General features: G+C 59.8%; 55 protein-coding genes and 1 tRNA gene (1 of these 56 only partly in view). 34 read left to right on the forward strand and 22 right to left on the reverse strand.

Annotated features, from left to right (window positions below):
• Positions 1-231 precede the first annotated feature (231 nt).
• Positions 232-1,221 carry a sensor domain-containing diguanylate cyclase gene (locus AC07YV_RS15080; RefSeq protein WP_102700145.1) on the forward strand — a complete coding sequence of 330 codons (990 nt, stop codon included), beginning with the start codon at positions 232-234 and terminating at the stop codon, positions 1,219-1,221.
• A gap of 125 nt (positions 1,222-1,346) precedes the next feature.
• Here AC07YV_RS15080 and AC07YV_RS15085 read toward each other — a convergent pair whose 3' ends face one another.
• From AC07YV_RS15085 to gabD, 3 genes are all read right to left on the reverse strand, one after another.
• Entirely contained in the window at positions 1,347-2,561 is a 1,215-nt protein-coding gene (locus AC07YV_RS15085) for a response regulator (RefSeq protein WP_102700144.1), read from the reverse strand.
• Between the two features lie 136 nt (positions 2,562-2,697).
• The gene (gene gabT / locus AC07YV_RS15090; protein ID WP_007975624.1) at positions 2,698-3,975 is read right to left on the reverse strand and encodes a 4-aminobutyrate--2-oxoglutarate transaminase; all 1,278 of its coding nucleotides are present in this window, start codon (positions 3,973-3,975) and stop codon (positions 2,698-2,700) included.
• Positions 3,976-4,161: 186 nt separating this feature from the next.
• Complete coding sequence (gene gabD, locus AC07YV_RS15095; protein ID WP_102700143.1) at positions 4,162-5,604, reverse strand: NADP-dependent succinate-semialdehyde dehydrogenase; 1,443 nt, start codon at positions 5,602-5,604, stop codon at positions 4,162-4,164.
• A 348-nt stretch (positions 5,605-5,952) separates the two neighbouring features.
• Between gabD and AC07YV_RS15100 the strand changes: the two genes are divergently transcribed.
• From AC07YV_RS15100 to AC07YV_RS15115, 4 genes are all read left to right on the forward strand, one after another.
• Positions 5,953-6,029: transfer RNA gene (locus AC07YV_RS15100), tRNA-Arg, on the forward strand.
• Positions 6,030-6,309: 280 nt separating this feature from the next.
• A complete protein-coding gene (locus AC07YV_RS15105; RefSeq protein WP_102700142.1) occupies positions 6,310-6,819 on the forward strand; it encodes a hypothetical protein in 510 nt (169 codons plus the stop codon).
• Between the two features lie 10 nt (positions 6,820-6,829).
• The gene (locus tag AC07YV_RS15110; protein WP_102700141.1) at positions 6,830-7,360 is read left to right on the forward strand and encodes a DUF5384 family protein; all 531 of its coding nucleotides are present in this window, start codon (positions 6,830-6,832) and stop codon (positions 7,358-7,360) included.
• 61 nt (positions 7,361-7,421) lie between these two features.
• On the forward strand, positions 7,422-7,751 hold the full coding sequence (locus AC07YV_RS15115) for a hypothetical protein (protein ID WP_102700140.1): 330 nt from the start codon (positions 7,422-7,424) through the stop codon (positions 7,749-7,751).
• Positions 7,752-7,827: 76 nt separating this feature from the next.
• On the opposite strand, the gene AC07YV_RS15120 is transcribed toward AC07YV_RS15115, so the two are convergent.
• Together AC07YV_RS15120 and AC07YV_RS15125 are read right to left on the reverse strand one after the other, a co-directional pair.
• Positions 7,828-8,097: a hypothetical protein gene (locus AC07YV_RS15120; protein ID WP_158248447.1), complete on the reverse strand. Its 270-nt coding sequence runs from the start codon at positions 8,095-8,097 to the stop codon at positions 7,828-7,830.
• Positions 8,098-8,140: 43 nt separating this feature from the next.
• Complete coding sequence (locus AC07YV_RS15125; RefSeq protein WP_102700138.1) at positions 8,141-8,701, reverse strand: YbhB/YbcL family Raf kinase inhibitor-like protein; 561 nt, start codon at positions 8,699-8,701, stop codon at positions 8,141-8,143.
• 138 nt (positions 8,702-8,839) lie between these two features.
• Here AC07YV_RS15125 and AC07YV_RS15130 point away from each other — a divergent pair, with 138 nt between their 5' ends.
• Entirely contained in the window at positions 8,840-10,369 is a 1,530-nt protein-coding gene (locus AC07YV_RS15130) for an FAD-dependent oxidoreductase (RefSeq protein ID WP_102700137.1), read from the forward strand.
• A 72-nt stretch (positions 10,370-10,441) separates the two neighbouring features.
• On the opposite strand, the gene AC07YV_RS15135 is transcribed toward AC07YV_RS15130, so the two are convergent.
• The 6 genes from AC07YV_RS15135 to aroC all read right to left on the reverse strand — a co-directional run bounded on the left by AC07YV_RS15135 (position 10,442) and on the right by aroC (position 16,329).
• Positions 10,442-11,947 carry a YdgA family protein gene (locus AC07YV_RS15135; protein ID WP_102700136.1) on the reverse strand — a complete coding sequence of 502 codons (1,506 nt, stop codon included), beginning with the start codon at positions 11,945-11,947 and terminating at the stop codon, positions 10,442-10,444.
• Positions 11,948-12,179: 232 nt separating this feature from the next.
• Complete coding sequence (gene mtnC / locus AC07YV_RS15140; RefSeq protein WP_102700135.1) at positions 12,180-12,863, reverse strand: acireductone synthase; 684 nt, start codon at positions 12,861-12,863, stop codon at positions 12,180-12,182.
• 4 nt (positions 12,864-12,867) lie between these two features.
• On the reverse strand, positions 12,868-13,413 hold the full coding sequence (locus AC07YV_RS15145) for a 1,2-dihydroxy-3-keto-5-methylthiopentene dioxygenase (protein WP_007974895.1): 546 nt from the start codon (positions 13,411-13,413) through the stop codon (positions 12,868-12,870).
• A 20-nt stretch (positions 13,414-13,433) separates the two neighbouring features.
• On the reverse strand, positions 13,434-14,060 hold the full coding sequence (locus tag AC07YV_RS15150; protein WP_095964025.1) for a methylthioribulose 1-phosphate dehydratase: 627 nt from the start codon (positions 14,058-14,060) through the stop codon (positions 13,434-13,436).
• The gene (locus AC07YV_RS15155) at positions 14,057-15,208 is read right to left on the reverse strand and encodes an MFS transporter (RefSeq protein WP_102700134.1); all 1,152 of its coding nucleotides are present in this window, start codon (positions 15,206-15,208) and stop codon (positions 14,057-14,059) included. Before AC07YV_RS15155 ends, AC07YV_RS15150 begins: the two co-directional genes overlap by 4 nt.
• Positions 15,209-15,237: 29 nt before the next feature.
• On the reverse strand, positions 15,238-16,329 hold the full coding sequence (gene aroC / locus AC07YV_RS15160; protein ID WP_007974902.1) for a chorismate synthase: 1,092 nt from the start codon (positions 16,327-16,329) through the stop codon (positions 15,238-15,240).
• Positions 16,330-16,412: 83 nt separating this feature from the next.
• Between aroC and AC07YV_RS15165 the strand changes: the two genes are divergently transcribed.
• Both AC07YV_RS15165 and AC07YV_RS15170 read left to right on the forward strand, forming a co-directional pair.
• Entirely contained in the window at positions 16,413-17,411 is a 999-nt protein-coding gene (locus AC07YV_RS15165) for an alpha/beta hydrolase (protein ID WP_102700133.1), read from the forward strand.
• 99 nt (positions 17,412-17,510) lie between these two features.
• The gene (locus tag AC07YV_RS15170; protein WP_102700132.1) at positions 17,511-18,302 is read left to right on the forward strand and encodes a hypothetical protein; all 792 of its coding nucleotides are present in this window, start codon (positions 17,511-17,513) and stop codon (positions 18,300-18,302) included.
• Positions 18,303-18,431: 129 nt separating this feature from the next.
• Here AC07YV_RS15170 and prmB read toward each other — a convergent pair whose 3' ends face one another.
• A complete protein-coding gene (gene prmB / locus AC07YV_RS15175) occupies positions 18,432-19,340 on the reverse strand; it encodes a 50S ribosomal protein L3 N(5)-glutamine methyltransferase (protein WP_095964021.1) in 909 nt (302 codons plus the stop codon).
• A 239-nt stretch (positions 19,341-19,579) separates the two neighbouring features.
• On the opposite strand from prmB, the gene AC07YV_RS15180 reads away from it, so the two are divergent.
• The 5 genes from AC07YV_RS15180 (at position 19,580) to AC07YV_RS15200 (ending at position 22,357) form a co-directional block, all read left to right on the forward strand.
• Complete coding sequence (locus AC07YV_RS15180; protein WP_102700131.1) at positions 19,580-20,170, forward strand: cysteine hydrolase family protein; 591 nt, start codon at positions 19,580-19,582, stop codon at positions 20,168-20,170.
• A 131-nt stretch (positions 20,171-20,301) separates the two neighbouring features.
• Complete coding sequence (locus AC07YV_RS15185) at positions 20,302-20,622, forward strand: hypothetical protein (RefSeq protein ID WP_007974911.1); 321 nt, start codon at positions 20,302-20,304, stop codon at positions 20,620-20,622.
• Between the two features lie 78 nt (positions 20,623-20,700).
• On the forward strand, positions 20,701-21,258 hold the full coding sequence (locus tag AC07YV_RS15190) for a Smr/MutS family protein (protein ID WP_007974913.1): 558 nt from the start codon (positions 20,701-20,703) through the stop codon (positions 21,256-21,258).
• A gap of 77 nt (positions 21,259-21,335) precedes the next feature.
• On the forward strand, positions 21,336-21,881 hold the full coding sequence (gene folE / locus AC07YV_RS15195; RefSeq protein WP_007988130.1) for a GTP cyclohydrolase I FolE: 546 nt from the start codon (positions 21,336-21,338) through the stop codon (positions 21,879-21,881).
• 104 nt (positions 21,882-21,985) lie between these two features.
• Positions 21,986-22,357 carry a glutathione S-transferase N-terminal domain-containing protein gene (locus AC07YV_RS15200; RefSeq protein WP_007988133.1) on the forward strand — a complete coding sequence of 124 codons (372 nt, stop codon included), beginning with the start codon at positions 21,986-21,988 and terminating at the stop codon, positions 22,355-22,357.
• A 158-nt stretch (positions 22,358-22,515) separates the two neighbouring features.
• Here the strand turns inward: AC07YV_RS15200 and AC07YV_RS15205 are convergent, their stop codons facing one another.
• Positions 22,516-23,682, reverse strand: a complete 1,167-nt coding sequence (locus tag AC07YV_RS15205; protein WP_102700130.1) for an aminotransferase-like domain-containing protein — start codon at positions 23,680-23,682, stop codon at positions 22,516-22,518.
• 82 nt (positions 23,683-23,764) lie between these two features.
• Between AC07YV_RS15205 and AC07YV_RS15210 the strand changes: the two genes are divergently transcribed.
• The 4 genes from AC07YV_RS15210 (at position 23,765) to AC07YV_RS15225 (ending at position 28,727) form a co-directional block, all read left to right on the forward strand.
• Positions 23,765-24,211: a MarR family winged helix-turn-helix transcriptional regulator gene (locus AC07YV_RS15210; RefSeq protein WP_102700129.1), complete on the forward strand. Its 447-nt coding sequence runs from the start codon at positions 23,765-23,767 to the stop codon at positions 24,209-24,211.
• A gap of 336 nt (positions 24,212-24,547) precedes the next feature.
• On the forward strand, positions 24,548-25,897 hold the full coding sequence (locus tag AC07YV_RS15215) for an NCS2 family permease (protein ID WP_007993083.1): 1,350 nt from the start codon (positions 24,548-24,550) through the stop codon (positions 25,895-25,897).
• 72 nt (positions 25,898-25,969) lie between these two features.
• Entirely contained in the window at positions 25,970-26,599 is a 630-nt protein-coding gene (locus AC07YV_RS15220; RefSeq protein WP_102700128.1) for a LysE family translocator, read from the forward strand.
• 391 nt (positions 26,600-26,990) lie between these two features.
• Complete coding sequence (locus AC07YV_RS15225; protein ID WP_146025365.1) at positions 26,991-28,727, forward strand: hypothetical protein; 1,737 nt, start codon at positions 26,991-26,993, stop codon at positions 28,725-28,727.
• Positions 28,728-28,792: 65 nt separating this feature from the next.
• Here the strand turns inward: AC07YV_RS15225 and uraH are convergent, their stop codons facing one another.
• The gene (gene uraH / locus AC07YV_RS15230) at positions 28,793-29,146 is read right to left on the reverse strand and encodes a hydroxyisourate hydrolase (protein ID WP_007974925.1); all 354 of its coding nucleotides are present in this window, start codon (positions 29,144-29,146) and stop codon (positions 28,793-28,795) included.
• Positions 29,147-29,580: 434 nt separating this feature from the next.
• On the opposite strand from uraH, the gene puuE reads away from it, so the two are divergent.
• The 3 genes from puuE to alc all read left to right on the forward strand — a co-directional run bounded on the left by puuE (position 29,581) and on the right by alc (position 32,104).
• Entirely contained in the window at positions 29,581-30,507 is a 927-nt protein-coding gene (puuE, locus tag AC07YV_RS15235) for an allantoinase PuuE (RefSeq protein WP_102673301.1), read from the forward strand.
• Positions 30,504-31,019 (forward strand): 2-oxo-4-hydroxy-4-carboxy-5-ureidoimidazoline decarboxylase, encoded by a 516-nt coding sequence (gene uraD, locus AC07YV_RS15240; protein ID WP_007988147.1) that lies wholly within the window; start codon positions 30,504-30,506, stop codon positions 31,017-31,019. The genes puuE and uraD overlap by 4 nt, the downstream gene beginning before the upstream one ends.
• 89 nt (positions 31,020-31,108) lie before the next feature.
• Positions 31,109-32,104 carry an allantoicase gene (gene alc, locus AC07YV_RS15245; protein WP_007974931.1) on the forward strand — a complete coding sequence of 332 codons (996 nt, stop codon included), beginning with the start codon at positions 31,109-31,111 and terminating at the stop codon, positions 32,102-32,104.
• A 154-nt stretch (positions 32,105-32,258) separates the two neighbouring features.
• On the opposite strand, the gene aspA is transcribed toward alc, so the two are convergent.
• On the reverse strand, positions 32,259-33,683 hold the full coding sequence (gene aspA / locus AC07YV_RS15250) for an aspartate ammonia-lyase (protein WP_003229645.1): 1,425 nt from the start codon (positions 33,681-33,683) through the stop codon (positions 32,259-32,261).
• Between the two features lie 180 nt (positions 33,684-33,863).
• On the opposite strand from aspA, the gene AC07YV_RS15255 reads away from it, so the two are divergent.
• The 5 genes from AC07YV_RS15255 to AC07YV_RS15275 all read left to right on the forward strand — a co-directional run bounded on the left by AC07YV_RS15255 (position 33,864) and on the right by AC07YV_RS15275 (position 37,675).
• Positions 33,864-34,781: a LysR substrate-binding domain-containing protein gene (locus tag AC07YV_RS15255; protein WP_102673733.1), complete on the forward strand. Its 918-nt coding sequence runs from the start codon at positions 33,864-33,866 to the stop codon at positions 34,779-34,781.
• A 332-nt stretch (positions 34,782-35,113) separates the two neighbouring features.
• The gene (purE, locus tag AC07YV_RS15260) at positions 35,114-35,605 is read left to right on the forward strand and encodes a 5-(carboxyamino)imidazole ribonucleotide mutase (RefSeq protein ID WP_007971731.1); all 492 of its coding nucleotides are present in this window, start codon (positions 35,114-35,116) and stop codon (positions 35,603-35,605) included.
• An 11-nt stretch (positions 35,606-35,616) separates the two neighbouring features.
• A complete protein-coding gene (locus tag AC07YV_RS15265; RefSeq protein WP_102700126.1) occupies positions 35,617-36,699 on the forward strand; it encodes a 5-(carboxyamino)imidazole ribonucleotide synthase in 1,083 nt (360 codons plus the stop codon).
• Positions 36,700-36,805: 106 nt separating this feature from the next.
• Entirely contained in the window at positions 36,806-37,051 is a 246-nt protein-coding gene (locus AC07YV_RS15270) for a GlsB/YeaQ/YmgE family stress response membrane protein (RefSeq protein ID WP_008030708.1), read from the forward strand.
• 87 nt (positions 37,052-37,138) lie between these two features.
• Positions 37,139-37,675 carry a DUF3299 domain-containing protein gene (locus tag AC07YV_RS15275; RefSeq protein WP_102700146.1) on the forward strand — a complete coding sequence of 179 codons (537 nt, stop codon included), beginning with the start codon at positions 37,139-37,141 and terminating at the stop codon, positions 37,673-37,675.
• A gap of 120 nt (positions 37,676-37,795) precedes the next feature.
• Here the strand turns inward: AC07YV_RS15275 and AC07YV_RS15280 are convergent, their stop codons facing one another.
• Both AC07YV_RS15280 and AC07YV_RS15285 read right to left on the reverse strand, forming a co-directional pair.
• Complete coding sequence (locus tag AC07YV_RS15280; RefSeq protein WP_102700125.1) at positions 37,796-38,695, reverse strand: D-hexose-6-phosphate mutarotase; 900 nt, start codon at positions 38,693-38,695, stop codon at positions 37,796-37,798.
• A gap of 68 nt (positions 38,696-38,763) precedes the next feature.
• Positions 38,764-39,168, reverse strand: coding sequence for an acyl-CoA thioesterase (locus AC07YV_RS15285; RefSeq protein WP_007942704.1), 405 nt, complete (start codon positions 39,166-39,168; stop codon positions 38,764-38,766).
• Between the two features lie 364 nt (positions 39,169-39,532).
• On the opposite strand from AC07YV_RS15285, the gene AC07YV_RS15290 reads away from it, so the two are divergent.
• The 8 genes from AC07YV_RS15290 (at position 39,533) to AC07YV_RS15325 (ending at position 50,353) form a co-directional block, all read left to right on the forward strand.
• Positions 39,533-40,831 (forward strand): MFS transporter, encoded by a 1,299-nt coding sequence (locus AC07YV_RS15290; protein WP_102700124.1) that lies wholly within the window; start codon positions 39,533-39,535, stop codon positions 40,829-40,831.
• 253 nt (positions 40,832-41,084) lie between these two features.
• Complete coding sequence (locus AC07YV_RS15295) at positions 41,085-42,086, forward strand: phosphate ABC transporter substrate-binding protein PstS (RefSeq protein WP_102700122.1); 1,002 nt, start codon at positions 41,085-41,087, stop codon at positions 42,084-42,086.
• 237 nt (positions 42,087-42,323) lie between these two features.
• Entirely contained in the window at positions 42,324-44,606 is a 2,283-nt protein-coding gene (locus AC07YV_RS15300; protein ID WP_102700121.1) for an ABC transporter permease subunit, read from the forward strand.
• Between the two features lie 15 nt (positions 44,607-44,621).
• On the forward strand, positions 44,622-46,292 hold the full coding sequence (gene pstA / locus AC07YV_RS15305) for a phosphate ABC transporter permease PstA (protein ID WP_102700120.1): 1,671 nt from the start codon (positions 44,622-44,624) through the stop codon (positions 46,290-46,292).
• A gap of 179 nt (positions 46,293-46,471) precedes the next feature.
• Positions 46,472-47,305 carry a phosphate ABC transporter ATP-binding protein PstB gene (gene pstB / locus AC07YV_RS15310; RefSeq protein WP_007971742.1) on the forward strand — a complete coding sequence of 278 codons (834 nt, stop codon included), beginning with the start codon at positions 46,472-46,474 and terminating at the stop codon, positions 47,303-47,305.
• 109 nt (positions 47,306-47,414) lie between these two features.
• On the forward strand, positions 47,415-48,176 hold the full coding sequence (gene phoU, locus AC07YV_RS15315; protein WP_095964354.1) for a phosphate signaling complex protein PhoU: 762 nt from the start codon (positions 47,415-47,417) through the stop codon (positions 48,174-48,176).
• A gap of 168 nt (positions 48,177-48,344) precedes the next feature.
• Complete coding sequence (locus AC07YV_RS15320; protein WP_102700119.1) at positions 48,345-49,247, forward strand: response regulator; 903 nt, start codon at positions 48,345-48,347, stop codon at positions 49,245-49,247.
• Between the two features lie 209 nt (positions 49,248-49,456).
• The gene (locus AC07YV_RS15325) at positions 49,457-50,353 is read left to right on the forward strand and encodes a peptidoglycan DD-metalloendopeptidase family protein (RefSeq protein WP_102700118.1); all 897 of its coding nucleotides are present in this window, start codon (positions 49,457-49,459) and stop codon (positions 50,351-50,353) included.
• 114 nt (positions 50,354-50,467) lie between these two features.
• Here the strand turns inward: AC07YV_RS15325 and AC07YV_RS15330 are convergent, their stop codons facing one another.
• The 3 genes from AC07YV_RS15330 to phoB form a co-directional block, all read right to left on the reverse strand.
• Positions 50,468-51,808: a hemolysin family protein gene (locus AC07YV_RS15330; RefSeq protein WP_007975205.1), complete on the reverse strand. Its 1,341-nt coding sequence runs from the start codon at positions 51,806-51,808 to the stop codon at positions 50,468-50,470.
• Between the two features lie 123 nt (positions 51,809-51,931).
• Positions 51,932-53,218: a phosphate regulon sensor histidine kinase PhoR gene (phoR, locus tag AC07YV_RS15335; RefSeq protein WP_256358802.1), complete on the reverse strand. Its 1,287-nt coding sequence runs from the start codon at positions 53,216-53,218 to the stop codon at positions 51,932-51,934.
• An 80-nt stretch (positions 53,219-53,298) separates the two neighbouring features.
• Complete coding sequence (gene phoB / locus AC07YV_RS15340) at positions 53,299-53,988, reverse strand: phosphate regulon transcriptional regulator PhoB (RefSeq protein ID WP_003229608.1); 690 nt, start codon at positions 53,986-53,988, stop codon at positions 53,299-53,301.
• A gap of 153 nt (positions 53,989-54,141) precedes the next feature.
• Here phoB and AC07YV_RS15345 point away from each other — a divergent pair, with 153 nt between their 5' ends.
• Positions 54,142-54,525: a COG4315 family predicted lipoprotein gene (locus AC07YV_RS15345; protein ID WP_102700116.1), complete on the forward strand. Its 384-nt coding sequence runs from the start codon at positions 54,142-54,144 to the stop codon at positions 54,523-54,525.
• 61 nt (positions 54,526-54,586) lie between these two features.
• Here AC07YV_RS15345 and ubiA read toward each other — a convergent pair whose 3' ends face one another.
• Together ubiA and AC07YV_RS15355 are read right to left on the reverse strand one after the other, a co-directional pair.
• Positions 54,587-55,477, reverse strand: coding sequence for a 4-hydroxybenzoate octaprenyltransferase (gene ubiA / locus AC07YV_RS15350; protein ID WP_102700115.1), 891 nt, complete (start codon positions 55,475-55,477; stop codon positions 54,587-54,589).
• Positions 55,477-55,914, reverse strand: partial view of a chorismate--pyruvate lyase family protein gene (locus AC07YV_RS15355; RefSeq protein WP_015097381.1) — the 3' portion only. The gene runs 126 nt beyond the window's last position; 438 of the gene's 564 nt are visible here — the last part of the coding sequence; the start codon falls outside the window, past its right edge; its stop codon occupies positions 55,477-55,479. Before AC07YV_RS15355 ends, ubiA begins: the two co-directional genes overlap by 1 nt.

The following is a 55,914-nucleotide window of genomic DNA, read 5'->3' on the forward strand; positions in this document are numbered from 1 at the left end:
CGAATGCGGTGTGTCAGTCGACATAAAAGGTGACTGACACACCGCATTCGCGAGCAAGCCCGCTCCCACATTGATTTGTGGCCGCAAAAAAACGTCGCCAGTACCGCCCGGCGGGAGCAAGCTCCCTCGCCACAAAAGGCGGGAACTTCATCTTGAAACCCTTATCTCAAAGACACTTCGCCATCCCCGGCGGGCTTGGTGTTGACCGCATGCCCTTTGAGATTTGTGTCGATGGCCCAAAAGAACCTGCAAGACTCATCTCCGTCACATTGGCCCGAGGCCGCGCAGCCCCTGATGGCGCTGATGCACGCCCAAGGCGAAGTCGCACGCCTGACCGAACGGGAACAGTTGCTCAACACCTTGCTGGCAAGCGTCAACGCGGTGCTGTGGGCCTTCGATTGGGAAACCCGCCGGGTGCTTTACGTCAGCCCGGCCTATGAACGGATCTTTGGCCGTTCAGCCGATCAGCTGCTGGCCGACAGCAATCAATGGCGCGACAGCATTCACCCTGACGACCTCGACTACGCCGAACGCAGCCTGGCCGAAGTGCTGGACAAAGGCGCCGTCGAAGACCGCGAGTATCGAATCATTGCCGCCGACGGCCAGGTGCGCTGGCTCAGCGACAAGTGCTTCATCAATCGCCAGGCCGAGCCGGGGCAACCGGTGATCATCGTCGGCTTTGCCGAAGACATCACCCACAAGAAGCAGATGGAAACCGAACTGCATCGCCTGGCCACCACCGACGCGCTGACCCAGAGCAGCAATCGCCATCATTTCTTCGAATGCGCTCACCGCGAGTTCGCACACGCCCGGCAACAGGGCGAGCCGCTGTCGTTTCTGATGCTGGATATTGATGACTTCAAGACGATCAACGACACCTACGGCCACCAGGAAGGCGACAACGTGCTGCAACGCATTGCCGAAAGCGGCCGCGCAGCGTTGCGCCGTCGCGACCTGTTCGGACGCATTGGCGGTGAGGAATTTGCTGCGGTGTTTCCCGGGTGCACGCCACAAATGGCCCTGCAAGTGGCTGAACGCCTGCATCGGCAGATTCAGCAGTTGGGTTTCAACCATGAAGGCCGGACGTTCGGCATCACTGTCAGCCAGGGCCTGACCAGCCTGAGCGCCTCGGACGAAACCGTGGAGGACCTGTTTTCCCGGGCGGATGCCGCGATGTACCGGGCCAAGCGCGAGGGCAAGAACCGGATTGTCACCGCCTGACAGGATCACCTTGGATCCCTGTGGGAGCGAGCTTGCTCGCGATAGCGGACTGCCAATCGACATTGATGTTGAATGTCAGACTCTCATCGCGAGCAAGCTCGCTCCCACAGGGGTAAGTGGAGAGCTTACTTCCTGCGCAACCGCATCAATTCCGGCAAGCCGATCTTGAGCAACCGCGCCGTCCGGCTCTTCGCCAGCTCCTCGATGCCCTCATGCTCGGTCAGGCGCGCCATCTGCGCCGCCATGTTCATCACCAGCGCTTCGCGGGAATAAACCCCGCCACCGAGCTGGTAGGCCGCCGCAATCAGCTCCCGCAACTCCAGCGGCAGGCGCCAGCGTGTACGCAGGGCCGAGCCATAGGCCGCGCCATATTCAACCAGCGCTTCACCCACTTCTTCCAACTCGTCCAGTTCGCCGCCAGCCTGTTGCCATTCCTGCAGACAGCGCAGCAACGCCAGATCGCCGAGACGATGCAACATGCCGGCGCAATAGCAACGCTCCTGATCCAGATCGAGCAAGCGCGCCAGGGTTCGTGCGTACTCGGCAGTGTGCAGTGACAGATCCCAGTAGCGCTCGGCATAGTCGGCCAATTGCGGATCGCTGAGCCGGGCACTGCGCTTGAGCGCCAGGCCGAGAATCAGGTTCATGCTCTGTCCGGTGCCCAGGCGATGCAGCGCCTGGGACAGGGTTTGCACGCCCGCGCCATGGTGCTGGGCCGCGCTGTTGGCAGCGGCAATCAGCACAGCCGTGACTTGCGGATCGGTGCGGATTTCGTCTTCCAGCACCGTCAGGTCGAGGCCATTGGGATTGAGGCTGCGTTTGACCGCCACTTGCACGTCGGTCATCAGCGGCGCGCCGTCGGCCAATTCCCGTCGACGCTCCAGAAACACCGACAACGTCATGCCCGGCGCCAGCGCTGGCACTTCGCACGAGACTTCTTCCCCCGCGTGCAGCAGCAACCCCTGCAACCGATGGGTCAGGCTTTCCATGTTCAGGGGCTTGGTCAGGTACGCGGCCGGCGCCAGCGGCAAGGCCTCGCGCACGCTGGCACTGTCGTTGCGACTGCTCATGAGGATGAAGGGCAACGGCGGGTTGCGTTTGCGCTGGCGGATGTTGCGCAGGACATTCAGACCATCGACACCCGGCAACTCCCAATCGGCGATGACCAGGTCATAGGGGTTGGCAGCCAATAGCTCCAGCGCTTGCTGGCCATCGGCGCACAAATCCAGCCGCGCATCGCAGCGTACGTTCAACAACACTTCCTTGAGCAGATCCCGGGACCAGGGGTCGGCCTCGGCAATCAGTACTCTCGGAACCGCGGGTAAAATGACAGTTGTCATACAGCTCTCCCTGGCAATGCAGGAACCTTAGCCAATGCAGGCCATTCGATACAACGTTAATGCGCAGGATGTGTTTCCAGAGGCATGAAAAAACCCGCCGAAGCGGGTTTTTTGTCGATCAGGTCACATTAGGTGATCACAGCTCGGCGAAGCACTCTTCGATGATCGCCAGGCCTTTGTCCAGTTGCTCGTCCGGCGAGGTCAGCGGTACCAGGACGCGCAGAACGTTGCCGTAGGTGCCGCAGGACAGCAGGATCAGGCCCTTGTCGCGAGCCTTGGCCACAACGGACGCCACAGCGGCGGCGTTCGGCTTGTGGCTGTCGCCGTTTTCGAACAGCTCGACAGCGATCATCGCACCCAGGGCACGGACTTCGCCGATCACCGGGTATTTGGCCTGGATGGCCTTCAGGCCAGTCACCAGACGCTCGCCAACGGCCTTGCAACGATCCAGCAGGTGCTCTTCTTCGAACACTTCCATCACGGCCAGGGCCGCGGCGCAAGCGATCGGGCTACCGGCGTAGGTGCCGCCCAGGCCGCCTGGAGCGATGGCGTCCATGTACTCGGCCTTGCCGCACACACCGGCCAGCGGGAAGCCGCCAGCGATGGATTTGGCGAAGGTGGTCAGGTCGGCAGCAACGCCCATCTGTTCCATGGCGAAGAAAGTACCGGTACGGCCAGCGCCAGTCTGTACTTCGTCAGCGATCAGCAGGATGCCGTGCTGGTCGCACAGGGCACGCAGACGCTTCATGAATTCTTTCGGAGCGACGTAGAAACCACCTTCGCCCTGCACCGGCTCGATGATGATCGCGGCGATGTCTTTCGGCTCGGCGTCGTTCTTGAAGATGCGCTCGATGGAAGCGATCGAATCGTCGATGCTCACACCGTGCAGTTCGTTCGGGTACAGCGCGCGGAAGATGCCGCCTGGCATCAGGCCCATGCCGGCCGAGTAAGGCACGACTTTACCGGTCAGGCCCAGGGTCATCATGGTGCGGCCGTGGTAGGCGCCGGTGAAGGCGATCACGCCGGCACGGCCAGTGGCGGCACGAGCGATCTTGATCGAGTTTTCCACGGCTTCGGAACCGGTGGTCACCAGCAGGGTTTTCTTGGCGAAATCACCTGGCACCTTGGCGTTGATTTTTTCGCACACTTCTACGTACGGCTCGTAGGCCAGCACCTGGAAGCAAGTGTGGGTCAGCTTGTTCAGTTGCTCGGTCACGGCCGCGATGATTTTCGGGTGCACGTGGCCGGTGTTCAGCACGGCGATACCGCCGGCGAAGTCGATGAACTCACGACCTTCAACGTCGGTCACGGTCGCGTTCTTCGCGGACTCGGCGAAGATCGGGTGAATCTGGCCAACACCACGTGGAACTGCATTGGTACGGCGGGCCATCAAAGAAGCGTTAGTCTTGCTCATTACATTCCTCATTCGCCGCTCATCGGTCGGCGTGGTTCAAGGATTAAGCGGTGGGGAGGTAACTAAGGCAGCATGCGATGATCGACTGCCACAGCTTTCCCGACCACAGAGAAAATTCCGGTTTGAAGCGGCGCAAAGGGACAGCGCTCTCGTGCCCTTTGCGCTTGAAGCAATGCTCTTCCGGGCTTAGATGCCCAGGCAGAGGTATTTGATTTCCAGATAATCTTCGATGCCGTACTTGGAGCCTTCACGGCCCAGGCCCGAGGCCTTGATGCCGCCGAACGGCGCGACTTCGTTGGAGATCAACCCGGTGTTGACGCCGACCATGCCGTATTCCAGGGCTTCTGCCACACGGAACACACGGCCCAGGTCGCGAGCATAGAAGTACGAGGCCAGGCCGAACTCGGTGTCGTTGGACATCGCGATCACGTCGGCTTCGTCTTTGAAGCGGAACAGTGGAGCCAATGGACCGAAGGTTTCTTCCTTGGCCACGGCAGCGTTGTTCGGCACGTTGGTCAGGATGGTCGGTTCGAAGAAGTTGCCTTCCATCGATTTGCCGCCGGACAGCACGGTGGCGCCTTTGGAAACGGCGTCGGCAATGTGCTCTTGCACCTTGGCCACGGCTTTCTCGTCGATCAGCGGGCCAGTGGTGGTGCCTGCTTCCAGACCGTTACCGATCTTGAGCTTGGCCACAGCCACTTTCAGCTTCTCGGCGAACGCGTCGTAGACCGAATCCTGAATGTACAGGCGGTTGGCGCAGACGCAGGTCTGACCGTTGTTGCGGTACTTGGAAATGATCGCGCCTTCGACGGCCTTATCCAGGTCCGCGTCGTCGAACACGATGAACGGCGCGTTGCCGCCCAGTTCCAGGGACACTTTCTTGATGTCCTTGGCGCATTCCGACATCAGTTGACGACCGATTTCGGTCGAACCGGTGAAGGACAGCTTGCGCACGATCGGGTTGCTGGTCAGTTCGCTGCCGATGTCGCCGGCGCTGCCGGAAACAACGCTGAACACGCCAGCCGGGATGCCGGCACGCTGGGCCAGTTCGGCCAGGGCAAAGGCGGAGAACGGGGTTTGCGAAGCAGGCTTGAGCACCATGGTGCAACCGGCGGCCAGGGCCGGGCCGGCTTTACGGGTGATCATGGCAGCCGGGAAGTTCCACGGGGTGATTGCAGCGGTCACGCCGATTGGCTGCTTGATCACGATCAGGCGCTTGTCTGGCTGGTGGCCCGGAATCACGTCACCGTAGATGCGCTTGGCTTCTTCGGCGAACCACTCGATGAAGGAAGCGGCGTAGACGATTTCGCCCTTGGCTTCGGCCAATGGCTTGCCCTGTTCCAGGGTCATCAGGCGAGCCAGGTCGTCCTGGTTCTCGATGATCAGCTCGTACCAGCGACGCAGTTTGCCTGCACGCTCTTTGGCGGTCAGTGCACGCCAGGCCGGCAGCGCTTTGTCAGCGGCTTCGATTGCACGGCGGGTTTCGGCAGCGCCCATTTTCGGCACGGTGCCCAGAATTTCGCCCGTTGCCGGGTTGTTGACCTTGATCGTCTGACCATTGTCCGCATCAACCCACGCGCCATCGATGAAGGCTTGCTGGCGGAACAACTGGGTGTCTTTAAGCTGCATGTCGGCTTTCCTTAACAGCACCGCGCACGCGCGGAGCAAATTATGATTGTAGAAAGGCGCCTCGATAGGCTGCCGTCAGGGAAATCATTCACCGGGCTGAAGCACATAAATAGCGCACTGATTCAAATCGTGCGGTTCAGCACCCAGACAAGAGCGTTTGAAATCTCAAACGAATCCTAGGATCAAAGGGGGTAAAGGACAATAGGCTGTTCGAAAAAAAGAACGAAAACGACGCTTTTGCCTGTATTTTCTGATCAACGTAGCAAACGCGCGTTACAGCTTTAAAAAAACGCAGGCGATTCAGCAGCATGGACGCCCGCAGTGCATATGAGTATCATGGCGCCCGCTGCACCAGTAGCTCAGCTGGATAGAGTACTGCCCTCCGAAGGCAGGGGTCGTGGGTTCGAATCCCGCCTGGTGCACCATACGTTGTAACGAGAAAGCCTCAGGCCTTATGGGTCTGGGGCTTTTTTGTGGGCGTGTGTTCGCCGTCATGGATGCAGTCACCCTTCTAGAAAAACTCCCCCCCGAACGTTGCGCTTAATAACGCGCTGCCCGGCTCCTGGCTGGTACCCCCCGATCCTCCCTCGCTCCAAAGTTTTCTTGGCCTTACCTTCTTCAGTTTGATTAGAGTGGTGGCACATTGCCTCAAATCACAATGGATTGTCCCGCTCGGGATTTCTTACGCTCATAGAGATATTGGAAATGATGATGTTAAAACGCTGCCTGGTGCTTTCGATTGCTGCTGTTCTTGCTGGCTGCCAAACGTCCGGTGAGGAGTATCAAGCAGATGTATTCGACGCCAGTCAGGTAAACAGCCAGCAGGAAGCTAAAACCGTAAAAATCCTGACGATTTCGCCGAGCAAGATAAAAGTCAGCAACGAGAAGAACAAAAAAGCCGCGATGATGGCGGGTGGGGTACTGGGTCTGATCGGTGGTGCCGCACTGGGCAACACGAAGAACACTGACACGGCCATCGTCGGCGGTGTAGCCGGTGGCGCTGCAGGCGCCATGGCAGGCTCGCTGGTCAATGACACCACCCTGGTACCGGGTGTGCTGATCGGTTATTCCGAAAGCGGCAAGATCTACACGTCTGCCCAGGTGGGTCGCCCTTGTGAGTTCAAGGTTGGCGAAATCTCCCTGATGGTGATGACGGTCTCCAACGAAACACGCATTCAGCCGAATGCGACCTGTCCAGAACCCAAGAAGAGCTAAGGGGTCGGACATGAAACATATTGTTCTGGGCTCCGCCCTCGCACTGCTCACCCTGCCGGCATTGGCAAACCAGTTCGACAGCCTGTATCAAGTCGAACAGCAGACCAAACAGACTGAAGCAGCCGCTCAGGCCGAACGCGTCCGCCAGGCGGCAGCCGAACGGGCACGCGAGGATGCTCGTATCGCTGCTGATCGTCGGCAACGGGCAGCGGCACAGCAAGCTGCGCAGCAAAAGGCCCTTGAGCAGCGCAAGTCACAGGAACTTGAACACAAGCGTGTTCAAACCCGAGAAGAAGGCTACGAAGACGAGTTGCGCGCACTGGAGCTGGAAGAGCGCCGCCTGGCACTGCAGGCGAAGCGCGCGCGCACCGCACGCGCCAACGACTACATCGATGCGGAGTTGCGTGACAGCGCGGCACGCACCGACGTGATCCAGTCTGAAGCCGACTCGGCACGCAATGTGACCTCCGGCACCAAGTCCCTGCTGGAAGATGCCGGCAAGGCTGAAGTCAATCGCTCCAGCCGCTTGTTCGGCGAGTAATCCTCCTATCGATCTGCCCCGGACCCAGGTCCGGGGCATCCGTTATCAGAGATGAATTCCTATGCTGCGTTTATGTACGCTGATTGCCGCAGGCCTGCTCCTGAGCGCCTGCTCCAAAGAAGATCCCAAAGCCCAGGTTCCAGCTGTCGACCTGCACGGACGCCTGGTGGTGGATCAGGAGATGACTGACAGTCGTCAAGCCCAGGGTATCAATGGTGAATATTACAAGCGCGTCCTCACCGTTAATGGCCAGGAGATGATCTTTGCCGATTTCATCAAGCAATATTGCTCCGACACCAACACCCGCGACGACACTTGCCTGAAAGCCTTTCGCATCAAGAAAATCGATGATGTCAGCGGCGCAACCAAGTTTCTCCCCAACGGGCTGTAACACTTGTAAGTACGCCAGTCACAGCACTTCAGGGCTTTTGCCTGGACCCAAAAAAAACCGCCAAAGGCGGTTTTTTTCATTCTGTGGTCCAGTCGAACTCGTCGTACTCATCATCATCCTCGTCGTCCTCGAAAAGCTCCTCTTCAAGGTCGTCGTCTTCAACAACATCCTCTTCCGGCTGGTTCAGCAGAAAATCCTTGCGACTCTCGGTAATCGCTCGCCGCAGTTCTTCACCCTTTTGCGGGCAGTTGAGCATTTGGGCGATGCGGTCGATTTTTTTTGCCACGGCATCCTCCAACGCATCGGCTATGGCCTGATAGTGCGCGCTTTCGGGGGCGGATGCCAAATCCCAGCCATGCTGCGCACTTCAGTTTTCTGTAAATCCGCCTTTAGCGGTGATAGCGCCGCACCACGCTGCTGTTTCTCAGGACGTGGCCTTTGATTTTTTCCAGCAGTTGCGCACGGGTCAGGCCGGCGGGCAAGGCGTCCGGGGCCAGGTCCAGGGCGTAGATCTGGATGATGTAGTGGTGCGCGCTGTCGCCAACGGGCGGGCAAGGGCCGATGTAGCCGGTGGTGTTCTGGCTGTTGGTACCGCCAACGCCCTCGAGGCCGGGTTTGCTCCCGGCACCGGCCGGGATCTGGTGGGTGCCGGCCTTGATGCCGTAATGCACCCACTGATCGATGCCCTGGCCTTTCTGGCCGTCCGGGTCGTGCATGACGATGGCGTAGCTTTGGGTGGCGGCCGGGCCGGTGTTCCAGTTCAATGCCGGGGAAATGTTGTGTCCGCCACAGCCCGCGGAATCGCTCGCAGCGGCCGACGTGAACAGACGGTCATCGGAAACTCCGGGAATGTTCAGGGTGAAACGTTCCTGGGCCTGCGCCGGGAACTGCACGCAAAGGGCGACAGCGGCGGCTGCGAGCCAAGCGTTGATTGAGGTCAATCGGGTCATTCCGGAGCACCTTGTGCGTGTTGGGCCGTCGTCGGCGTGCAAACTATAGCCGGACCGTTCACGCCGTGGCAGGGGGAGTTGGCTGAACCTCGCGATAAGCGCCAGACTCATAAGTAAACGTCTGACTGGAGAGCAATCATGACTCTGCATCGCGTTGCGCGTGTCACCAATGTGCCCGAAGACCGGGGACTGGAAGTGCAAGTCCAGGGCAGCAAGATTCTACTGTTGCGGGCGGGTGAGCAACTTCGCGCTTATCAGGCCGAATGCCCGCATGCCGGCGCCCCGCTGGCTGATGGTGCGGTATGCAACGGACGCCTGACCTGTCCGTGGCACAAGGCGCAGTTTCGGATCGAGGATGGCGGCCTGTGCGAACCGCCAGCCCTGGACAGTCTCAAGCGCTATCCCCTCGAAATCCGTGACGGCGAAATCTGGGTCGGCGACCAGCCATTATCGGACGCCCACACGCCACCGGCCGACGATCCACGAACTTTCATCATTATCGGCGCTGGCGCGGCAGGTACGGCGGCAGCGGCGGCCTTGCGCGAGAAAGGTTTCGGTGGCCGGGTGCTGTTGATCGACCGCGAAGCCGAGGCCGGATACGACCGCACTGCGCTGAGCAAATACGTGATCGCCGGGGAAATGCCGCCGCAGGAAGTCCCGCCGCTGCGCGACGAGGCGTTTTACCGCGAGCAGCGGATCGAGCGCCTGCAGGGCGAAGTGGCCAGCCTGGACGCATCAAACCGCACACTGCGGCTGACTGACGGCCAATCACTGACCTACGACGCCGCGCTGCTGGCCACCGGCGGCGAACCCCAGCTGTTGACGCTGCCCGGCGCCGACTTGCCGCAGGTGTTCGTTTTACGCTCCAGAGCCCATGCGCAGCAGATTCTGAACAGCGCCAGCGCCGGCCAACGGGTGGTGATCATCGGCGACAGTTTCATTGCCATGGAGTCCGCCTCGTCCCTGCGCCAGCTTGGCCTGGTCGTGACCGTACTGGCCCGCCACGCAGTGCCTTTCGCCAAACAGTTCGGCGAAACGGTCGGCAAGGCTATCCGCGCGCGGCATGAAGCCAATGGCGTCGTGTTTCATACCCAGGGCAATGCGGTACAGATCGAAGGAACCGACAAGGTCGAAGCCGTACACTTGGACAACGGCCAACGCCTGGCGGCCGATCTGGTGCTGGTCGGCATTGGCGTCACGCCAGCCACCGCCGCCTTCACCGGGTTGGCGAAAGAGCAGGATCAGTCGCTGCGTGTCGACGGCGCAATGCGCGTGGCCGACGGCCTCTGGGCGGCTGGTGATATCGCCACCTTCCTGCTGAACAACCAATACGTGCGCATCGAACACTGGCGACTGGCCCAACAGCAGGCGCGGATCGCTGCGGCCAATATGCTGGGCGGGGACGAGCATTACCTCGACGTGCCGTTTTTCTGGACCTGGCATTTCGGCAAGACCTACGACTACCTCGGGCACGCCGAGGCCTGGGACGAAGTCGAGTTCAAGGGTGACCCTTACGATCCGCCCTTCATCGGCCTGTTCGGAAAAAATGGCGTGGTGTCGGCGGCGCTAGCCTGCGAGATGGACCGGGCCATGGCAATGCTTGCCGAGCGGATGAAACAACCCTTGCCCTGGGAAGAGGCATGGCGCCTGATCCGTGACGTTCCCTAGCGATACTGGACAGCAAAACGCCCGGCGCCTGCGCGATGCAGAGGCCGGGCGTTACCGGGTAAACAGCCGCCGTTATTCGGTGGCGCCAGTTTCCGCAAACTTGCTCATGACAAAACCGGCAAACTCTTCGACGGTCATTTTCTGGCCGTTGAAGTCCACCTGATTGTTGGCGTAACGCAGGTTGGTGACGATGTTGTTGCCGTCCAGTTTTGCCAGTTGGCTGCCGACCGCCATGCTGCTGAACATGTCCGCGGTGGCGGTGGCCTGATCGGCAATCAGCTTGGCGTCGGTCTGACCGTCGATTTGCGACTGCACGGTGAGCACATCGACCAGCATGGGTTTGGACACTTTCAGTTTGAAGTCCAGCAACGCGATCAACTGCCTGACCAACTGATCGGTCGGCAGGTCGATGGTTTGTGGCTTGGTCAGGTCGAGCACCATGTTGGCCCGGCTCTCACCGTTGGCGGTGTTGAACGACAGGTTTTCCAGGGCTACCTGCGGACCGGCCGCCAGCAGTTTTTCCAGGCTGGATTTGAGCAATGCCTCTTCGGCTTCGGTCAGTTTCAGCTCCGGTGCCGGCAGGCCCGCTGCCGTCGCTTCGGCCGCCTCACGCTCATACGGCTGCAGCTTGCTCTGGTAGACCTGCATCAACGACATCGTGGCCGGAATGTCGAGGTTCTTCACGCTCATGGTCAGCGCACCGGAACCGATGGCCTTGCCATTCAGGGACACTTCGCCGACCTTGTAGTCCGCACGACCGGAAGCGTTGCTGCCCTTTTCTTCCGTCAGGTTTTTCATCTCGAATTTCTTGAAGTCCAGCACCGACTGCTTGACGCCAAAAGTCGATTTGCCGCTTGCCAGCTCAAGGACGTTCTCGCCGACATAGAAACCGTAGGTGCTTTTGGTCAGGTTGCTGGCCAGGGTCAGGCCGTTCAACTCAACCTGCACCGGTGCCTGGTCTTCGGAAACGGTGGTCACTTTCAGGCTGTCCATGTAGCCGTTGGCCTTGATCTTCTGCGCCTTGGCGCTGGCGTCGACGTCCATGCTCAGGCCGGAGAATTTCATGCTCGACTTGTCATCCAGCGCCATTTCCAGCGGCTGCAACTCGAAGGTGCCATTGGTGGCGTTGTCATAGCCGATGTTGACCACGCCGGTCAGTGGGGATTTGTCCTTGGCGGCGGCAAACCACTTCTCGGTGAACGGGGTCTTTTCCAGTTCGTAGTGACTGGTCGCCAGGACCGGCAGCCACTTCAGCGACATCAACCGCGAGAACGGCAACGGGCCGTGTTCGATGTGATCAACAAACAGCAACTCGACCGGTGCTTCGCCGAACATTTCACCTTCGCCCTTGAGGCGATAGTGCGCGGTGCTGCTGAATACATGACGCTCCAGCGACACCAGCTCCAGCGACGCGGTGCCGTTGGAACCGACCATGGCCGCTTGCAGCTCCTTGTTGGCATCGGCAATCGAAGAGTTCAACACACCTTCGAGCTTGGTGCCGGTAAACCAGGCTCCGCCTGCGCTGATGGCACCGATTGCGACAACAATTCCCAGTAGCACGCCTGCTGATTTGTTCATGTATGACCCGTTCAATGTCCGTTGTTGAAAGTGTGGTCGTCTTCCCTGAACCCATGACGGGTTGCGGCTCGACTGTGCTGAAAGTGGAATGCAGATTAGCATCAGGCGCGACGAACGGCCCAATGATTAAAGGTGAAAGAGTGTCCGTGGGGGTGTTCACAAGGTTGGAGATATTCGTAAGCAATGCAATCGCCTTCGCGAGCAAGCCCGCTCCCACAGGGGTTTGTGGCGTTTAGAAATTAGCGGGGTTTATCCGCGCAAAGCTGTCCACAGTGATATGCCCCGCCAGCTCCCCGCCTTCGCGAGCCAGGCCGCAAGTGGCCATTCCTGCCGAGCGCGCCGCATCGAGCTCTTCGACGATGTCAGACAGAAACAGAATCTGCCCCGCCTCGAGGTTGATCGCCTGGGTGATGTTGACGTAGGACTGCGCCTCGCGCTTTGGCCCCGAAGTGGTATCGAAATAACCGCTGAACAGCGGCGTCAGGTCCCCCGCCACCGAACAGCCGAAGATCAGCCGCTGGGCCTGGATCGAACCGGACGAATAAACAAACAGTTGAAAGCCATCCTGATGCCAGCGCTTGAGCGCTTCAACGGCGTCCGGGTAAACGTGGCCCTGCAACTGCCCGGCCTGATAACCCTGCTCCCAGACCATGCCCTGCAACGCTTTCAACGGCGTGGCCTTGCGGTCTTCGGCAATCCAGCCCAACAGGATCTCGACGACCCGTTCGACGTCGGCGTCCGGCTCATTGCTGTCGCGGCGTACGGCGGCCAGTTGTTCGGCCACGTCAGCGCGCCCGGCCTGCTGACGGACAAACGCCGGCAGGTGTTTGGCGGCATAGGGAAACAGCACGTCGAAGACAAAACTCACCGCGCTGGTGGTGCCTTCGATGTCGGTGAGAATCGCTTTGATCGGCATCGACTCAGTCCTCCAGACGCGGGAATTGGCTGGCGATGTCTTCACCGGTGAAATTGGCCACCCAGCCTTCCGGGTTGTTGAACAGGCGGATCGCAATGAAATGCGGGTGCTCGCCCATGTCGAACCAGTGTTTGGTGCCGGCTGGCACCGAGATCAGATCGTTTTTCTCGCACAGCACGGCGTAGACGTAATCGTCGATGTGCAGGGTAAACAGACCACGACCGGCAACGAAAAATCGCACTTCGTCTTCGCCATGGCGGTGTTCATTGAGGAACTTGGCGCGCAGTTCGGCTTTTTGCGGGTGATCGCTGTTGAGGCTGATCACGTCGACTGTGATGTAACCGCGCTCGGTCATCAGTTGGTCGATTTGCGCTTGATAGGCGCCAATCACTTCTTCCTGGGTGGCACCCGGCTGAAGCCGGGTGGCGGCTTGCCAACGGTCGAAGCGCACGCCTTGTTCAGCCAGGGTCGAGGCGATGTCTTCGAAATGGGTCAGCACCTTGTTGGGGATTTCAGGGCTGGAGACGTGATAAACGGACAGGCTGCTCATCAGGGCAACTCCTTAACGGTTCATGCTTTAACGTTCAAGAGCGAGCGCATCTTCAACTCGCACTCGAACAAAAATTCAAAGGCCTCGATCTGCCGCAGGGCATCGCTCATGCGCGCCCCCCAGGTGTACAGGCCATGGCCGCGGATCAGGTAGCCGACGCAATCGGGATGGGCGTCCAGCCAAGGCTGCACCTTGGCGGCCAGGCGCGCAATGTCCTGATCGTTGTCGAAAATCGGCACCCGCACCCGGGACTCGTGGGTCGTCACACCGCTGAAGGCTTTTTGCAATTCGTAGTCTTCGAATTCGATGAAGTCTTGCGGCGTCAGGCGTGACAGCACGGTGGCATTCACCGAATGGGTGTGCAGCACCGCGCCGATCTCCGGCCGCCAGCTGTAAAGCTGAGTGTGCAGCAGGGTTTCGGCGGACGGCTTCTTGCCCGGCTCCAGGCTATTGCCTGACAGATCGGTGGCCAGCACGTCGTCCATGCCCAACTGGCCCTTGTGCTTGCCGGAGACGGTCAGCAAGGCTTCGGTCGGCGACAGACGGGTCGAGTAATTGCTGCTGGTGGCCGGCGACCAACCGCGGCCATAGAGAAAACGCCCGGCGTCGATGATTTCCTGGGCGAGGTGTTCACGGGTAAGGCTCATGGCCTGTCCTCTTGCATACATGTGGCAATGATAACGGCAGCCGCGAGCGCTGCGAGGCTGGCAATACTAAAGGTCAATGCGGCGCCAAGGGCGTTCCAGCTGTAGCCGGAATACAACGCACCCAATGCACCGCCGGTACCGGCCAGGGCGGCGTACAACGCCTGGCCCTGGCCTTGCTGGCGTGCGCCGAAGCTACGTTGCACGAATGAAATGGCAGCGGCGTGAAAGCTGCCGAACGTCGCCGCGTGCAACACCTGGGCAAACAACAGCACCCACAGAAACTCCGCGAGCGAGCCCAGCAATAGCCAACGCAGCGCCGCCAGCAGAAAACTGGCCATCAGTACCCGACGCAATGAGAAGCGCGTGAGGATCCTGCTCATGGCCAAGAACATCAAAACTTCAGCCACCACGCCGACCGCCCAGAGCATGCCGATCACACCGCGGCTGTAACCCAGTCGCTCAAGGTGCAGCGTCAAAAACGTGTAATACGGTCCATGGCTCATCTGCATCAGCGCCACGCAGGCGTAAAACGCCAATACACCGGGGCTGCGCAGCTGCTTGAGGAATCCCTCCCCCGCCACCCGGTTACCCGGTGCCGGTTGAGCGTTCGGCACCCACAGGCTGCTGAGCACGATGCCGGCCAGGATCAGCACCAGCGCCGCGGGGTAGATGTCGAGGCTCAGCCATTCGAACAGCCGGCCCAGCGCGACCACGGTGATGATGAAACCGATCGATCCCCACAGGCGAATCTGGCTGTAGCGCGAGGTCTGCCCCTGCAAATGCGCCAGGGTGATGACTTCGAACTGCGGCAACACCGCGTGCCAGAAGAACGCATGCAAGGCCATGACCATCGCCAGCCAGGCGTAGGTCTTGCTGACGAAAATCAACGAGAAGGTCAGCAGCGTGCACACCGCGCCAAAACGCACGATGGCCAGCCGCCGACCCGTGAAGTCGCCCAGCCAGCCCCAGATGTTCGGGGCCACGCAGCGCATCAGCATCGGGATCGCCACCAATTCGCCGATGCGCGCGGCGCTGAATCCCAGGTGATCGAAATACAGCGCCAGAAACGGCGCTGTCGAACCGAGCAAGGCGAAATAGAACAGATAGAAACTGGAGAGCCGCCAGTACGGGAGCGCCGCAGTCGCCATCAGACGGCTGCGACCAGGAGGTCTGCCATTTACAGCTGACCCAGCACCGGCGTGCTCACACGCACATCGGCGTTCTGCCCACGGTGACGCAGCAGATGATCCATCAGCACGATGGCCATCATCGCTTCGGCGATCGGCGTGGCACGGATCCCGACGCACGGGTCGTGACGGCCCTTGGTGATCACTTCCACCGGGTTGCCATGGATGTCGATGGAACGGCCCGGCGTGGTGATGCTCGACGTCGGCTTCAGCGCCAGGTGCGCAACGATAGGCTGACCGGAGGAAATACCACCGAGAATGCCGCCGGCGTTGTTGCTGAGGAAACCTTCCGGAGTCATTTCATCGCGATGCTCGGTGCCGCGCTGGGCGACGCTGGCGAAACCGGCGCCGATTTCCACACCTTTGACCGCATTGATGCTCATCAGCGCATGGGCCAGTTCGGCATCGAGGCGGTCGAAGATCGGTTCGCCCAGGCCTGGCATCACACCTTCGGCCACCACGGTGATTTTCGCGCCGACCGAATCCTGGTCGCGGCGCAACTGGTCCATGTAGGCTTCCAGTTCCGGCACTTTGTCCGGATCCGGGCTGAAGAAGGCGTTCTGCTCGACCGATTCCCAGGTCTTGAACGGGATTTCAATCGGCCCGAGCTGGCTCATGTAGCCGCGAATCACGATGCCCTGGCTGGCCAGGTATTTTTTCGCAATCGCCCCGGCCGCGACGCGCATCGCGGTTTCACGGGCCGAGCTGCGACCGCCACCACGGTAGTCGCGCTCACCGTACTTGTGGTGGTAGGTGTAGTCGGCGTGGGCCGGACGGAACAGATCCTTGATCGCCGAGTAGTCCTTGGACTTCTGGTCGGTGTTGCGGATCAACAGGCCAATGGCGCAACCCGTGGTGCGGCCTTCGAACACGCCAGAGAGGATTTCGACTTCGTCGGCTTCCTGGCGCTGGGTGGTGTGGCGGCTGGTGCCGGGCTTGCGGCGGTCCAGGTCACGCTGCAGATCCTCCAGGGATATCTCCAGGCCCGGCGGGCAGCCATCGACAATGGCGACCAACGCCGGGCCATGGCTTTCGCCCGCGGTGGTGACAGTGAACAGCTTGCCGTAGGTATTGCCGGACATGCAGGACGCTCCGTGAAATGAACCTGAATACGTAATGCGCGCCAGTATACGCAGGCTACCCAAGTAGTTCATCCTCGAACCTTATGGGTGCCTGTGAGTCCAACCGGCATCTTCTTGATGATGGCGTGATGATGCTGCGAGTTCTAGCCTTGAGCCTTACCCTGATTTCCGGCTTCGCCCAGGCGACTGTCCTGCAACGGCCGATCACGTTGGACACCGGCACCGGCGAGCTTTTCGGCTCTTTGCTGCTGCCCAAGTCCGACAACCCGGTCCCCGTTGTCCTGATCATTTCCGGCTCCGGCCCTACCGATCGCGACGGCAACAACCCTGACGGGGGACGTAACGACAGCCTCAAGCGCCTGGCCTGGGTGCTGGCCAAACACAACATCGCCAGTGTGCGCTACGACAAGCGTGGTGTTGCAGCAAGCCTGGCCGCGACGCCAGACGAACGCAATCTGACGGTCGACGCGTACGTTTCCGACGCCGAGGCCTGGGGCCAGAAGCTCAAGACTGATCCGCGTTTCGGCAAACTGATCGTGCTCGGGCACAGTGAAGGCGCCTTGATCGCCAGCCTGGCCGCGCCAACCATCGACGCCGATGCGGTGATTTCCGTATCGGGCAGCGCGCGACCGGTCGATCAGGTGATCCGTGAGCAACTGGGCAATCGCCTGCCACCGCCGTTGTTGCTGCGCAGTAACCAGTTGCTCGACAGCCTCAAGGCCGGGAAACCCGACGACAATGTGCCGCCACCCTTGCAGGCCATTTTCCGTCCGAGCGTGCAGCCGTACCTGATTTCCCTGTTCCGCCAGGACCCGGCCGCGGCATTTGCCAAGCTGAAGATGCCAGCGCTGATCATCCAGGGCAGCAACGACATCCAGGTCGGCGTCAATGACGCCAGGCTGCTCCAGGCCGCCAAACCGGACGCGGAACTGGCCCTGATCGAGGGCATGAACCATGTCATGCGCATCGTGCCTAACGACGTCAAACGCCAGCTGGCTTCCTACAAGGACCCGCAATTGCCCCTGGCGGCGGAACTGAGCACGCGAATCCTCGGGTTTATCGACGGACTTCGTACCAGTTAACGGCTCCTTACCCTCCAGTCTTGGGAAAAACGGCCGATAAGCCTTTGTCGCCAACACATTGGTTGGCGACAAGCTGAGCTTGGACAGGATCTCGCCGTTATGACTGACACCCAGACTTCACCCGACACCACCGCTGAAACAGAAGCACCGCCAGCGGTCGAGCTGCCCTGGGCGGACGTCCACGTCGAGCACCACAAGATGCTCCGTCTGGCGCCGCTGCAGACTGATCGCAATACGGGCGGGCGCCCATTGCGCTTTGTCGAGTTCGGCTATGCCGAGCGCAACGACAGGGCGCACAGCCTGATGCGCATGAGCATCACCCTGCCCGCCCAGCGTGTGCGCAAGGAACAGAATCATCTGGATGTGTGGGTCGATCACGCGGAAAAACGCGTGCATTTCGGACCGGAAAGCGGTTTGCAGGTCGAACCGCTGAACCGCGGCATCGGCCGATTCATGATCGCCCAGGGCATCAACTGGGCGAAGAAGCGCTGGCCCACCTACACCGTCGACGGCTTTGACCTGAACAACAAGGAAGCGCTCAACGAAGACACCCGCCTGCGCCGCGATCATTTTTTGCGTGTGCACGGTTTCGACGTGGTGTATGCCGATGCCCAGCATCTGAAAGGCAGCGTCAAAGCAGTCAAGGTCGGCGACCTCGCGGGGGACTGGAACAGCGAAAAACTGCAGGTCGTGGAAATTCTCGAGGCGGCACAGATGCTCCAGCAAGCCGAGCAGAACCTGGCCGAGCAGGAAGTCAAACTCAAGAAACACGAAGAGAAGGTCAGCAAGTACAAACGCGAAGACGCCGGGCTGCGTTTCACCATTACGTGCCTGGTGGCGTTTGCGGTGTTTCAGGCAGGGTTGCTGATCTGGATTGCCACGCACCGTTAAAAGCTTGAGCGCGCGACGTATTCATTGTGGGAGCGAGCTTGCTCGCGATGGACGTTAACGATGACGCGTGTATTCTGAATAAACACGTCGCCCTTACGTTCATCGCGAGCAAGCTCGCTCCTACAAGGGTCAGACGCGGGAAGCGAACAACGCCTGATGCTCCCGGCACTGCTGCGCGCTCAGCATGAACACTCCGTGACCACCGCGCTCGAACTCCAGCCAGGCGAAGTCGACTTCCGGGTACAACGCCTCGACGTGCACCTGGCTGTTGCCCACTTCGACAATCAGCAAGCCTTTCTCGGTCAGATGATCCGCCGCTTCGGCAAGCATGCGACGCACCAGGTTCAAACCGTCATCGCCGCACGCCAGGCCCAGTTCCGGTTCGTGCTGGTATTCGTCCGGCATGTCGGCGAAATCTTCCGAATCGACGTAGGGCGGGTTCGACACGATCAGGTCGAAACGTTGTCCCGGCAAGCCCTCGAAACCGTCACCCTGCACCGTGTACACGCGCTCATCGACACCGTGACGCTCGATGTTCTGGTTGGCCACTTCCAGTGCTTCGAACGACAGGTCGGCCAACACCACTTCGGCATGCTGGAACTCGTAGGCGCAGGCGATGCCGATGCAACCGGAGCCGGTGCACAGGTCGAGAATCCGCGCCGGCTCGTTGGCCAGCCACGGGGTGAAACGGTTTTCGATCAGCTCGCCGATGGGCGAACGCGGGATCAACACACGCTGATCGACGATGAACGACATGCCGCAGAACCAGGCCTCGCCCAGCAGGTAGGCCGTTGGCACCCGCTCTTCGATGCGGCGCTTGAGCAGCAGCTGCAGGTGAACCACTTCGTCTTCTTCCAGATTGCAGTCGAGGTAGCTGTCGGCGATTTCCCACGGCAGGTGCAGCGCGCCCAGTACCAGTTGACGGGCTTCGTCCCAGGCATTGTCGGTGCCATGGCCGAAAAACAGATCCTCCCCATGGAAGCGGCTGACGGCCCAACGGATATGGTCACGCAGGGTGCGAAGGCGGGAAGTGATCACGACGGCAAACTCCAGAAAAATCGACGGGCGATTCTACCAGTCAAACGGCGCCACGACGACGCGGGAAAACGACCGACTCAAATGTAGGAGTTATCCGTTTTTTCGCCAGTCTATTGAACAAAACGTGACTATTGACAAGGCTAGAGGCCAGCAACCACGGCACCTACGATCGTAGCGATTCACAGAACCGCTCAGCCAGAGGACAATGGCGCAAAAGCCCCACTCCAAGGAGCCCCAGAATGTCCGTTCCAAAAACGATGTTTCAACTCAGCGGTCGCGGTTATCCGGCAGCCAAACTGAGTCATGCGACCCTTATCATCATCGATGCCCAGAAAGAGTATCTGAGCGGGCCGCTGGCCCTCAGCGGCATGGATGAGGCCGTCGCGAACATCAAGCAGTTACTCGCCGCGGCCCGTGCCGCCGGCCGGCCGATCGTGCATGTGCGCCACCTCGGCACGCTCGGTGGAATGTTCAACCCGCAAGGCGTCGGTGGTGAATTCATTCCGGGTCTTGAGCCACAGAGCGACGAAACCATCATCGGCAAATTGCTGCCGAGCGCGTTCCACGGGACCGAACTGGCCAAACGCCTGGAGGACCTCGGCGCCCTCGACCTGATCGTCTGCGGCTTCATGAGTCACTCGAGCGTCAGCACCACGGTGCGCGCCGCGAAGAACCTGGGCTTCCGCTGCACGCTTATCGAAGACGCCTGCGCCACACGCGACCTGCCCTACAAGGGCGGTGTCCTGAGCGCCATGCACGTTCATCAGACCGAAATGGCGATCATGGGCGACAACTTCGCCACCCTCGCGCTGACCTGTGAACTGATCTGATCGACGCTCAATGAGCGGCCTGGAACGCCGCTCATCCGCAAAAACCTCTCATTTGCCGTAATTGTCTTAGCCTCAGGAACATCCCGGTCAACTCCCGGTCGAAGGGCCGATACCCATTGAGGAAGGTCGGAATGAAGTTATCCGATGGTTTTGACGCTCGCCGCTTGCGGCCCAAAGGCCAACGCAACTGGCGTTTTCGAATCGGCGCGACGTTCGCGGCATTGCTGGCGATGTGCGGCGTGTTGCTGGCCATGGCCGGTGCCGCCGGCCTGCTCGGCCACGCTCCCGCCCTGGGAGAATTGAACACCAGCCGCACCGGTGCTGCCGTGATCCTGGCCATCGGTCTGTTCGTGCTGTACCTCGGTGTCTGGCTGTGGCGCCGTTGCCGCCGTCGCTCGCGGCAGTCGCGGGAGCTGGCCATGTCCCCGCACCTGATGAAAAAACACGACTGAGCCAAGCGCCGCGCGCGTTTTTGTCGCGCCCGATTCGCTTCGAGTTGGGTAAACTGGCCGCCCTTCGCGGAGGCTGACATGCAAGACGACGATTTTTCCCTGTTCAAAAGCGCGATCCAAGGCGTCAAGCCGATCAAGCACGATCGCGCCGAAACCGGCAAACCCAAGGCTGACCGTGCGCAGATTGCCAAACTGCGTCAGGCTGCCACCGTGCGTACCGAATCCACCACCGTTGACGGTCTGTCCGATCAGTTCGTCATCGACGTCGGCCCTGAAGACGAGCTGATGTGGGCGCGTGACGGCGTGCAGGAAAGCCAGATGCGCAAGCTCAAGATCGGTCAGATTCCGTTCGAAGGCAGCCTCGACCTGCACGGCATGAGCGTGGAAAAGGCCCGGGAAACCCTCTGGGCGTTCCTCGCCGAAGCAACCAGATTCGAAATCCGCTGCGTGCGTGTCACCCATGGCAAGGCAGTACGCCTGGACGGCAAGCGGCCGATGATCAAAAGCCACGTCAACACCTGGCTGCGCCAGCATCCGCAAGTGCTCGGCTTCACCTCGTGCCAGGCGAAACACGGCGGTGCCGGGGCGGTCTATGTGATGCTCAAACGCACCATGATGGAAGGTCGCGACGAGTAAAGCTGATGCGCCACGCTTGCAGCGTCGTGTCCGTCACCGTACCCTTGCCCTTTGCGTAAAATCCCACAGGTAGTTTCATGTCCCTGGAACAGAATTACACGGCGATCCTCGGCCAGCTCGGCGAGGACGTTTCCCGCGAAGGCCTGCTCGACACGCCAAAACGTGCCGCCAAAGCCATGCAGTACCTCTGCCGCGGCTATGAACAGACACTGGAAGAGGTCACCAACGGTGCCCTGTTCAGCTCCGACAACAGCGAAATGGTGCTGGTCAAGGACATCGAGTTGTACTCGTTGTGCGAACACCACCTGCTGCCGTTCATCGGCAAGGCGCACGTTGCCTACATCCCGAGCGGCAAGGTCCTGGGCCTGTCGAAGGTGGCGCGGATCGTCGACATGTACGCCCGCCGCCTGCAGATCCAGGAAAACCTCAGCCGCCAGATCGCCGATGCGGTCCAGCAAGTCACCGGCGCCCTGGGCGTTGCGGTGGTGATCGAGGCCAAGCACATGTGCATGATGATGCGCGGTGTGGAGAAGCAGAATTCGACGATGATCACCTCGGTGATGCTCGGTGAGTTCCGTGAGAACGCCGCCACCCGCAGCGAATTCCTCAGCCTCATCAAGTAATTCGCGGCACGAAGAAAACCGGCATTCATCGCCGGTTTTTTTTCGTCCGCAAAAAATCAGGTAAGCTGCGCGCCCTTCTTCATTTGCACCGTGAGGCTTTCAACGTGTTCGTAAAAGCGCTTCGTGTCGGCCTTGGCCAACTGATCATCTTCATCGACTTCATCACGCGCCCAGGCAAGAAAAAGCGCCCCGCCGCGGCTCAGGCCCAGGTCGAAGCGGCCGCCAAAGGCCTGACCCTGTATCAATTCCACGCCTGTCCGTTCTGCGTGAAGACTCGCCGCACCCTGCGCCGCCTGAACGTGCCGGTGGCCCTTCGCGATGCGAAGAACAACGAACAGGATCGCCAGACCTTGCTCGAGCAAGGCGGCAAGATCAAGGTGCCGTGCCTGCGTATCGAAGAGAATGGCCAGACCACCTGGATGTATGAGTCCAAGGTGATCATTGATTATCTGGACAAGCGTTTCGCGGCAGCCTGATTTGCTTGTAGTGTTCTGACGGACGCCTTCGCGAGCAGGCTCGCTCCCACAGTTGACCGCATTTCCCTGTGGGAGCGAGCCTGCTCGCGAAGAGGCCCGCACAGACACCGCAAATTTCAGACAAAAATAAACCGGCCCTTGCGCCGGTTTATTTGTTTTCAGGCCGCTTGCGCCGCCTGCGCCTGTCGCACCACCGTCGCCAGCCGCTTGAGCCCCTCCTCCAGCCGCGCCGGGTCAATGTGGCTGAAGTTCAACCGCAAATACCCGTGATGCTTGTCCGGTTCGGGGAAGAACGGCTCGCCCGGCATGAACGCCACATCGTTGGCCAACGCCGCATTGAGCAGGGTTCGAGTGTCCAGCGGCTGCTTGAGTTTCAACCAGAAAAACAGCCCGCCCTGTGGCTCGTTCCAGTCCGCCAGATCAGAGAAGTGAGTTTGCAGCGCCAGCTGGAACGCATCCCGGCGCACCCGGTAAAAATCCCGTAGTTCACTGCGATGCTGCTGATACTTCTCGGTTCCGATCCATTGCAGTGCCTGCCACTGGCCGACCCGATTGGTGTGCAGGTCCGCCGACTGCTTGAGTTTCAACAGATGGGGAAACAGGTCCGGACTGGCGATCAGATAGCCCACGCGCAAACCTGGCAACAGGGTTTTCGACACGGTCCCGGTATAGATCCAGCTGGCCTTCTTCAAGCGACCGGCAATCGGCGTGGCGCTGCCGCCATCGAAGGTCAGTTCGCGATAAGGCTCGTCTTCGATCAGGGTGACGCCGAACTCGTCGAGCAGCGCTGCCACCGCGTCGCGCTTGGCTTCGCTGTAACGCACCGCCGAAGGATTCTGGAAGGTCGGGATCAGGTAGATGAAGGCCGGGCGGTGTTGCTCCAGGCGAGCGCGCAGCTCTGCCAGGTTCGGCCCGTCAGCCTCCAGCGGCACGGTCAGGCAATCGGCGCCGAACAGCTGGAAAATCTGCAATGCCGCCAGATAAGTCGGCGCTTCGAGCAGGATTTCGGTGCCCTTGTCGATGTAGAGCTTGGCGGCCAGATCCAGAGTTTGCTGTGAACCACTGACCACCAGTACCTGACTTGCCTCACATGCCACGCCCAACGCTCGCGCCTCGGCGGCCAGCGCCTCACGCAGCGCCGGTTCGCCCTCGCTCATGCCGTATTGGCCCATGGAAAGCGGCATTTCGGCCCAGTCGACCTTCGGCAACATGGCTTCGGCAGGCAAACCGCCGGCAAACGACATCACCTGCGGACGCTGGGCCGCAGCAAGGATTTCACGGATCAAAGAACTTTTAAGGCGTGAGACACGTTCGGAAAAAGCCATGGGGATCACCGGTAGCGAGGCATGAGGAAAATGAGTCAAACTTGTTGACCGAAATTACGCTTCTTCGAATGGATACGTCAACATGCTTGACCTTAAAAACCCGCTTTCCCAGCAGCAAGCCATGGAAGCGTTTTTCTTCGGCTACCAGGCTTTCACCGCCAAGGCCGATGAAATGCTCGAACGCCGCGGCCTGAGCCGGGTGCATCAACGCATCGTGTTTTTCATCGCCCGCTATCCGAACCTGAGCGTCAAGGAACTGCTGGCCTTGCTTGGCGTGAGCAAGCAGGCGCTGAACATGCCGTTGCGGCAATTGTTGGAGATGCATCTGGTCGAGAGCGTCGCGTCCGAGACGGACAAACGTAAACGTCTGCTGGAGTTGACAGCGGAAGGCGCGCGGTTTGAGCAGGCATTGAGGCGTGAGCAGGTGAAATTGCTGGAGCGGGTGTTTGCCGAGGCTGGGGAGACGGCGGTGAATGGGTGGTTGGCGGTGAATCTGGCGTTGGGGAAAAGTCAGGCGCATACCGACTGAATTGCTGATTTTGATGCTGCCTGATCCGGCCTCTTCGCGAGCAAGCCCGCTCCCACAGTGATGGATGGTGTCCACAAATCTTGTGCCTGACCGGGTTTCCTGTGGGAGCGGGCTTGCTCGCGAAGGGGCCGGAACAGGCGATATATCCCTAAAGCCAAACTTTTCGTCGACAAAACCAAAAACATTATTTGCATTATTTGTATACAAAAGCATAATCCACTTCGTGCGAGTTCCTGACCAAGCGGTCAACAAATTCGCAAGTGCCTCAAAGGGCCGCTGCCACCCTCATGGGTCCGGCCCTGGAAATAACAATAAAACTCTTGAGGAGTACTCGCTGTGGAAAGCCGCAAATCCGAAGCATCGACGCTGGATCTCTCGCCGCCACTACGCAATGGGCTGCTGGAACGTCTGTTCAAACTCAGCTTGCACGGCACCACGGTGAAGACCGAGCTGATTGCCGGTCTGACAACCTTCATCACGATGGCTTACATCATTTTCGTCAACCCCAACATCATGGCCGACGCCGGGATCGATCACGGTGCGGCATTCGTCGCCACCTGTATCGCTGCAGCCCTCGGTTGCCTGTTGATGGGCCTGTACGCCAACTGGCCGGTCGGCCTGGCGCCAGGCATGGGGCTCAACGCCTTCTTCACCTACACCGTGGTCGGCACCATGGGCTACAACTGGGAAACCGCCCTCGGCGCGGTGTTTGTGTCCGGTGTGTTGTTCATGATCCTGACCTTCTCGCGGATCCGCGAATGGCTGCTCAACAGCATCCCGGTCAGCCTGCGCTTCGCCATGGGCGCCGGCGTGGGTCTGTTCCTGGGGCTGATCGGCCTGAAAACCGCGGGTATCGTCGTCGACAGCCCGGCCACGCTGATCAAGCTCGGCTCCCTGCGCGAACCCGGCCCGCTGCTCGCCGCCGTATGCTTCCTGATGATCGCCATCCTCAGCTATCACAAGGTGTTCGGCGCGATCCTCATCAGCATCATCACCGTGACCCTCGCTGGCTGGGGTCTGGGCCTGGTGCACTACGAGGGCATCATGTCGGCCCCGCCAAGCCTGGCTCCGACCTGGATGGCCATGAACGTCGCTGGCGTGTTCAACGTCAGCATGATCAGCGTGGTCCTGGCGTTCCTCTTCGTACACATGTTCGACACCGCCGGTACCTTGATGGGGGTTGCCCAGCGCGCCAACCTGGTGGGCGCTGACGGCCGCATCGAAAACCTTTCCCGCGCCATGAAAGCCGACAGTGCTTCCAGCGTATTCGGTGCGGTAGTCGGCGTTCCGCCGGTCACCAGCTACGTGGAAAGTGCTGCCGGTGTTGCTGCGGGTGGTCGGACTGGTCTTACCGCAGTCACCGTGGGTGTGCTATTTATAGCGGCAATGTTTTTCGCACCACTGGCCGGCATGATTCCCGCCTATGCCACCGCTGGCGCACTGATTTATGTAGCAATGCTGATGATGGGCGGCATGGCTCACATCGAATGGGATGAAGCGACCGACAGCATTCCGGCGATTGTCACCGCAATCATGATGCCGTTGACCTTCTCGGTTGCCGACGGTATCGCGCTGGGCTTCATCACCTACGTGGCGCTGAAGGCCGGTACCGGCAAGTACAAGGAAATCTCCGTCAGTCTGTGGGTGCTCTGCGCGATCTTCATCGCCAAGTTCATCTTCCTGTAAACCTTACGCGGGACCCGCTTCAAAACAGCCTCACCCCCTCGGGTGAGGCTTTTGTGCAAATGGAGGAAAGTGATGAGTCTGGAAACCTGGCTGCTGTTCAGCGGCGCTGCGCTGATAGTGATCCTGATCCCGGGGCCGCTGTCTTTGCTGATGATCAGCAACAGTCTGAATTACGGCCTGCGCCGCTCTTACCCGGCCTTTCTCGGCGGCGTGTCCGCATCGATCTGTCTGCTGAGTGCTTCGGCGCTAGGCCTGGGTGCGTTGTTGCTGGCATCGGAACAGCTGTTCAGCGCCCTGAAGATTCTGGGTGCCCTTTACCTGTTCTACCTCGCCTGGCAGAGCTGGCAGCAATCGCGCCTGCCTTCCCATGGCGCCGAAGTGCCACAGGCCGCGCCGGTGCCACGCTTTCGCGCACTGTTCGGGCGTGCGTTCATGCTGGGCGCCAGCAATCCGAAAGACATCCTGTTCTTCGCCGCTTTCCTGCCGCAGTTCTTGAGTGCCGAACAGCCGTTCCTGCCGCAGCTGCTGGTGATGATTGCGACCTGGACCCTGCTCGACCTGCTGTGCAAATTGGCCTACGGCCTCGGCGCCCATGGTGCGGCGCGCTATCTGCGCAGCGGCAAGGGCCAGAGCTGGTTCAACCGGATCAGTGCGGGGTTGTTTGGTGGTGCGGGTGCCGCTTCCTTGCTCAGCAATCACTGACACTTTCGATACGTATCCCGGGCATTTTTTCCGTCCTTGCTGCTGCCCTCCTGAGTCGCGCAGTCACTCAGGAGGGCGAGCGAGCGAAATACACTGCATCAACAGTCTGACTATTGACTCCTCAGATTTGTAATATCTGGCGGAGCAAGGTACCTACCGAGATGGCAAGGAAGAAATTGTTCTTTCGCCCCACCCCTTTAATATTGAACGAAGCCTCGACGTTGTTCTTTTGCGAAAGACCAAGAGGCGAACGAGTTGTCTTTAGGCGCCTGTGACCGTGCTCGGCTTATCCATGCAGGCGCTAAAGTGTAACCATGATCGTTTTTTGTCAGCAATCGACTTGCTGTTCCTCCTATGGTGATTCGAATTTACTATCCATGACGGCAAAAAAATGTTTCGAGTAAACAGCTCGTCTTTCGAGCAAATCTCCCAACCCAACGCCGACACAAAGTGCTCACCTGTTTCACAAAACTTAAAGAACGTCCGCCAAGGAACAACTAGTTTAGCGCTAAGCAACACCGACGGCGGGAGCCCAGAGCCTGAACGAATCCAGGGAACGACAGCGGAACTCTGCCCGGGGCCAGCCAAGCGCGCACGTCTTGAGCCCACCACCCCCTTGAGCCCTTCAGTTCTGAATTCGGACTGGAATGGAAGTGGACAGCCGAAAGAAATGGAAGCATTTCAGACTTTTGCCTTGTGTGACTCGATACATGGAAAAAAATTCAGATTGGGTAAAGACACATGGATCTCGCAGAATGAGTTCTACCCGTTCACGGGAGAAAAAGGTCAAAGGGCTCACCACAGGACGCTTCTTGCTCAGGGGACTCCCGCACTGAGCGAGGCAACCAGTGCTGAAAATATCCAACAAAAAATCGAAGCCTTCACTCAATGGGGTATGAAAGTCGACATTCATTCACTGGCCTTTTTCAAATTGCCAGGCCAGATAACCACGGAAGTGAAAGAAATCAATGGCGGACTGATCGCAGACCTCGTCAATCAGCAATCCCGGGGAAAAGCCGCCGTTCAACGCATCATTGAACCCATGGCAGGCTCGGGCTTTTATGCCAACTATGCCAGAGCCGTCGGATTCGAAGGAGAGATGATAATCAATGACACAAACCCGCTGATTGCATGGACTCAAAGGGAAATCGTCGAGCAGCCTGATCGAGTCAAGCATTACATCGAGTCAATCAAAAATGATCTGATTGTTCTAGGCGAGCAATACAAGATTAAGTTTGAACCCTCTACCCTTTCCATACAATTTAATAGTGAAAAAGAGGCCAAGACATTCGTCAGTTCTGATCACGCCAAGAATTTCCGCCTTGTAGTGAACAACTATTTCAATGAGGTCGTGGATGTTGTCGTTGAATTGAAAAACGAAGAAGTCGTCGTCAGCGAGCCCCCAGCCAAAGGAGCATCAGTTATCGCTCAAGTACAAGGCGATGAAATCGTTATCAGCGCAACACCTCACATCGCAGATGAAAAAGCGTTTCTCGCTGCGGTGTTTTATGTCGCACAAAACAACAACCAGCGCAACAACGATACTGTTGAAATAAAAAAATTGAGCAATGGCAAGCACAGCCTTCACTTGCCCCTGTCCACGATGGTCACAGAAGGTCCGGCGGTAAAATTATTTCTACGCGGAATGACGAACAACAATCAAATAAACTACATCAGCTACCTGCATAAAAATGCACGGCATCCAACGCTTTTTTCGAACGGGGACGGTTGGGCCTTGTTAGATAACATTCGCGATAAAGTCAACGAAACGAAAAACCAGAGCGATTTGATCATATTGAGTGGCCATTTCAGCGAAACCTATATGACCGAGGCGACTTTCATCAAAAAAATTGAAACTCATGTCCTGCCACTGTGTGAACGGGGCGCCAAGGTCATCATTACCAACGCCTATTCTGCGGATAAAGAAAAGGCTTATAACGCCCTCGGATTCAACACCTTCAAAAAGTCCAGGGAAGCCAGCGGCAAAGACAATGGTTCAAACATGGCCAAAGGGGATTATCTGTTAGCAGTGAATTCCCACACCATGAGGGCAGTCCAGGAACTGGAAAGGTCTGCTGCGCCGGCCGAGGCAACGCATTATTCAAGCGAAAAAAAGCCCGCAGTGTGAGCGGGCGAAAGACCAAAGAAGCTATATGCGCAGTCGCTTCCAGGGTGCAGCAGCTGCTTGGGGGATCAGCTGCCGCGATAGGTGGAGTAGCTGTAAGGCGAAATCAACAACGGCACGTGGTAGTGATCCTGCTCGGCAGAGATGCCGAAACGCAACACCACCACATCCAGGAAGGCCGGCTCCGGCAGCTTGACGCCGCGGGCGCGGTAGTAATCGCCGGCATGAAACTGAACCTGATAGACCCCGGTGCGGTAGTCATCGCCTTGCAGCAACGGTGCATCGACACGGCCATCGCTGTTGGTTATCGCGCTGGCGACCAATTCCAGGTGCGATCCTTCAACGCGGTACAACTCGACCTTGATCGAGCTGCCCGGGCAACCGTGTGCTGCGTCCAAAACGTGTGTAGTCAAACGTCCCATTGATTCTGCGCGCCTGCCTGCGTGGAGCAGTCAGACTTCGCGCCTCCCGAAGTCAGTTGAAAAGGAGACCGCACCGATTCGGAGCACGAAAAGTTGCGGCGAGCGACTGATTAAGACACTTTTCAAAAAAATTGTACACAATAAAAACGACATTTTTCGCGCCATACCCGGCACCTGCACATTTACCGCCGATTTCCCGCCGAACTGCACACTCCATGAACCCTTCATCAAATTACTGACCAGTCAGGCAGATTTCTTGCAGGCTCACGCCAATAGCAGTAAAAGATGACAGTCGGTTAAAAATGCGAAAATTCAGGCTTACAAAGTGAATATAAAGTTGTATACAATCAGCCCATCGCTGTGACGCCAGCCGGCCAACCAATCTTCAGCTGCGTCACACCAACCGTCATCATCGAACAAGAAGGAAGCCTGCAGTGAGCGCTGACTACCCACGCGACCTGGTCGGTTACGGCAGTAACCCTCCTCATCCACACTGGCCGGGCAATGCCCGCATAGCCCTGTCGTTCGTACTCAATTACGAAGAAGGCGGCGAGCGCAACATCCTGCACGGCGACAAAGAGTCCGAAGCCTTCCTCTCGGAAATGGTGTCTGCCCAGCCGCTGCAAGGCGCGCGCAACATGAGCATGGAATCCCTTTACGAGTATGGCAGCCGTGCCGGCGTGTGGCGGATCCTGAAACTGTTCAAGGAATTCGACATTCCGCTGACCATCTTCGCCGTGGCCATGGCCGCCCAGCGTCACCCGGACGTGATCCGCGCCATGGTCGATGCCGGCCACGAGATCTGCAGCCACGGCTACCGCTGGATCGACTACCAGTACATGGATGAAAACCAGGAACGCGAGCACATGCTCGAAGCGATCCGCATCCTCACCGAAATCACCGGTGAACGCCCACTGGGCTGGTACACCGGCCGCACCGGTCCGAACACCCGTCGCCTGGTGATGGAAGAAGGCGGTTTCCTCTACGACTGCGACACCTACGACGACGACCTGCCCTACTGGGAACCGAACAACCCGACCGGCAAGCCGCACCTGGTGATCCCGTACACCCTGGACACCAACGACATGCGCTTCACCCAGGTCCAGGGTTTCAACAAGGGCGACGACTTCTTCGAATACCTCAAGGATGCGTTCGACGTGCTCTACGCCGAAGGCGCCGAAGCACCGAAGATGCTGTCGATCGGCCTGCACTGCCGCCTGATCGGCCGTCCGGCGCGTCTGGCTTCGCTCAAGCGCTTTATCGAATACGCTAAAAGTCATGAACAGGTGTGGTTCAGCCGTCGCGTCGACATTGCACGCCACTGGCAGGAAACCCACCCGTACCAAGGGGCCGCGAAATGAGCGCCTTTCAAACATTGAAACCCTCGACATTGAGCCGCGACGCCTTCGTCAAAGCCTTCGCCGACATCTACGAACATTCGCCATGGGTGGCCGAAAAGGCCTTCGACCTGGGCCAGGATGCCTCGATCGACGAGATCGAAACCCTGCACCAGCGCATGAGCGACATCCTGTTGAGCGCCGATCACGCCAGCCAGTTGGCGCTGATCAACGCTCACCCGGACCTGGCCGGCAAAGCCGCCGTCCAGGGCCAGTTGACCGAAGCCAGCACCCATGAACAGGCTGGCGCCGGTATTCACCAATGCACGGCCGAAGAGTTCCAGCGCTTCACCGAGCTGAACGACGCCTATAAAGCCAAGTTCAAGTTTCCCTTCATCATGGCGGTAAAAGGCAGCAACCGGCATCAGATCCTCGCAGCGTTCGAAACGCGCATCCACAACCCGGTCGACACCGAGTTCAAATGCGCGCTGGCGGAGATCAACAAGATCGCCCTGTTCCGATTACTGACCCTATAGCAAGCCTGGCCCAGCGATTTCATGAACGCCGAAACCGCCCAGGGCCTTGCAAGCATCCCAAGCCAACTTATTAAAGGCAGACAAGAAGAATGAAAGCTTACGCCGTACCTTTCGAGAAGTTCGTCAACCTGGCCGATGCCCGCCTGGGCACCAAAATCATCTCGGTCACCGATGACTGGTTCGCAGACGCCAACCGTCTGTTCCAACCGACCCCGGCCGTATGGAAGGAGGGCGTGTTCGATGACAACGGCAAGTGGATGGACGGCTGGGAATCGCGCCGCAAGCGCTTCGAAGGCTTCGACAGCGCCGTGATCCGCCTGGGCGTACCGGGTTCGATCAAGGGCGTCGACATCGACACTTCATTCTTCACCGGCAACTTCCCGCCATCGGCGTCCCTGGAAGCTTGCTTCCTGGCGTCCGGCGAGCCTGATGAAAACACCCAGTGGACCGAAGTGCTGTCCGCCGTCGAACTTCAAGGCAACAGCCACCACTACCACGAAATCAGCAACGACCAGGCCTTCAGCCACCTGCGCTTCAACATCTACCCGGATGGCGGCGTGGCCCGTCTGCGTGTGTACGGCGTGCCGTTCCGCGACTGGTCGGCCATCGGCGACAACGAGCAAGTCGACCTGGCTGCCGCCCTCAACGGTGGCCGTGCCCTCGCCTGCTCCGATGAACACTTCGGCCGCATGAGCAACATCCTCAACCCGGGCCGTGGCATCAACATGGGCGACGGCTGGGAAACCGCGCGTCGCCGTACCCCGGGCAATGACTGGGTCATCGTCGCGCTGGGTCATGCCGGTGAAGTCGAGAAAGTCATCGTCGACACCCTGCACTTCAAGGGCAACTACCCGGACAGCTGCTCGATCCAGGGCGCCTTCGTGAAGGGCGGCACCGACAGCCAGATCGAAACCCAATCGCTGTTCTGGCGTGAACTGCTGCCAAGCCAGAAGCTGGAAATGCACGCCGAACACACCTTCGCCGAGCAGATCAAGGCACTGGGCCCGATCACCCACATCCGCCTGAACGTATTCCCGGACGGTGGTGTGAGCCGCCTGCGCGTATTGGGCAAGGTCGCTAAATAAGCGGTGAGGCCAATCGCGAGCAAGCTCGCTCCCACAGGTTTTGCTGTTGCTGCGGTTAAAAAAAAGGGCCTGGAGAATGATCTCCAAGCCCTCAAAAGGTGAGAGGTGTCTAGTCCCTCGACCTGGTGAGCGGTGCTACAAGTAACGCGTCGGGTTAGGCCTTCAGGGGCACCAGACGCGGAGCAATCATGTTTTCCGGGCGCAGGATGTCGGCGAGCATGGCTTCGTCGAGCAGACCTTCTTCGCGCACCAGTTCCAGCACGCCGCGGCCGCTTTCGAGGGCGATACGGGCGATGCGGGTGGCGTTTTTGTAGCCGATGTACGGGTTCAGTGCGGTGACCAGACCGATCGAGTGTTCGACCAGTTCACGGCAGCGGGCTTCGTTGGCGGTGATGCCGACGATGCAGTGCTCGCGCAGCATGTCCATGGCGCGTTGCAGCAGGCGGATCGAATCGAGGATCTTGAAGGCGATCAGCGGTTCCATCACGTTCAGTTGCAGCTGGCCGCCTTCGGCCGCCATGGTCAGCGCGAGATCGTTACCGATGACCTGGAAGGCCACCTGGTTAACGGCTTCCGGAATAACCGGGTTGACCTTGCCTGGCATGATCGAGCTGCCTGGCTGACGCGCTGGCAGGTTGATTTCGTTGATGCCGGTGCGTGGGCCGCTGGACAGCAGGCGCAGGTCGTTGCAGATCTTCGACAGCTTGACCGCAGTACGCTTGAGCATGCCGGAGAACAGCACGAAGGCGCCCATGTCGGAGGTCGCTTCGATCAGGTCGGCTGCCGGAACCAGCGGCTGACCGCTGATCAGGGCCAGGCGCTGTACAGCCAAGGCCTGATAGCGCGGGTCGGCGTTGATGCCGGTGCCGATCGCGGTGCCGCCCAGGTTCACTTCAGTCAGCAATTCCGGGGCCAGCGTCTTCAGACGGGCCAGGTCTTCGCCCATGGTGGTGGCGAACGCACGAAACTCTTGACCCAGGGTCATCGGCACGGCGTCTTGCAGCTGGGTACGACCCATCTTCAGGACGTGGTTGAATTCTTCACCCTTGGCTGCGAACGCCTGGATCAGGCTGTCGAGGCTGGCGAGCAGGGCGTCGTGACCGAGCAACAGACCCAGGCGGATCGCCGTCGGGTAGGCGTCGTTGGTCGACTGCGCCATGTTCACGTCGTCGTTCGGGTGCAGGTACTGGTATTCGCCTTTCTGGTGACCCATGGCCTCCAGCGCGATGTTGGCGATCACTTCGTTGGCATTCATGTTGGTCGAAGTGCCAGCGCCGCCTTGAATCATGTCCACCACGAACTCTTCGTGGAAATCACCGCGGATCAGACGTGCACAGGCTTCGCTGATGGCAGCGTGCTTGGCTTCGCTCAGGTGACCCAGCTCACGGTTGGCGTCAGCAGCGGCCTGTTTGACCATGGCCAGGCCGACAACCAGTTTCGGGTAGTGCGAAATCGGAACGCCCGAAAGGCGGAAGTTGTTCACCGCTCGCAGGGTCTGGATACCGTAATACGCTTGAGCCGGTACTTCGAGGGCGCCAAGCAGGTCATTTTCTGTGCGGAATGATGCAGCGGAGGACATGATAGAAATCATCTCAATATGGACCCGGGCTGTGCCGGAACGCTGTGAATGCTAGGCTTGTGCAGAATTTTGGGCCAATGCTGTTAAACACTAGCCTATGCACATTCGGCATAATGCCCGTGTGACGCCGGCTTGACGGCGAGCGTGTGACCTAAATTGGTGCGTGTCCGGGAGGACGTGATGAATCTGGAAAGCAAATGGCTGGAGGACTTTAGTGCCCTGGCTGCCACCCGCAGCTTCTCCCAGGCAGCCGAACGGCGCTTCGTGACGCAACCGGCGTTCAGCCGGCGAATCCGCAGCCTGGAGGCGGCGCTGGGGCTGACCCTGGTCAACCGCTCGCGCACGCCGATCGAACTGACGGCGGCGGGACAATTGTTTCTGGTCACGGCACGCACCGTGGTCGAGCAGCTCGGCGAAGTATTGCGCCATCTGCATCACCTGGAAGGCGGGCAGGGCGAAGTGATGCAGGTAGCGGCCGCACACTCCCTGGCGCTCGGTTTCTTTCCGCGGTGGATTGCGCAGTTGCGCAACGAAGGCTTGAACATCGCCACGCGACTGGTGGCGACCAACGTCGGCGACGCGGTGCATGCCTTGCGCGAAGGCGGTTGCGATCTGATGCTGGCCTTCTACGATCCGGACGCTGCGATGCAGATGGACCCGGAAATCTTCCCTTCCCTGCACCTTGGTCACACCGAAATGCTGCCGGTCTGCGCGGCGGACGCCGACGGCAAACCGCTGTTCGATCTGGAGGGCGAGGCCAGCGTACCGCTGCTGGCGTATAGCGCCGGGGCATTTCTCGGCCGCTCGGTGAACATGCTGCTGCGCCAACGGGCGCTGCGCTTCACCACGATCTACGAAACCGCCATGGCCGACAGCCTGAAAAGCATGGCCCTGGAAGGCCTGGGCATTGCCTGGGTGCCGCAACTGAGCGTGCGCGCCGAATTGGCCCGTGGTGAGCTGGTGGTCTGCGGCGGCCCGCAATGGCATGTGCCGTTGGAGATTCGTCTGTATCGCTGCGCACTGGTACGCAAGGCCAACGTGCGGTTGTTGTGGCGCAAGTTGGAAGGCGGTGCGGCACAGGGCACGACCGGTTCCTGAATGCCATGAAACCCCAATGTGGGAGCGGGCTTGCTCGCGAAGAGGCCGGTACATTCAACATCGATGTTGATTGATCCACCGCTTTCGCGAGCAAGCCCGCTCCCACAGGAAATTCGAGGTGTATTCCATTGACCTTCAAGTCAATAAAATCGGGGCTTTGCGGCAGATGACAGATGGTCGCAACAGGGGCTGTTTATTGGCTTCATTGAGGTATACTGCGCGGCCTTCGGCCGGTTACGACTGGCCATAATTCGTACAATCAAGCCACGCATCCTGCGTGGCTTGTTGTTTTTTGATGCGCCTGCGGGCGCCCAGAGAGAAGAGGCACGACGATGAGTGCACTGGTTGGCGTGATCATGGGCTCCAAGTCCGATTGGTCCACCCTTAGCCACACCGCCGATATGCTGGAAAAGCTCGGCATCCCTTACGAGGTGAAAGTGGTTTCTGCCCACCGCACCCCGGACCTGCTGTTCCAGTACGCCGAAGAGGCCGAAGCACGGGGCATCGAGGTGATCATCGCCGGTGCCGGTGGCGCGGCCCACTTGCCAGGCATGTGTGCAGCCAAGACCCACTTGCCGGTGCTGGGCGTACCCGTTCAGTCCGCAATGCTGTCGGGCGTTGATTCGCTGCTGTCCATTGTGCAGATGCCAGCAGGCATTCCGGTTGCCACCCTGGCCATCGGCAAGGCGGGTGCGATCAACGCAGCGCTGCTGTCGGCGAGTATCCTTGGCGCCAAGCACCCGCAGTTCCATGCGGTGCTGAAAACCTTCCGTGCTGAGCAGACAGACAGCGTCCTGGAAAATCCAGACCCACGCATCGCCTGAGGTTGTTGACGATGAAGATCGGTGTAATCGGTGGCGGCCAGTTGGGTCGCATGTTGGCGTTGGCGGGCACTCCGCTGGGCATGAACTTCGCTTTTCTGGACCCGGCGCCGGATGCTTGCGCAGCCGCGTTGGGCGAACACCTGCGAGCCGACTACGGCGATCAGGATCACCTGCGCCAGCTGGCCGATGAAGTCGATCTGGTGACCTTCGAGTTCGAAAGCGTTCCGGCGGAAACCGTCGCGTTCCTCTCGCAATTCGTCCCGGTCTACCCGAGCGCCGAAGCCTTGCGCATCGCCCGTGACCGCTGGTTCGAGAAGAGCATGTTCAAGGACCTGGGGATTCCTACCCCGGCGTTCGCTGACATCCAGTCCCAAGCCGACCTGGACGCCGCCGTGGCCTCCATCGGCCTGCCGGCGGTGCTCAAGACCCGTACCCTGGGTTACGACGGCAAGGGCCAGAAAGTCCTGCGCACCCCTGAAGATGTGGTCGGCACCTTCGCCGAGCTGGGCAGCGTGGCCTGCCTGCTGGAAGGCTTCGTGCCGTTCACCGGTGAAGTCTCGCTGATCGCCGTGCGTGCCCGCGACGGTGAAACCCGCTTCTACCCGTTGGTGCACAACACCCACGAAAGCGGCATCCTCAAGCTGTCCGTGGCCAGCACCGATCACCCGTTGCAAGCCCTGGCCGAAGACTACTCCAGCCGTGTGCTCAAGCAGCTGGATTACGTCGGCGTGATGGCGTTCGAGTTCTTCGAAGTCGACGGTGGCCTCAAGGCCAACGAAATCGCCCCGCGCGTGCACAACTCCGGGCACTGGACCACCGAAGGCGCCGAGTGCAGCCAGTTCGAAAACCACCTGCGGGCCGTTGCCGGTCTGCCGTTGGGTTCGACGGCCAAGGTCGGCGAAAGCGCGATGCTCAACTTCATTGGCACAGTGCCAGAGACCGAGAAGGTCCTGACCATCGCTGACTGCCATCTGCATCACTATGGCAAGGCGTTCAAGGTCGGCCGCAAGGTCGGTCACGCCAACCTTCGTTGTGCAGACCGCGAGACGCTGGCGGCCCAGATTCTCAAGGTTCAAGCACTGATCGCCGAATAGTTTTCTCTGGCAATGGCGGAACCTTCGGGTTGCGCCGTTCTCTCATGGCAGGTTGCGAAAGTCTGACTAGGCTTTCGGATAGCTACTTCATTGAGAGGAGAATGCCATGGGAATTATCGGAACCATCTTTATCGGCCTGATCGTCGGTCTGCTGGCCCGGTTCCTGAAACCGGGCGATGACAGCATGGGCTGGATCATGACGATCCTGCTCGGTATCGGCGGTTCGCTGGCGGCCACCTATGGCGGTCAGGCCCTGGGTATCTATCAGGCTGGCCAAGGTGCAGGCTTCATCGGGGCGCTGGTAGGCGCCGTTGTGTTGCTGGTGATCTACGGATTGATCAAAAAGAACTGATCCAAGCGACAAAGCCCTCTCCGCCAAGCCGGTCGGGAGGGCTAGAATGTTCGGCGTTTCCTGTTCTTCCCATTGCCGAGCACCTTCATGCGCCGTCTTTTGCTGACTCTTGTTTTACTGGGTACGGGCCTTGCCCATGCCGGCGATCTGCCGGAGACCGACTGGCTCGAACTGATGCCCAAGTCGGACCAGAAGGCCCTCGAGGCCATGCCCGAAATCGACCACAACTCCCCTGAAGCCAATGGCACCTTCACCGACAAGGGCGGGATGAAGCAGGCCAAAGGCTTGCCGGCGGTGATGTACTCGACCAGGACCGTTGCGTCGATGAACGACAGAAGCATCCGCATTGGCGGTTATCCAGTGCCGCTGGAGTCCGACGCCAAGGGCCGCAGTACGTTGTTCTTCCTGGTACCGTACCCGGGTGCCTGCATCCACGTACCGCCACCGCCACCCAATCAACTGGTGCTGGTGCGTTATCCCAAGGGCTTGAAGCTGGATGATATCTACACGCCGCTGTGGGTGACCGGCACGCTGAAGATCGAGAAGGTCAGCAATGACCTGGCGGATGCGGCTTATGCGCTGGATGCGCAGAAGGTGAGGGTGGTGGAAGAGTCGGATTTGTAAGGACAGCACCAAACCAATGTGGGAGCGAGCTTGCTCGCGATGAGGCCATAACATTCAACTTAGAGGTTGCCTGTTACTCCGCCATCGCGAGCAAGCTCGCTCCCACAGTGATTTATGGTGTTAGAGAGATTTGCTGCCTACGCTCACGCCCAAGGTGTGACTGGCCCCAGGCACCAGGCTCACCACATCACCCATCACGTTCGCCGTCTCGATGCACAGCATGCGCTGCCAGCCGTCGTCGGCCATGTCGCTGAACGCAGCGGCGCGGTCGATCCACGGGTTCCAGATCACCGCCGTACGCGATCCGCTGCTGGTCAGTACGATGCGCCGTTCCCAGGCTGGATCGACGATGCTCAACTGTGGCGGGGCGTCGAGGTAGATGCGGTCGGTCTCGCCGGTAAAATGCAGATCACCGGTCTGGGTGACGGTTTTCCAGTTGTCCAGGGTTTCGATATAGTTGAGGCCGTCCACACCTTCGACGTGCACCTCGCGCACATCGCTGACGGCAAAGTAACTGTGCAGCGCCTGGCTGATGCTGACGGTATCAGTGCCCCGGTTGTGGCTGGTCAACTGGATGTGCAATTGCTCGTCGAGGCGAATGGTCAGGGTCAAGTCCACCTGGTGCGGCCAGCCGGGAAAGCCGCCTTCGGGGTAGGGCAGGAGGAATTCGACCTTCAGGCTTTCGCCTTCGGCTTCGATGCCACCCAGTTCCCAATCCATCGCTCGCACGAAGCCGTGAGCCGACGGCGCGTCATTGCTGACACGCATCGCCTTGACACTTTGTGGGTTGCGGTCGAAGACACCGAACCACGGCCAGCACACCGGCACGCCGGCACGGATGCTCTTGCCGGTCTTGAAGACGGCCTCGTCGTTGAGCCAGATCAGCGGCGGCTGGCCGGCCAGCTGATAGCTGAGGATGTGCGCACCTTGCTGGGCCACCAGTAATTCGGCCTGACCGTGGCGGATGCGCCAGCAGTTCAGTTCATCCAGTTTTACGGCTTCAACATTGGGCGTGCTCATGGGACAGCTCTCGATCAGTAACGTGGACGACTATCGACCGCAAAACAGCTACCAGGTTTAGAAACTCTTTATCGAGCCCTGGGCGGAACCGAGCGGGTACGACCGCTGCCGTCGATGGCAACGAACACAAACACCGCTTCGGTTACTTTACGCCACTCGCTGGACAATGGATCGTCGCTCCAGACCTCGACCATCATCTTGATCGAGCTGCGGCCGATTTCCAGGGCCTGGGTATAAAAGGAAAGCTGAGCGCCCACTGCCACCGGAACCAGAAATGCCATGCGGTCGATGGCAACGGTGGCAACGCGCCCGCCGGCGACCTTGCTGGCCATCGCAGTGCCTGCCAAATCCATCTGCGCCACCAGCCAGCCGCCGAAAATGTCGCCAAAGCCGTTGGTTTCGCGAGGGAGTGCGGTGATTTGCAGGGCCAGGTCGCCTTGCGGGATCGGATCTTCTTGTTCGAGCTCTATCATGCCGGGGGTGCCTCTGACCCGTGACTCTTCGTTGGTATCGCTGGTGGTAGCCGTCTTCGGGAAAAACGATTCAGCACCGAACATACTACGTTCGTCACGTTTTCCATAAGGCGCCTAAAGGGAAACTCTGCGAAATCGCCTATGAACCTGAGAGGCGTTTTCGCACAGCAACCCCTTAAAAACCGGAGCAAGGCTGCGAGTATATCGGTCGGTAGACTCCGCGACGACCGTCCGGTTCTCATTTTGACCGTCAAAAACGCACCTCTATGTGCTTTTTCGAACTATTTGCTATCGTGCCGGACCTGCCCAGGCCTCAACCAGCGTTGTTGAGGTTGCAGATCCGACTATAAGAGAAGCCCTTGCCATGACCACAGCGCCCTCGAGCATCGCGCAGCCAGAACAACCCGCACGTCCGCTGACTCGCAGCGACTACAAGACTTTATCGCTGTCTGCCCTGGGCGGCGCGCTGGAGTTCTACGACTTCATCATCTTCGTGTTCTTCGCCACGGTGGTGGGCAAGCTGTTCTTCCCGGCGGACATGCCTGAGTGGCTACGCTTGATGCAGACCTTCGGCATCTTCGCCGCCGGCTACCTGGCACGGCCGCTGGGCGGCATCGTGATGGCGCATTTCGGCGACCTGCTGGGCCGCAAGAAAATGTTCACCCTGAGCATTTTCATGATGGCCGTGCCGACCCTGATCATGGGCTTGTTGCCGACCTATGCGCAGATCGGCATGTGGGCACCGATCCTGTTGCTGCTGATGCGGGTGATCCAGGGCGCGGCCATCGGCGGTGAGGTGCCGGGGGCGTGGGTCTTCGTTTCCGAACACGTGCCGCAGCGTCATATCGGTTACGCCTGTGGCACCCTGACCAGCGGTCTGACGGCGGGCATCCTGCTCGGCTCGCTGGTCGCCACGGCGATCAACAGCCTCTATACCCCGGCGGAAGTGTCGGATTACGCCTGGCGGATCCCATTCCTGCTGGGCGGCGTGTTTGGACTGTTCTCGGTATACCTGCGTCGCTGGCTGCACGAAACCCCGGTGTTCGCCGAGCTGCAACAGCGCAAGGCCCTGGCCGAAGAGGTGCCGCTGCGCGCGGTGCTGCGTGACCATCGTGGCGCCATCGCCATTTCGATGCTGCTGACCTGGCTGCTGTCGGCCGCCATCGTGGTGTTGATCCTGATGACCCCGACGGTGTTGCAGACGGTCTATCACTTCTCGCCAACCACGTCCTTGCAGGCGAACAGCCTGGCGATCGTGTTCCTGAGCTTTGGCTGCATCATCGCCGGCGCGCTGGCGGATCGCTTCGGTGCAGGGCGAGTCTTCGTTCTTGGCTGCGCTGCGTTGCTGGCCAGCTCCTGGACCTTCTATCACAGCCTGGCTGACCATCCCGACTGGCTGTTTCCGATGTACGCGGTGACCGGTCTGCTGGTCGGCACCATCGGTGCGGTGCCCTACGTGATGGTCAAGGCGTTCCCGCCAGTGGTGCGTTTCAGCGGCCTGTCGTTCTCCTATAACGTGGCCTACGCCATTTTCGGTGGTCTGACGCCGATGATCGTCAGTCTGCTGCTCAAGGAAAGCCCGATGGGGCCGGCCTACTACGTGGCGGTGCTGTGCGGGGTCGGGATTCTGGTGGGGGCGTATCTCTGGAAGAAAGGGCGCTAAGCGGCCTTTCTCAGCGACTGCACTGACGCCTTCGCGAGCAAGCCCGCTCCCACATTCGATCGCATTTCTCCTGAAGGAACGCGGTCAACTGTGGGAGCGGGCTTGCTCGCGAAGGCGGGCGACGCCAATCATCCTGCAAAAAAAACCAAATACTGGCCTTTCATCCAATTGTCATATTTCAGCCATAGAGTGTTCACACGGCCTGCTGATACTTGGCCCCGACTTAACACACCCTATCTGCTAGGAGTAAGGCATGAAACTGAAGCGTTTGATGGCGGCAATGACTTTTGTCGCTGCTGGCGTTGCGACTGCCAACGCGGTTGCCGCTGTTGACCCTGCTATCCCGAGCTACACCAAGACCACTGGTGTGTCGGGCAACCTGTCCAGCGTCGGCTCCGATACCCTGGCCAACCTCATGACCCTCTGGGCTGAGAACTACAAGAAAGAATACCCGAACGTAAACATCCAGATTCAGGCCGCTGGCTCCGCCACTGCGCCACCTGCGCTGACTGAAGGCACCTCCAACCTGGGCCCGATGAGCCGCAAGATGAAGGACACCGAACTGGCTGCCTTCGAACAGAAGTACGGCTACAAGCCAACCGCAATCCCGGTTGCCGTGGACGCCTTGGCGGTATTCGTACACAAGGACAACCCGATCCAGCACCTGACCATGGAACAGGTCGACGCGATCTTCTCGTCCACTCGTCTGTGCGGCGCTAAAACCGACGTGAAAACCTGGGGCGACCTGGGCGTGACCGGCGACCTGGCCAACAAGCCGGTTCAGCTGTTCGGTCGTAACTCGGTATCCGGCACCTACGGCTACTTCAAGGAAGAAGCCCTGTGCAAAGGCGACTTCAAGCCAAACGTGAACGAACAGCCAGGTTCGGCTTCGGTCGTGCAGTCGATCAGCTCCTCGCTGAACGGCATCGGTTACTCGGGCATCGGCTACAAGACCGCTAGCGTGAAGACTGTGGCCCTGGCCAAGAAAGGCAGCCAGGACTTCATCGAAGACACCGAAGAAAACGCCCTGAACGGCAAGTACCCGCTGTCCCGCTTCCTGTACGTATACGTCAACAAAGCCCCGAACAAGCCTCTGGCCCCGCTGGAAGCCGAGTTCGTGAAACTGGTTCTGTCGAAACAGGGCCAGGAAGTTGTAGTGAAAGACGGTTACATCCCACTGCCGGCCAAAGTAGCTGCCAAAGCTCTGGCTGACCTGGGTCTGCAGGAAGGCGGCGCTGAAGTCGCAAAAAAGTAAAACCCTGAATCCGGGGTAATCCCGGATTCCTGTGCAGGAGCTGTCGAGCGGAGCGAGGCTGCGATCTTTTGATCTGGCTTTCTCAACTGCAAGATCAAAAGATCGCAGCCTCGGTTCCCTCGACAGCTCCTACACAACCCCCAAATTCCCGATCCACTGCTGGTTACCGCCAGCGGCGGATTTGTTGCGTCACTGCACTGTCATCTTTCTGTCATACAGGATCGCTAGGGTGTGCGAATGAATGATCTGGCCAATTCCACAATGACTACTAATCCCCCCAAGCGAATTGACTTCAATACGCCTGAGCTACAACGCAAGCGTCGCATCCGCGCGCTCAAGGATCGCTTCACTCGCTGGTACGTCCTCATCGGCGGCCTGGCGGTGCTGGCAGCCATCACACTGATCTTCTTCTTCCTCGCCTACGTGGTTGCGCCGTTGTTCCAGGGTGCCAGCCTGACTGCGAAAGATGCGATCGTTCCAGCCTGGATGCAGGATTCCGGCAAGCCGCTGATGATCTCCCTGGAAGAGCAGAATCAGGTGGCGATGCGGGTTTCCGACAAGGGCCAGGCATTGTTCTTCGACATCGACAGTGGCGCCGAACTCAAGCGCGTCGATTTGCCTGTTCCGGCCGGCACCACCGTGACCTCCATCGGTGAAGACCAGCCAGGCCACCCGCTGGTGGCTGTTGGTCTGTCCAACGGTCAGGCCCTGGTGTTCCGCCACACCTATAAGGTCAGCTACCCGGAAGGCAAGAAAACCATCACCCCGGCCGTCGAGTACCCGTATGGCGAAGCGCCAATCGCGGTGAACGAGGCGGGTGGTGCGCTGGAGCACGTCAGCCTCAACGCCAACGATTCGACCCTGATGCTGGTTGGCTCCACCGGTTCGCAACTCAATGTTCTGTCGCTGACCAGCGAAGAGAACATGATGACCGGCGAAGTCACCAACGAGCAGAAGCGCATCGACCTGCCGCAGATGACCGAGCCGGTGAAGAACATCTTCGTCGACCCGCGCCAGCAGTGGCTGTACGTGATCAACGGGCGTGCCCAGGCCGACGTGTTCAGCCTGCGCGACAAGAGCCTCAACGGTCGCTACAAACTGCTTGAAGACGGTGAAGCGCAAGTCACCGCCAGCACCCAGCTGGTGGGCGGCATCTCGCTGATCATCGGCGACTCCAAGGGTGGTCTGGCCCAGTGGTTCATGGCCCGCGACCCGGATGGCGAGCAACGCCTGAAGCAGATCCGCACCTTCCAGATGGGCACCACGCCTATCGTTGAAATCACTGCCGAAGAACGCCGCAAGGGCTTCATTGCCCTTGACGCTTCCGGCAAGCTCGGCGTGTTCCACAGCACTGCCCACCGCACTTTGCTGGTTGAGTCGGTTGCCGAAGGCCAGGGCATTTTCGGTCTGTCGCCGCGTGCCAACCGCGTGATCGTGGAAGCGGGCGGCAAGTTGCACCCGCTGCTGCTCGACAACCCGCACCCGGAAGTCTCGTGGAGCGCGCTGTGGAGCAAGGTCTGGTACGAGAACTACGACGAGCCTAAATACGTCTGGCAATCGACCGCCGCCAACACCGACTTCGAACCCAAGCTGAGCCTGTCGCCGCTGACTTTCGGTACCCTTAAAGCCGCGTTCTACGCCATGCTGCTGGCCGCTCCACTGGCCGTTGCCGCTGCGATCTACACCGCGTACTTCATGGCGCCGGGCATGCGCCGCAAGGTCAAGCCGGTGATCGAATTGATGGAAGCGATGCCGACGGTGATCCTCGGCTTCTTCGCCGGTCTGTTCCTCGCACCTTATGTTGAAGGACACTTGCCGGGCATCTTCAGCCTGCTGATGCTGTTGCCGATCGGCATCCTGGTCGCCGGTTTCACCTTCAGCCGCCTGCCTGAGTCGATCCGCCTGAAAGTCCCGGATGGCTGGGAAAGTGCGCTGCTGATTCCGGTGATCCTGTTTGTGGGCTGGCTGTCGCTGTACATGAGCCCGTTCATGGAGAACTGGTTCTTCGGCGGCGATATGCGCATGTGGATCTCCCACGACCTGGGCATCACCTACGACCAGCGCAACGCCCTGGTGGTCGGCCTGGCCATGGGCTTCGCGGTCATCCCGAACATCTACTCCATCGCCGAAGACGCCGTGTTCAGCGTGCCGCGTGGCCTGACCCTGGGCTCCCTGGCCCTCGGTGCCACGCCGTGGCAGACCATGACCCGCGTGGTGATCCTCACCGCGAGCCCGGGCATCTTCTCTGCGCTGATGATCGGCATGGGCCGTGCGGTCGGGGAAACCATGATCGTGCTGATGGCCACCGGCAACACCCCGGTCATGGAAATGAACCTGTTCGAAGGCCTGCGCACCCTGGCGGCCAACGTTGCGGTGGAAATGCCCGAGTCGGAAGTCGGCGGCAGCCACTACCGCGTGCTGTTCCTCTCGGCGCTGGTGCTGCTGTTGTTCACCTTCGTCATGAACACCCTCGCAGAACTGATTCGTCAGCGTCTGCGCAAGAAATACTCGTCGCTTTAAGAAAGGTAGAAGTCTGTGAAACAGAACTCCCTGAAAGGATGGTTCAAGAGCGGCGCCCCCGGCGTCTGGATCAGCGGTGGCGCGGTGTCCATCGCGGTCATCATGACCATTGGCCTGCTGGCAGTGATTGCCGTGCGCGGCCTGGGTCACTTCTGGCCGGCTGACCTGGTACATGCCAGTTACGACGTACCGGGCCAGGCCAATCACCTGGTGATCGGCGAAATCGTACAGAAGGAAGAAGTGCCACGTGCCCGTCTGAAGAGCGCCGGCCTGCCGGTGCCTGACGACGGCCCGGAGTTCATGACCCGCGAGCTGATCAAGGTCGGCAACCGTGACCTGAACGGCAACGACTTCACCTGGGTCGTCGGCGAGTGGCTGACCAACCAGACGACGCCGCCTGAGCTGATGGCGATCGAGCGGCGTGAGTGGGGCAACTTCTACGGTTACCTGGTCAACGTTAAACAGGACGGCAAGGTTGTCGCTGAAGGCGAGGCCGCTTGGCCTGAGTTGCAAGCCCGTGTCGACCGCGTCAACAAGCTGGCGGCACAGCTCAAGAACCTGGAAAAAACCGACATCGGCGCGATCAACGCCGGTCTCGAGCGCGTGCGCTTGCACGGTCGCAAGCTGGAACTGGATGGCAAGCTCGACGCCACCGCACAAGCGGACATGGAATCGGAGCGCGCCGAACTCAATGCCCGCTATCAGGATGTTGAAGCGCGCCTGAACGATCTGCATGCGCAGTTCAACCGCGACAGCCTGACCGCCCGCGACGCGAACGGTAAGGAAATCGAAATCGGCATCGGCAAAGTGGTTCACGCCTACCAGCCGAACGCCATGAGCACGACCACCAAGATCGGTTTCTACTTCAGCAAGGTCTGGGAGTTCCTGAGCGACGACCCGCGTGAAGCGAACACCGAGGGCGGTATCTTCCCGGCCATTTTCGGCACCGTGATGATGACCCTGATCATGGCGATGATCGTGACCCCGTTCGGCGTGCTGGCGGCGGTGTACCTGCGTGAATACGCCAAGCAGAACGCGTTGACCCGGGTGATCCGCATCGCGGTGAACAACCTGGCAGGTGTTCCGGCCATCGTTTACGGGGTGTTCGGCCTGGGCTTCTTCGTCTATGTGCTGGGCGGCTCGCTCGACCGTCTGTTCTTCCCGGAAGCCTTGCCGGCGCCGACCTTCGGCACGCCGGGTCTGCTCTGGGCTTCGCTGACCCTGGCGCTGCTGGCAGTGCCGGTGGTGATCGTGGCCACCGAAGAAGGCCTGGCACGGATTCCTCGCACCGTGCGTGAAGGTTCGTTGGCCCTCGGCGCGACCAAGGCTGAAACCTTGTGGAAGATCGTTTTGCCGATGGCCAGCCCGGCGATGATGACCGGCATGATCCTCGCCGTGGCTCGTGCCGCGGGTGAAGTGGCGCCGTTGATGCTGGTGGGTGTGGTGAAACTGGCGCCGTCGTTGCCGGTGGACGGTAACTACCCGTACCTGCACCTGGACCAGAAGATCATGCACCTGGGCTTCCACATCTATGACGTCGGCTTCCAGAGCCCGAACGTCGAAGCCGCACGACCGCTGGTGTACGCCACGGCGCTGCTGCTGGTGCTGGTGATCGCGACGCTGAACCTGTCGGCGGTGTACATCCGTAACCACCTGCGCGAGAAGTACAAAGCTTTGGACAGCTGATTTCCAATGTGGGAGCGGGCTTGCTCGCGAAAGCAGTGGGTCAGGCAACATTGATGTTGAATGTGCCGGCCTCTTCGCGAGCAAGCCCGCTCCCACACTGGACCGCGTCCACCAGAATATTGATGGGAACTGCAACAAGCAGCGTTCCGAACCGAATTTGTTAGCACAGGGAGCCTCCCATGCAGCACGAAGCACATACCCACGGCATCAACATGTCGGCACTGGGTCGCGACAAACAGAGCCTGAACCTCGAGCAGGAAACCGTAGCCATCGAAGTGCCGGGCCTGAGCCTGTTCTACGGCGAAAAACAAGCGCTGTACGACGTCAGCATGAACATCCCGAAGCAGCGCGTGACCGCCTTCATCGGCCCGTCCGGCTGTGGCAAGTCGACGCTGCTGCGCACTTTCAACCGCATGAACGACCTGGTGGATGGCTGCCGCGTCGAAGGCGAGATCAACCTGTACGGCAACAACATCTACCGCAAGGGCGAAGACGTGGCCGAGCTGCGTCGTCGCGTCGGCATGGTGTTCCAGAAGCCCAACCCGTTCCCGAAAACCATCTACGAAAACGTGGTTTACGGCCTGCGCATCCAGGGCATCAACAAGAAGCGCGTGCTCGACGAAGCCGTTGAGTGGGCGTTGAAAGGTGCGGCACTGTGGGATGAGGTCAAGGACCGTCTGCACGAGTCGGCACTGGGCCTGTCCGGTGGTCAGCAGCAGCGTCTGGTGATCGCCCGCACCATCGCCGTTGAGCCGGAAGTGTTGCTGCTCGACGAACCCTGCTCGGCACTCGACCCGATCTCCACGCTGAAAGTCGAAGAGCTGATCTACGAACTGAAATCCAAGTTCACCATCGTCATCGTGACCCACAACATGCAGCAGGCGGCGCGGGTTTCCGACTACACCGCGTTCATGTACATGGGCAAACTGGTGGAATTTGGCGACACCGACACCCTGTTCACCAATCCGGCGAAGAAGCAGACCGAAGACTACATCACGGGCCGGTATGGCTAGGAACAGCGGCAAGCCGCAAGCTTCAAGCGGCAAGTAAGAGCGGTCCGAGTACGACACAACACAGCTTGCAGCTTGTAGCTTGCAGCTCACAGCTATCGCGGAGCAAAAGATGATTTCGAAGGAAGGCTTAACCCACCACATCTCTGCCCAGTTCAACGCCGAACTGGAGGAAGTGCGCAGCCACCTCCTGGCCATGGGCGGGCTGGTCGAGAAGCAGGTCAACGACGCGGTCACCGCGCTGATCGAGGCCGACTCCGGCCTGGCCCAGCAGGTGCGCGAGATCGACGACCAGATCAACCAGATGGAACGCAACATCGACGAAGAATGCCTGCGCATTCTGGCCCGTCGTCAGCCGGCAGCGTCCGACCTGCGACTGATCATCAGCATTTCCAAATCGGTGATCGATCTGGAGCGCATCGGTGACGAAGCGACCAAAATCGCCCGTCGCGCCATTCAGCTGTGCGAAGAAGGCGAGGCGCCGCGCGGTTACGTCGAAGTGCGCCACATCGGTGACCAGGTGCGCAACATGGTCCGTGATGCACTGGACGCCTTTGCCCGTTTCGATGCCGAACTGGCCTTGTCGGTGGCGCAGTACGACAAGATCATCGACCGCGAATACAAGACCGCCCTGCGTGAGCTGGCGACCTACATGATGGAAGATCCGCGTTCTATCTCGCGGGTTCTGAGCATTATCTGGGTACTGCGTTCGCTGGAGCGCATCGGCGACCACGCGCGCAATATCTCGGAACTGGTGATTTACCTGGTACGTGGCACCGACGTGCGACACCTGGGTCTCAAGCGCATGAAGGAAGAAGTCGAAGGAACAACCGGCGAAACCGCTAATGTTCCGGGCAAAACTGACGATAAGTAAGGTTGCCCAAGTAAAGCGCCCGGCCTGTTGGCCGGGCGTTTTTGTTTGTGGCCTACGCATTCGAAAAGCAGCACCCGTGAACGAAAAGTCCGGCGTGACTGAAGGTTTTTTGGCAATGTGCCATCAGCAAGGCGGTATGCTGGCCGGGATTTTTTAAAGGGGTGGTGGATGAGTAAGGTCAGTGTGTTGGTCGTGGACGACGCGTCGTTCATTCGTGACTTGGTGAAAAAGTGCCTGCGCAATTATTTTCCGGGCATGCGGATCGAAGACGCGATCAACGGCAGAAAGGCCCAGGCCATGCTGGCCAAGGAAGCATTCGATCTGGTCCTGTGCGACTGGGAAATGCCGGAAATGTCCGGCCTGGAACTGCTGACCTGGTGTCGTGAGCAAGACAGCCTCAAAGCCATGCCCTTCGTGATGGTGACCAGCCGTGGCGACAAGGAAAACGTCGTCCAGGCGATCCAGGCTGGAGTATCCGGTTATGTCAGCAAGCCGTTCACCAACGAACAGCTGATCACCAAGGTCAAGCAGGCGCTGCACAAGGTCGGCAAACTCGATGCCTTGATCAGCGTAGCCGCAACCAAAACCAGCCCTGCATTCGCCAACGACTCCCTCTCAGCCCTGACCGCTGGCAAGGCGTCTGTCACCACGCCAACAGCCGCGCCCGCACCGTCCAAAGGCTTGCTCAACAGCCCGCCGGTCAAGGCGCCTGCGGCCTCTTCAGCACCTGCCAGCGGCCGTGGCCAGGGTCAGCTGCGTTTGCCGAACGGCATCCAGCAGTGCGTGATCAAGGCCCTGAGCCTCAAGGAGGCCCTGTTGGTGGTCAAGCGCACCGAGACCCTGCCGCAGATCCTCGACAGCGCCGTGCTGGACCTGGAGCAGGGCGACAATGCCGAAATCGCCCGCCTCAACGGCTATCTGCATGCCGTCGTGGCCCACGAACCGAAGCCTGACAGCGACTGGCTGCAACTGACCTTCCGCTTTGTCGATCAGGATGCGCAGAAGCTCGATTACATCTCGCGCCTGATTGCGCGGGGGACGGCGCAGAAGCACTTCATTCCTGGCGCTTGATCTTCGTCGCCTGTCAGTCCGCTTTCGCGAGCAAGCCCGCTCCCACATTTGGAATGCATTTCAAATGTGGGAGCGGGCTTGCTCGCGAAGGGGCCTTTGGCTTTGTCAAAAATCTTCTGAAAGGCCCATTTTGAAACATCTGCCGACTAGCCGGGTCCATATCAGCTGCTAGGCTCCATCTCAGTTCCCACTCGACAGAATTCTTGCCCATGCTCATGCGCCTGCTGTTTTTCTGTGGCCTGTTCATGGTCGCCACCTCGGCTGTGGCCATGACCATCTACAAGTCCAAAGACGCCAATGGCGTGGTTTCCTACAGCGACCGCCCGAGCAAAGGCGCCCATGTGCTCGTTTTCCGCGATGGCATGGTCGAGCACCTTGAGCGTCAGGTGCGCCTCATCATCACCAAGAAGAACGGCGTGCACAGCGTGTATGTACGCAATGACCTGTATGCGCCGGTAGAGGTCGAATTGAGTTTTGCCGGGGTGAAGAACGCCAGCGGTGTGCCGGGCAGGACGATTCGGCGCGTGATACCGATGCGCAGCAGCGTTCGCCTGGCGCAGCTCACGGCGGCCAAAGGTGGAAGGCCGCTGGCGTACGTCCCGAAGTTCAAGTATTCCCTGGGCGACCCCTCAGGACCCACGGTGGGCTATCGGTACCCGTTGCCCTGGCGTGGTGGCCCGTTCCGGATCAGTCAGGGTGCCAATGGGCCCTACAGCCACTTCGGCCCCAAGAGCCGTTACGCCATGGACATTGCGATGCCCGAGGGCACGCCGATCATTGCCGCGCGAGGCGGGGTGGTGGTGAAGACCGAGAACAGACAAAGCGGGCGCGGCACCGATGCCTCCGGCAATTTCGTGCGGGTGCTGCACGATGACGGGACCATGGGTGTTTACCTGCACCTGAAGAAGGGCTCGGTCCGCGTTCGGGAAGGTCAGCGGGTAACGGTAGGCAGTCCTTTGGCGCTGTCCGGCAACACCGGCAACAGCACCGGGCCGCATTTGCACTTCGTGGTGCAGCGCAATACCGGGCTGGGGCTGGTGTCGATTCCGTATCAGTTCAACCAGCCGGTGGGTGCTTTGCCCAACTTTGCGCTGGGCAAGCAGTGAGGTGTTTTCTGGTCTGACGCCATCGCGAGCAAGCTCGCTCCCACAGTTGAAATGCATTCCAGTGTGGGAGCGAGCTTGCTCGCGATGGTATCGACTCGAATCCGGATATCTCGATCAGTCCAGCATCAACACCTTGGCCAGGACAATCTTCGGCCCCTTCATCTTCTTGATGATGATCCGCAGGCCTTCGACTTCCAGCACTTCTTCCTCTTCCGGAACGCGCTTGAGGCTCTCATAGACCAGCCCTGCAAGGGTTTCGGCTTCGACGTGGTCGAGATCGATGCCCAGCAGTCGTTCAACCTTGAACAGCGGCGTATCGCCCCGCACCAGCAACTTGCCCGGCTGATACGCGAGGATCCCGCGTTCGGCCTTGCGGTGTTCGTCCTGGATGTCGCCCACCAGCACTTCCAGCACGTCTTCCATGGTCAGGTAGCCGATGATGTTGCCGTCGGCCTCTTCGACCACGGCGAAGTGCGAACCGCCCTTGCGGAACTGCTCCAGCAACTGCGACAGCGGCATGTGCCGCGACACGCGCTCCAGCGGACGGGTCAGTTCGGCGAGGTTGAACGACTCGGGAATGTGGTCCAGCGCCGCCAGTTCCAACAGCAGATCCTTGATGTGCAGCAGGCCGACGAACTCCTGGCGTTCGCTGTCGTACACCGGATAGCGGCTGAACTTGTGGCGACGGAACATCGCCAGGATCTGCTTGAGCGGTGCGTTGAACTCCAGGGTCACCAGGTCTTCGCGGGAGTTGGCCCAGTCGACCACTTCCAGTTCGCCCATTTCCACCGCCGAGGCCAGCACGCGCATGCCTTGGTCGCTCGGGTCCTGGCCACGGCTGGAGTGCAGGATCAGTTTCAGCTCTTCACGGCTGTAGTGATGCTCGTGATGCGGGCCGGGTTCACCTTGCCCTGCAATGCGCAGGATGGTGTTGGCGCTGGCGTTGAGCAGGTAGATGGCCGGGTACATGGCCCAATAGAACAGGTACAGCGGCACGGCGGTCCACAGCGACAGCAATTCGGGTTTGCGAATCGCCCAGGATTTGGGGGCGAGCTCACCGACCACGATGTGCAGGTACGAAATGATGAAGAACGCGGTGAAGAACGAGATGCCTTTGACCACTTCGGCCGATTCAACGCCGACCGCGCTCAACACCGGCTCAAGAATGTGGGCAAACGCGGGCTCACCGACCCAACCCAGGCCCAGGGAGGCGAGGGTGATACCCAATTGGCAGGCTGACAGGTACGCATCGAGCTGACTGTGCACGGTGCGCAGGATGTGCCCGCGCCAGCCGTTTTTATCAGCGATGGCCTCGACCCGGGTCGAGCGCAGCTTGACCATGGCAAATTCCGCCGCAACGAAAAAACCGTTGAGCAAAACCAGGATCAGAGCAAAAAGAATCATGCCGAAGTCGGCGAAAATTGTAGCGAGGGTCAAGCCAGGGGAAGGGTCCATGATGGAGTTTTGCGGGTTCCGTGTATTCGAGAGGGAAGAAAAATCCGCGCCTGAAGGGCAGGCGCAAGTCAGCCAATGTAGCGGCTGACCGGCCAGTTGCCTAGTGGCGCGTGCTGGCCGGTATCAGTCGGCGGTGCTGATAACCCGTGATTGGGTGACCTGCGCCGGCGCAAAGTGGCAGGTAAAGGTACTGCCGTGGCCTGGTACGCTGCTGATTTCCATCCGTGCCCGATGACGTAACAAAACGTGTTTGACGATCGCCAGCCCCAGGCCGGTGCCACCGGTATTGGAGTTGCGGCTGGAGTCGACGCGATAGAACCGTTCGGTCAGGCGTGGCAGGTGTTTGGCATCGATGCCGATCCCGGAATCCTGCACGCTCAGGTGCGCCCCCTGGTCATCGCCCCACCAGCGAATGCGGATGTTGCCTTCGGCCGGGGTGTATTTCACCGCGTTGAACACCAGGTTGGAAAACGCGCTGCGCAACTCCGCCTCGCTACCCTTGAGCAGAATCGTCGGGTCGGCTTCCAGGGTGATTTTCTGGTTTTTCTGGCCGGACAACTGCTGCGCGTCGCTCTTGATCGATTGCAGCAAGCCATCGATCGGCACTGGCTGGTTGTCCGATGGATAATCGGTGGCTTCCAGCTTGGCCAGCAACAACAGGTCGTTGAGCAGGGTCTGCATGCGTCCGCCTTGTTGCTGCATCTGCTGCAAGGCGCGGCCCCAGCGCGGGTTCACCTCGTCGACGTTATCGAGCAAGGTTTCCAGGTAGCCGCAGATCACCGTCAACGGCGTGCGCAGTTCATGGGAAACGTTGGCGATGAAATCTTTGCGCATTTGCTCAAGCTGATGAATGCGCGTCACATCACGCACCAGCATCAAGTGTTCGTTGTTGCCGTAACGGGTGATGTACAGCTGAATGCGCACGCGGTCGTTGGTCGGCGAAGGAATTTCCAGCGGCTCGGCGTAGCTGTCTTGCTCGAAGTATTCCTTGAAGCGCGGATGGCGCACCAGGTTGGTCACCGGTTGGCCGCTGTCCTGTGGCGTCTTGAGGCCCAGCAGGGTTTCGGCGGCGCGGTTCCACCATTCCAGGTTGCCGTCGGTGTCGAGCATGATCACCGCGTCTTTCAGCGCGGCGGTGGATTCCTGAACCCGGTCGATCACCGCTTGCAGGCGCCCGCGTACCCGTTGGTCGCGGCGTTGCAGGTGGTAGATGCTGTCGAACACCTCGCCCCACAGGCCGTAGCCGTCGGGCGGCGCTTCATCGGGTTTGTGCAGGCGCAGCCACTCGTGCAGACGCAGCAACTGCTTGAGGGTCCAGGCCAGGTAAAGACCCAGGCCTGCGGCGAGGCTCCAGCCGTAATAGCCGGTGATCAGGCCGATCACCAAGCAGGCGGTGACCAGTAGCAGCATGTGGCGAATCAGGGTGCCATGCCAGTTTTGGTTCACGTGACGCGCGTCCTTGTCAGCTTGTCGGGCGGTAAGGGTCCGGGTCAGGCTTTGGTGGAAAAGCGGTAACCGGTGCCGCGCACGGTTTGTACCAGATTTTCGTAAGCATCGCCGAGGGCTTTGCGCAGGCGTCGAATGTGCACGTCGACGGTACGCTCTTCGACATAGACGTTGCCGCCCCAGACCTGATCCAGCAACTGGCCACGGGTGTAGGCGCGCTCCTGGTGAGTCATGAAGAATTGCAGCAGGCGGTATTCGGTCGGGCCCATCTCGGCGGGACGGCCGTCGATGGTCACGCGGTGGCTGATCGGGTCCAGCAGCAGGCCGCCGACTTCGATTGGCGCCTCGCCATCGGTCGGGCCGGCACGGCGCAGCACGGCCTTCAGGCGCGCTACCAGCTCACGGGGGGAAAACGGCTTGGTGATGTAGTCGTCGGCGCCGACTTCCAGGCCCTGGATCTTGTTGTCCTCTTCACCCTTGGCGGTGAGCATGATGATCGGGATGTCCCCGGTCAGTTCATCACGCTTGAGGCGACGGGCCAGTTCGATGCCGGACGTGCCGGGCAGCATCCAGTCGAGCAGGATCAGGTCCGGTTTGCGGTCGACGATAATGGCGTGGGCCTGCTGGGAGTTTTCAGCCTCCAGGCAGTCATAGCCGGCCATTTCCAACGCAACGGCGATCATTTCGCGAATAGGCGCTTCGTCGTCGACGATCAGAATGCTCCTGCCAACCATGCCCTTAATCCTCTTGTCATTTAACTGTCTTGCGCCGCATTAGATAACGGAATTATTGCAGTCGTGTGACAGTATTTTAGTCGGCCGGCGATTGGCTGGATCCTGGGCTAAGCTCTAAGTCCGGATCCTGACAACCACAAGAGGAAGGTTTCCATGAACTACATTGCTCAATCCTGGAAGGCTTTGCTGGTCACTGCGGCGTTAACGCTGCCGACACTGGCCTTTGCCGCCGACCCGGCGATGATGAAAGACGGCATGATGGTCGACCATAAGGGCATGACTTTGTACACGTTCGACAAGGACACTGGCGGCAAGTCGGTGTGCACTGGCGACTGCGCCAAATACTGGCCGCCGTTCAAGGCAGAGGCGGGTGCCAAGGCTGAAGGTAAATGGACCGTTGTCAAGCGTGACGACGGGACCATGCAATGGGCCTATGACGGCAAGCCACTGTACTACTACGAGGACGACAAAAAGCCCGGAGACATGACGGGTGACAAGAAAAAAGAAGTCTGGCACGTCGTTCGCGAGCATATGTAACACCGCAAAAGAATCGCAGCCTTCGGGTAGGAACTGCCGAAGGCTGCGATCTTTTCAAAGGTCAACGCAGCGCATAATCCAGCACAATCCCGACGAAAATCGCCAAGCCCGCCCAGTGATTGTGCAAAAACGCCTTGAAGCAACGCAGCCGGTCCTTGTCGCGGGTGTACCAGAATTCCCACGCAAAGCAGCCCGCCGCCACCAGTAATCCGAGGTGGAACCAGCCACCCAGGTCGAACTTCGAACCCGCCAGCAACAGGCAGCCCAGCGCCAGTCCCTGCAGGGTCAGGATGATCGCCCGGTCCGCATCGCCGAACAGGATTGCCGTGGATTTCACGCCGATCTTCAGGTCGTCATCGCGGTCGGTCATCGCGTAATACGTGTCGTAGCCCACGGTCCACATCAGGTTGGCGATCCACAGCAGCCATGCGGCAGCCGGCAATTCACCGGTTTCTGCGGTGAACGCCATCGGCATCCCCCACGAAAATGCGGCGCCCAGCACCACTTGCGGGTAATAGGTGTAGCGCTTCATGAAGGGGTAACTGAACGCCAACGCCAGGCCGCCCAGCGACAGCCACACGGTCGCGGCATTGGTGCACAGCACCAGCAGGAAGCTCACGCCCATCAGCAAGGCGAAGAACACCAGCGCCTCTTTCGAGCTGATCTTGCCGCTCACCAGCGGGCGCTGCTCGGTACGTTTCACATGACCATCGACCTTGCGGTCCGCCCAGTCGTTGATCACGCAGCCACCGGCGCGGGTCAGCACTACGCCCAGGACGAAAATCACAATGTTGGCCAGGGACGGCGAGCCCTTGCCGGCAATCCACAGCGCCCACAGTGTCGGCCAAAGCAGCAGGTAAATGCCGATCGGCTTGTCCATCCGCGTCAGCTGAATGAAGTCCCAGGCCCGAGGGTTCAAGCGGTTCAAGGACTTGAGCAGGCTTTGGTACATCAGAGGTTCTCCGATCGGGCGCGTGCGGCGTCCCACAGGGAAGGCAGGAAGATTTCGGCCACCAGTACACTCAACGCGCCGCGGTCAAAACGTGAACGGCGGCCCCATAGATCCGGCGCCCGCACCTCGCCCGGCAGCCATTCTTGAGGATAATGACAAACCTCGATGGCCCGGCGCTGAAAGGCCTGATCGCAGAACAGCAATTCACCCAGGGAGCGGCTACCCAATTCGTCCATGTGCAAGCCGTCGCCTTGCAATGCACTGCGTGCGGCGACGCTGCGGGCGAACACCCAGGCTTCACCATGACCGCGCAGATACACCTCGCGCACCCAGCCTTCACTGCCGTCGGCCAGGTCCAGCGCTGCGCATTCGTCGGCGCGCAGGGTTTGCCAGCCTTCGAACATCGGCGAGACGCTGAAGGCATCATTCGACAGATG

The organism is Pseudomonas sp. GW456-E7 (assembly GCF_059424105.1).

Coding starts and splice junctions, on each gene's coding strand:
- AC07YV_RS15080 (WP_102700145.1), top strand. CDS start 232: ATGGCCCAAAAGAACCTGCAAGACTCATCTCCGTCACATTGGCCCGAG.
- AC07YV_RS15085 (WP_102700144.1), bottom strand. CDS start 2,561: ATGACAACTGTCATTTTACCCGCGGTTCCGAGAGTACTGATTGCCGAG.
- gabT (WP_007975624.1), bottom strand. CDS start 3,975: ATGAGCAAGACTAACGCTTCTTTGATGGCCCGCCGTACCAATGCAGTT.
- gabD (WP_102700143.1), bottom strand. CDS start 5,604: ATGCAGCTTAAAGACACCCAGTTGTTCCGCCAGCAAGCCTTCATCGAT.
- AC07YV_RS15105 (WP_102700142.1), top strand. CDS start 6,310: ATGATGATGTTAAAACGCTGCCTGGTGCTTTCGATTGCTGCTGTTCTT.
- AC07YV_RS15110 (WP_102700141.1), top strand. CDS start 6,830: ATGAAACATATTGTTCTGGGCTCCGCCCTCGCACTGCTCACCCTGCCG.
- AC07YV_RS15115 (WP_102700140.1), top strand. CDS start 7,422: ATGCTGCGTTTATGTACGCTGATTGCCGCAGGCCTGCTCCTGAGCGCC.
- AC07YV_RS15125 (WP_102700138.1), bottom strand. CDS start 8,701: ATGACCCGATTGACCTCAATCAACGCTTGGCTCGCAGCCGCCGCTGTC.
- AC07YV_RS15130 (WP_102700137.1), top strand. CDS start 8,840: ATGACTCTGCATCGCGTTGCGCGTGTCACCAATGTGCCCGAAGACCGG.
- AC07YV_RS15135 (WP_102700136.1), bottom strand. CDS start 11,947: ATGAACAAATCAGCAGGCGTGCTACTGGGAATTGTTGTCGCAATCGGT.
- mtnC (WP_102700135.1), bottom strand. CDS start 12,863: ATGCCGATCAAAGCGATTCTCACCGACATCGAAGGCACCACCAGCGCG.
- AC07YV_RS15145 (WP_007974895.1), bottom strand. CDS start 13,413: ATGAGCAGCCTGTCCGTTTATCACGTCTCCAGCCCTGAAATCCCCAAC.
- AC07YV_RS15150 (WP_095964025.1), bottom strand. CDS start 14,060: ATGAGCCTTACCCGTGAACACCTCGCCCAGGAAATCATCGACGCCGGG.
- AC07YV_RS15155 (WP_102700134.1), bottom strand. CDS start 15,208: ATGGCGACTGCGGCGCTCCCGTACTGGCGGCTCTCCAGTTTCTATCTG.
- aroC (WP_007974902.1), bottom strand. CDS start 16,329: ATGTCCGGCAATACCTACGGCAAGCTGTTCACTGTCACCACCGCGGGC.
- AC07YV_RS15165 (WP_102700133.1), top strand. CDS start 16,413: ATGGGTGCCTGTGAGTCCAACCGGCATCTTCTTGATGATGGCGTGATG.
- AC07YV_RS15170 (WP_102700132.1), top strand. CDS start 17,511: ATGACTGACACCCAGACTTCACCCGACACCACCGCTGAAACAGAAGCA.
- AC07YV_RS15180 (WP_102700131.1), top strand. CDS start 19,580: ATGTCCGTTCCAAAAACGATGTTTCAACTCAGCGGTCGCGGTTATCCG.
- AC07YV_RS15185 (WP_007974911.1), top strand. CDS start 20,302: ATGAAGTTATCCGATGGTTTTGACGCTCGCCGCTTGCGGCCCAAAGGC.
- AC07YV_RS15190 (WP_007974913.1), top strand. CDS start 20,701: ATGCAAGACGACGATTTTTCCCTGTTCAAAAGCGCGATCCAAGGCGTC.
- folE (WP_007988130.1), top strand. CDS start 21,336: ATGTCCCTGGAACAGAATTACACGGCGATCCTCGGCCAGCTCGGCGAG.
- AC07YV_RS15205 (WP_102700130.1), bottom strand. CDS start 23,682: ATGGCTTTTTCCGAACGTGTCTCACGCCTTAAAAGTTCTTTGATCCGT.
- AC07YV_RS15210 (WP_102700129.1), top strand. CDS start 23,765: ATGCTTGACCTTAAAAACCCGCTTTCCCAGCAGCAAGCCATGGAAGCG.
- AC07YV_RS15220 (WP_102700128.1), top strand. CDS start 25,970: ATGAGTCTGGAAACCTGGCTGCTGTTCAGCGGCGCTGCGCTGATAGTG.
- AC07YV_RS15225 (WP_146025365.1), top strand. CDS start 26,991: ATGTTTCGAGTAAACAGCTCGTCTTTCGAGCAAATCTCCCAACCCAAC.
- uraH (WP_007974925.1), bottom strand. CDS start 29,146: ATGGGACGTTTGACTACACACGTTTTGGACGCAGCACACGGTTGCCCG.
- uraD (WP_007988147.1), top strand. CDS start 30,504: ATGAGCGCCTTTCAAACATTGAAACCCTCGACATTGAGCCGCGACGCC.
- alc (WP_007974931.1), top strand. CDS start 31,109: ATGAAAGCTTACGCCGTACCTTTCGAGAAGTTCGTCAACCTGGCCGAT.
- aspA (WP_003229645.1), bottom strand. CDS start 33,683: ATGTCCTCCGCTGCATCATTCCGCACAGAAAATGACCTGCTTGGCGCC.
- AC07YV_RS15255 (WP_102673733.1), top strand. CDS start 33,864: ATGAATCTGGAAAGCAAATGGCTGGAGGACTTTAGTGCCCTGGCTGCC.
- purE (WP_007971731.1), top strand. CDS start 35,114: ATGAGTGCACTGGTTGGCGTGATCATGGGCTCCAAGTCCGATTGGTCC.
- AC07YV_RS15265 (WP_102700126.1), top strand. CDS start 35,617: ATGAAGATCGGTGTAATCGGTGGCGGCCAGTTGGGTCGCATGTTGGCG.
- AC07YV_RS15270 (WP_008030708.1), top strand. CDS start 36,806: ATGGGAATTATCGGAACCATCTTTATCGGCCTGATCGTCGGTCTGCTG.
- AC07YV_RS15275 (WP_102700146.1), top strand. CDS start 37,139: ATGCGCCGTCTTTTGCTGACTCTTGTTTTACTGGGTACGGGCCTTGCC.
- AC07YV_RS15280 (WP_102700125.1), bottom strand. CDS start 38,695: ATGAGCACGCCCAATGTTGAAGCCGTAAAACTGGATGAACTGAACTGC.
- AC07YV_RS15285 (WP_007942704.1), bottom strand. CDS start 39,168: ATGATAGAGCTCGAACAAGAAGATCCGATCCCGCAAGGCGACCTGGCC.
- AC07YV_RS15290 (WP_102700124.1), top strand. CDS start 39,533: ATGACCACAGCGCCCTCGAGCATCGCGCAGCCAGAACAACCCGCACGT.
- AC07YV_RS15295 (WP_102700122.1), top strand. CDS start 41,085: ATGAAACTGAAGCGTTTGATGGCGGCAATGACTTTTGTCGCTGCTGGC.
- AC07YV_RS15300 (WP_102700121.1), top strand. CDS start 42,324: ATGAATGATCTGGCCAATTCCACAATGACTACTAATCCCCCCAAGCGA.
- pstB (WP_007971742.1), top strand. CDS start 46,472: ATGCAGCACGAAGCACATACCCACGGCATCAACATGTCGGCACTGGGT.
- phoU (WP_095964354.1), top strand. CDS start 47,415: ATGATTTCGAAGGAAGGCTTAACCCACCACATCTCTGCCCAGTTCAAC.
- AC07YV_RS15320 (WP_102700119.1), top strand. CDS start 48,345: ATGAGTAAGGTCAGTGTGTTGGTCGTGGACGACGCGTCGTTCATTCGT.
- AC07YV_RS15325 (WP_102700118.1), top strand. CDS start 49,457: ATGCTCATGCGCCTGCTGTTTTTCTGTGGCCTGTTCATGGTCGCCACC.
- AC07YV_RS15330 (WP_007975205.1), bottom strand. CDS start 51,808: ATGGACCCTTCCCCTGGCTTGACCCTCGCTACAATTTTCGCCGACTTC.
- phoR (WP_256358802.1), bottom strand. CDS start 53,218: ATGCTGCTACTGGTCACCGCCTGCTTGGTGATCGGCCTGATCACCGGC.
- phoB (WP_003229608.1), bottom strand. CDS start 53,988: ATGGTTGGCAGGAGCATTCTGATCGTCGACGACGAAGCGCCTATTCGC.
- AC07YV_RS15345 (WP_102700116.1), top strand. CDS start 54,142: ATGAACTACATTGCTCAATCCTGGAAGGCTTTGCTGGTCACTGCGGCG.
- ubiA (WP_102700115.1), bottom strand. CDS start 55,477: ATGTACCAAAGCCTGCTCAAGTCCTTGAACCGCTTGAACCCTCGGGCC.